The sequence below is a fragment of the Scytonema sp. NUACC21 genome, from assembly GCF_054684315.1.
This window is the reverse complement of sequence record NZ_BAAFZH010000083.1, coordinates 1-57,671: the sequence shown is the minus strand read 5'-3', so window position 1 is coordinate 57,671 and position 57,671 is coordinate 1. Positions and strand designations below refer to the sequence as shown.

Sequence of the window (57,671 nt, the reverse complement as noted above, 5' to 3'; positions counted from 1 at the left end):
CAGCATGAGCCAATAAAATATCTCCCAAGTCTATATATGTGGGTAAAGATTTGAGCCATTCCACATGGTCTTCTGGTATTGTGGCTTCTTTGTAACTGGCTACCGTTGCTTGCCCACCACCGCACAACCATGCTTGTAGTATTGAGGTAGAACTGCCGTTAGTCAGAATATTTAATAGCATTTGCTCGTGATTGCCCAACAGGCACTCGTAGCGATTATCTTTCACGAAATCTACGACTTGTGCGCTTTTTGGACCCCGGTCAATTAAGTCACCAAGAAAGTAAATTTTATCCTCAGATAGGGGGGCGATCGCATCTAACAAAGTCATCAAACCCTCGTAGTGACCATGCACGTCCCCAATAACGATTCGTCGGTAGCTAGTTACGCTCATTAGATCTTTGCTTTAATAACTTTGCCTAATACTTGTGCTACAGTGTAAGTTAAATTGATTTCGTAAACCCAACTAAATAATTGCTCAAATTGTTAAATTTGAGTTAATTATGCCCACACCAGATAAATGCAAATGAATTGCCTCTAGTGCTCCGTCACCTTGGTTTTGATTCGGTTGCAAGCTCCACGACTTTTCAAAGAAGTCGGGGATATGACCAGCCTCACGACTCACAAATAATGACATGAACCACTAGTAGCACTGTATATCAATAAACAATATTTGATAGAATTTTCAAATATATATATTTAAATAATAAATTATGATTTTTGTAAAACTAATTCATCAGTATTGATACGTAAACAAGTAAGCGATCTGCCGCTATGCTGTAGCGAAGCTATCGCAATCGATGATAAATGAAATGTAAAGATTATTTGAAATCAGCCAAGTATTTTCGTCTTTCTAGCTAGCAACTGTTCTAGGGGTTATCCATCTCACTTAAAATAGTTTTAGAAAAGTTAACAAAAACTTGGAGGTTGCCGTGTCTTTCCAGTTTTCCCCAGAAGTGAGTTCGCGCATCTGCAATCACATGAACGAAGATCATGCTAATGCGGTAGCCCTTTATGCCCAAGCTTTTGGGGGTTTAGCCGATGCAACAGCAGCAGAAATGATTTCTATTGACGCCGAAGGAATGGATCTCAAAGCCCAGGTGAATGGGGAAGCCGTACCAGTCCGCATTCGCTTTGACCACGTTTTAGCCGATGCAGAAGATGCTCACCACACTTTGATTGCAATGGTCAAGCAGGCGCGGGCTCAAGCAGGATAGAAATTAGGGATAACTGACAAATAAATTATCAAATATGAGCATGGGGTGGAAAATCTCCATCCTATTAAAAACTTTAAAACCGGAGTTCTACTGTTTGTTGAGGTATAACTTCCGACTTCATTGCGCGAATATGTGTAAACTTCCACGTATCCCGAACGTTGATGACAGTGAATCTCAAACCTTCTAGGTCAATGAGCATCAGATTCTATCTAAAATATAAGCAACTGACTGCTTAACTCTCTTCAACAGTGCAAGCACTTATCTACGAGATTGTACTATAGAAAATGTATTATTGATAACGTAATACGCGAATAGACATTTGAATCAACCTACTTGTCTTCCCCATTTAAAAGTTGTTGGAATTCAGCAAATGTATTGACAGTAGCTGCTTGTTCCAAAAGCTGTTTCAAGAATGATAGCTCTGAGATGTTATTCAAAGCTTCCATCAATTCTGGGGGTACTTCTCCAAATCGCACGCGCAAGACAGTAATTACCGACTCGCGAGCGTTTTCCAAAGCGCCCCGCTTCATTCCTCTCAATTCCATATTGCTAAGTAACGGCATTTTTCTTTCCTCCTCGTAACGATTTAATTTTTCTTCAAACCTTTGCTGCAATTCTTGCGGTAAAGTCATCATTTGGTCAATGACTTGGAAGAGTTTAGTAATATTTTAAAGATACTGTAGGGCAATCGCTTGATTAAGGACGAACAACCGTTCACCCCTACTGGTCTTCGCGCAACAACCAAAACCCGGTGTAAGTCATGCCGGAATCATCAGGTTGCACTAATAAAAAATGCAAACCTTGGCTTTGCTGCTTTCGTTGTTCGTAAATTCTTGCAGAATTTTTGACTTCGTTATCTTCAAATGTGGCAACAACCCACCTATCAACCAAACCAGCTTCTAACACCAATCCATCAGGCGCACCAGCAATATAATTCAGTGCTACGGGATGGGCTTGTTCCAACCACCTTGCTAAGCGCATCGATTGCCGTCCACCATAAATGACGACACCGGGAACGGGTACTGTTGATGCTAAACCTAAATTAATTGGCAAAAGATATTCCGGCATTTCCAGAATTGGCATGGGGCGGTCGCTAAATGCTTCTACCAAATCACCTGCTACGAGTGATGCAAAACGCCACTCTTCGCCCCAAAGGTTTTCGGGTAATGGTAAAGGGGGTGGTTTATCCAAAGCTATGGGATATTGCTTCTGTTGCAACCACTGTTTTAAAGCTGGGGTGTGGCGGGTTGGTTCTACTGTAATTCCCAAACTCTTTCCCGCTTGTTCTATTAAGCTCAAAGACTGAGGACGAAAAACTTGAATCGTGTTTGGCAGTTTTTCACCAGCTGCTTGTTGAAGTTGAGCGGTCACCCAACTGGAGTTGGCTTGCGATTGGGGACAAGCTGCTTCATACTTGAAGTTGCTTGTTGCGTCACAAATCGACAAATCCCATAAGACTTGCCCAGATGCATCTGATTGGGGACGACGATAAAAATCAGCTTGCCAAGTTTTCATATATGACGTTGTCTGACAACACGAACTTTACACCATTTAGGGGATTCATCCAGAACCTTAAATGACGCTTTGGTTCTATTTTCTGAACTCAGCCTACAACAATTCTCTAATAAATCAATGCTTGAAATTCCTGTTTGCTGCGAATTTTGTTAAAATCCGAGTCAGTTTTTGCTAACTTGTCGTACTTACCGGGAAAAAGCTTCATCGCCTTTTGCAGGTTTTCAACAGCTAGTGTAGCATTGCTTTGCAAAGCATAAGCACACGCTTTATTGTAGTAAGCTTGGTGCTTGTTTGGTTGGATAAAAATTGCTTTATCGTAGGATGCTATGGCATCTTTGTAGCGTCCTAGCTTTGTTAGGGCTATACCTCTGTTAATCCATGCTTCATGCTTATCTGATTTAATGGCAATTGCTTTGTCGTAAGCTGTTATGGCATTTTCATAACGTTGTAAAGCAATGAGGACATTACCTTTGTTGAACCATGCTTCGTGTTTGTTGGGTTTGATGGCAAGTGCCTTATTGTAGGATGCTAGGGCATCTTGATATCGTTGTAAAGCGTTTAAGGCGTTGCCTCGGTTAATCCAAACCTCAGGGCTTTTAGGTTTAATCGATATGGCTTTGTCGTATGCTTCTACTGCATCTTGGTAGCGCTGCGAGTTGAAAGAACTATTGCCTTGACTAAAAAAATCTTCTGCCTGTTGAGCGTAGTTTACTTCTGTTAGCAACTGGGAGACATTAGTTTCTTGTATAGCTTGGTTGCTATATCGTCCCGGTGATGTGATTTCATCACCACAACCGAACAAGATTAAAATTGCGAACCAGCCAGTTGCTTGAAACAAGCGCCAAAGAACCATGCTTTGCTATAAAACTCACAACATACGATCCTAAAACAGGATTGTCCTAATAAAAAGTATAATCGCGTACTAATATTCTATACAAAGTGTAGATGAACTTTTCTTAAAAATGTTCTATGGAAAACAAATAGCACAAAAATGAAATGAGGAGGTCTTGTAACATATATGACTCATGGTTTTTATTATCCTCTTCTACCAAAATTGGTAGAAGAAAGTAAAAGTCTTAGCTGAAACAATTAAGGTATGAAAAAAACAGTATTAAATTTAAAACCACGGAGGTTGCTTCTCGTATAATATCGCGGCTACCATGAAACCACCGGTCAACTACCGACACTCCCGCAAGCGGTGAGTGTGGGACTCCTTACGGAATATATTGAACTGAGGCGTGCTGGTGCCAAAATAAAAACATGTCAATTGAATCCAACTCCAAATCATCCCAGTCTCACTTACATGAAGCCGACTCAGAAGACATCTTGCAGCCAGATGACTTTGAAGATGGGAGCTGTCAATCCTTATTACCAGAGGGGTTTGCTACTCAGCAAGCTCTAGCCGCACTTTCATCCCGGCAATCTCCGCAAAAAGTAGCGGCTCTTCAACAAATGCGTTCTTTAGTCAATGGACGCACTACCAGTCCTGTAACAGTTAAGCCTAGAGCGTTGCTGCTTATACTGGTAGCGATCGCAATCACTATCATTGGAGTTGCCATTAATAACTGGATTGTTGGTATGTTGGGAACAGGGGTAGCTTTACTTCTGTCCCTGGCAGTGCTGTTACCAGCAACAGAAGCAGCCATAGAGCAATGGTTTTCAGCCCAAGAGCGAGCCGTGTTTATTGCCTTCTTGGGAATTATTGCTGCTATAATTGGCACAGTTAAATTTAGTGGTTTTGGCTCGCGCCTTCTTAGTTGGGGACGGAAAGTTAACTGGGAGGCGTCTGGGACACTAGCAGAATGGTTTGGTGCTTTAGGGCAAATTCTGATTGCTATTATCGCGGTGTATGTTGCTTGGCGGCAGTATATTATTTCTAAAGACCTGACGATTCAGCAAAACCTGCTCACAATTCAGCAAAATATTATTACCCAACCATTGGTTGACACGCCGGAACTTTGTAAACCATTGGTTGACACGTCGGAACTTTGTAAACCATTGGTTGACACGCCGGAACTTTGTAAACCATTGGTTGACACGTCGGAACTTTGTAAACCATTGGTTGACACGTCGGAACTTTGTAAACCATTGGTTGACATGCCCGAACTTTGTAAACCATTGGTTGACATGCCCGAACTTTGTAAACCATTGGTTGACAAATTATCTAAGACAACCGCCGCAGCAATTTTGTAAGCAGCAGCCATGCGCGTATATCCAAATCTATCCCGGCAGTACTCCTCAAATGTCTTGTGCGTACTCCTGTACAACCGCCTGTCTCGCAACTCCTTCAAAGCCTTGCCCGCTTCATAAAATGCCCTTTCTACTTTACGCTCAAGTGTTTGGCGCAGGCTCACCTCTTCTTCAGTCAGTTCTTCAAGCTCAACAACTTGTACTGACAGGGCTTCATTTAAAGACATCCTGTCATTTTGCTCGAGGCAAAACTTTTCTTCGATATAAGTTTGTGTCATCATGGAAGTACTAAATAACAAATGCTGCCCCAACTCCTAAAAGCAGTTGGGAGCGCACAAACCACTTAACTTTATGGATGAAAGAGGTGCCCGCTCTTTCATCCTTACTAACACAATAGCATCGTACGGTGCTAATCAAGCAAAGAATTAGTAAATCGTAAGGGCACTATATAATTTAGGTGTTGAGTAGAACTCTTTAGATGGCGCGACCAGGCGGTAATCCGGATTTTGGTATCAAGTATCGCTTTGACAACGGCAGAGAAGAGCCGTTATCAGAGCAAGTAAAGGCACAGGTACATCCAGAAGTCAAGCGTCAACTGAAAAATCTGGCAGAACTAAAACAATGCACGGTGCCTGACTTAATTAGAGCAGCGATCGAGCAATACTTAGATAGTGAGCGAACCACCCACGCTAGTTAAAATTAATTCACCAGAATCTAGCATCATCAACGATGCTACGAGTAGTTATGTCCAAAAATCCTTCCTTAGAAAGCTTGTACCAACACCTGTCAACTCTAAGCGATGACCAGTTCAAAAGTGAATATTTGAATTCTCTGCAATGGACAGAACCCATAGTGCAGATGTTATCAGGTCTTGATGAAGAAGCTCAAGCGCTGCGAGTGGTAAGGTTAGCCTTAGAGGTAGATTTGAAGTTAGGCGCTTTGCTTGCAGGAGCAGTTAAACCAGAGTTCCAAAACACGACGGTTAATTGGGTTGCTTCTGTTGCTGGTTCTCAATATTTATTAATTCAACTTTTAGGTATTACTGGTTCAGATCGCGCTATTCCACTTTTGCTTCAAGTTTTCTTAGATAAGGAAAATGAAGAAAATGATTTTGTTCTTGAATCAGCTGCCAAGGCATTAGCTGAGATTGGCACAGAGGGGGCAGTAGCAGCGCTAGAGAAAGTATTGAACACACAACAACAAGAAGATGACGGTGTGTCCGATATGGCTGTCATTGCTACCGAGGCGTTACAAACAATCGATACAGAGGTGGCAAGACAGGTATTGGTGGAGAAAATGTTCCAACTTTTGGGGAAACCGGATAGTATAGAGTATGCAGCTTCAGTATTAGCAAAAATGAACTCTCCTGAGGTTGTGCCCAAGCTGCTCGATATTTTAAAAAATGACATTTGCGATCGCTCTGTTCGTGCAAAGGCTGCCTGGGTGTTGGGTGAAATCGGTTCCTCCGAAGCAGTAGTAGGATTGCTACAGGCTTTACACGACCGAAGCCCTGAGGTTAGTAAAAGTGCAGCTAGAGCGTTGGCTAAAATTGATTCTGAAGCGGCAGTGGTGGGTCTGGGACAAGCTTTAAGTGATGAAAACGAATCAGTTCGTGCCAGCGCTGCTAACGCGTTGGATGAAGTTGGCACGGAAGTAGTGGTGGCTGGGGAGGTTCCAGATATTGTCTCACCACCAGCAATAGCGGCGCTGCAATCAGCTTTGAATGATGAAGATTCTTGGGTACGTCTGAGTGCTGTTACGGCGTTGGGTGAAATTGGCTCTCCTGCAGCAGTAACGGCTTTACAACAAGCTTTGAGCGTGAGTGATGCTGAGGTACGCGTGAATGCTGTTAAGGCACTAGAGAAAATTGGCACGGAAGTGGCAGTACCAGGGCTGATACAAGCTTTGAGCGATAAAAACTCTGCTGTGCGTTGGGCTGCGACTGAGGCATTAGGTCAAATTGGAACTGAAGCCGCAATGCCCGGTTTGAGACAAGCTTTGAGTGATGAAGATTCTTGGGTACGTTTGAGTGCTGCTCGAGTTTTAAGTAAAATCGGCAATGAAGCAGGCGTAGCATATCTGCTACAGTCTTTAAACGATAAAAACCCTCAAATTCGCACGCAAGCAGCATCTGCATTATCTCAAATTGATGCTGAGTCTAGTGTCACAGGGCTAGTCTCAGCCCTCAGAGATGAAGATTCTATGGTTCGTATGAGTGCGATCGCAGCTTTAGGTCAAATCGGTAGCCGTGAAACACTACCTCATCTATCCAAAATGCTCCCACAAATTTCGGATAAGGATGAACTAGAGGCAATATTTCACGCTATTTCTTCAATCCAAAAACGTTGGGGTTATTACGCTTGATTTACCAGAGTTTACTTTGAAGACTTCCTTTTGCTCAAGTCGCCAGACTGCTGTCACCACCTTCGATAATAGTGCCCTCTAAATTGGTATCTTGCAGATTGGCTCCGCTCAGATTAGCTCTTTCCAATGCAGCTTGGCGCAGGTTAGCCTGGTGCAAGTCCGCAATGCCCAAATCTGCCCCGCTTAAATCTGCTGCTTCCAAATTGGCTCTACTCAAATCCGCCTGGATGAGATCTGCCGATCTGAGATCCGCCTGTTCCAGAGCCGCAGCTTTCAAATCCGCCCGATCCAAAACGGCTCCCTCAAGAATCGCACCTGCCAAAATTGCATTGTTAAGAATTGCATCACTCAAATCGGCTCCGCTTAAATCAGCCTGGGTTAAGTCAGCACCATTTAGTGTGGCTTCACTCAAGTCAACTCGACTGAGGTTCGCCCGTTGCAAGTTGGCTTCATCCAACATCGCCCCATGTAGAACAGCACCACTGAGATCGATTTCTTTCAACACCGTATCCCTGAGGTCAACGTTACTAAAGTCTCGCTCTCCTGCGGCATATCGTTGCCTGAGTTCTTCGACATTCATTTTCACAGCACTCCGTTTCCCTTCAGATTGGGGCTTGAGTCAATGGCTCCAATCATGAATTGCTTAACGATACTTCAGCGTAAGTCAACCGAGGCAGTCAAACGCCTCTCTAGAGACACACTCTTTTCTCAGCAACCGGATTTTAGCATACTCTTCAAAGATACAATAGAGAAGTTTGTATCAGCTCATAAGTAAACAAGCATACTTGGAGAATTGAGCCAATGACTAACGGTGCTGAAGTGGCTGCCAAACTTCAACAAGCGGCTAGTGGTTTATTTATGCCAAGCGAATCGGAATTTCCTTTTTCACCAGTTCGCTGGGCGGCTGTGTTCGGGAATATCACACCTCAACATATATTAGAATTTACAGGACATCCCCAAAATGCATCAGTAGAGGTTGTGGAGTTAGATCATCTTTTTAGAAATCTTGCCTTCGAGCAAGAATGGCACGATGACCAACAAAAAGAGAATGTCAAAAAGTACAAAAAACTTTTAGATAGCATTAAAAGCGACCTCAGCGATGTTAAAGTTTATCGCGTTGGTAGAAGAAGTATTGATGTTTATATTGTTGGTAAAACACCATCTGGTGATTTAGCCGGACTAACAACTAAAGTCGTAGAAACCTAGAGCATCGGTACAGAAATCATAAAAAACTTCATTTTTGTAGAGATTAGCCATACTTAGTCTCTACATTCAAGAGATATCAAAGGTTACAGCAGAAAGCAAACTTGTTTTGTGCTCCTCTTTTGAAGACTGTATCGGCTCTCTAGTACACATCGGCAAAAATCAGACTACCATTGCAAATTCTTGCAAAGCCTGCAGTGTAAGCTTCTTACTTTCATCCTTTAGCCTTCATACTTAAGCCTTGTTGTACTAGCCATTCAATCTTAAAAAATGAATGATATCTTGCCCGTTCAATCAATTCTAGACAGGCAATTTGTTTTGAATTGCCCTAGAAATCCCCTACAATTTTGTAAGTAATGTAAATAGGGCATTGACCACCAAAACCCGGATATGGTGGTCAATGCCCTACCAACCTATATTTCAAGAATCAAAGAGGATTCCTATATCAAGTGTTACTGATAATCAACTCTGGCCTCAATTATGTTTTCGGTTGAATCGGAAACATTAGAGAACAAGTTATAACCTGTTCTGGATTCCATTGTATCTACACTGACTCTATACGATCGCCAGTCATTGCTTCTAATTCCTTGATCGTTAGGCATATCGACAGCGATGACTCTTGTACTCGTAGTAACACCACTGACTCCACTTCCGGGTTGATCCAACACTATAATAGCCTTCCAAACTCTGTCTGGTACAGTAACCCTACTGCTAGAAATCGTCGTAGCACCTCCATTCGAGCCAGTACCGCCGGAGCCATAACTACCAGATACGATATATAATTCTTTCCCTTGTCCTACCAGTTGCCTACAATAATCTTCCAAATCAGCCCAAGGTCCTTGATTGTTATCAGGAGCTTGAGGGACGATGTTTGTCATTAAAAATGTTGCAGAATTGTTCGTAATGGTATTTGTTCTATCTGCTGAGGGTGTCATGTGCCCTCTATCAAAGCCACTACCTGTGTAGTCAGAACTAGTGACTTGATAACAGCCTGAAGGTAATGTGGTATCGGCACGGAAATCGTCTTGACGGGGTGCGCTGCCAAGCCAAGACGAATTCAACTGCCAGCTAACCCAGTTCGGGATACCTCTACTACAGTTATATGACAGCGCGTATTGAGGCTTAACTAATAAATAGTTACTCAGGCTGGAAGTACCTGCACTGCTAGGATTGCCCATCGTTAAATGCACGCTAGTACTTTGAGCAGGTCCAGGAGTGGGTAAAGCCGCAAGTAAGATAGCAACCAGACATGCAACTGCAAAAGGGATTAGGAAAGTTAAAAATTTTACTTTCTTCATGAGAAATGAATTGAAGTTGTACTTTCAGATCTCTATCCTACTGAAATATTCATATTTATAACTTAACTTTGAGTTAACTAAATAATAATAAATAGTTAATTTAAATATTATTTGAAAGCTATTTATAGTAAAAAAATATATAAAATTAGAATATTTTTCTTTGGTTAAATATGTTTTTTTAGTAAATTAGTTATATAAGGTATTTGAAATATGGCTTTAATTAAAAGTGTTACAGCTTGCCAAGAGCCTGGTAAACCACGATTATATAGAGAAAAAAATGAAAGAGTTTTATGGAATAGCAAATACGGCTTAACAAAGCTAATGCAGCTCGGGAAGGAAGACGTATTCACTAGCGCTTACTCCCAATCACCAACTTTACACAAACTAATTTTAAAGTGGGGCTCTTTAAACGGCTATTCGAGATTAGTTGGCAAGTTCTACGTTGTTGGTATTGTGAAAGCACTGTAAGTTAAAGCAAACTGGCGCTTTATTTCAAAACCTGGAAGATAACCGCCGTGATAAGGTGTTTCTTCCAAATTGCTGAGTGCCCCTTTAATCTCTGAAATTGGTTTGAGCAGCCCGGAGTTGTTCAAGCTCCAATTAATCAGATGGGCATCCAACATTGCCTGAAACTCAAGCGCATGTACAGTCGCATCATCAGGATGAATGTGGCTATCTACAACGATTAATAAGTTGAGAGTGACCCAGAGAGTCGTTTGAGCTAATGGTGAAACATCGCTTTTATTGACAGAAGTACAAAACTCGTCTACATGAAAACCAAGCTGCGCTTTGAAGCTGGAAAATTCTTCAGTTTGGAGTTGGTGACGCAGATAGGGTATCAACCCTGTCTTATCATCCGATAAAATCTGGCGAATGGTTGGCGTGTGTGTCATGAATTTTTTATGTCCGCTTTAGGGCTTTCAAACTCAATGGCGATCGCGCTGAAAATAGGTAATGTTATATTACTTGAGAATTATTATAAACTTTTGCTTCAACAGAATTTTTAACTGGAATCATGTGATGGCGACCTGTTGCATCAGAGGAGTCAACTTCACCAATTAATGAAGGATAACAGCTCAACAAATAAGTTGAATTGATATAACCTGCTTCCAATTCCATAAGGGGAAGACCATGCTGTTGCAACACCTCTTGAATTCGTAAAAACGCTGCTGGAAGCTGATTGAAGGGAATATCGGGAAAAGCATGATGAACGGCATGATAGTTCAGACCACCCATCAACCATCCGACTGGGAAACTAGTCTTGAGATTGCGACAAGAATAAAGCTGCGTTAGTTGGTGATTTGTAAACCTACCCCAAAGTGCATAATGTTCTAAGTGGTCACGTGTTTGTACTATAATCCCAATGACCCTTTCTAGGATTAACCAAAATAACAAGTAGCGCAATAATTCTCCTTGAGAGATGACTGCAATCAGCAGAACAGCATGGACAACAAGCATACCTGTTAGATCGAGCAGCATCTGTTGCCATATCCCAGACACTAACTTACGAAAGCGCAGAGCCTGGATAAACGTTTTAATAATAAGCCCAATTCCCCCCAGTACAAAAATATCGCTGACCCACTGATAACGCACATACCATTGTAGGAGAGGGTGAACTTGCTGGTACTCTTGCCAAGTCCATTGAACTCGCTCTGGATCTCGAAAGTCAATTCCATTCCAAGCATGGTGCAAACGGTGCATTTCTGCATAGAGACTGTGGGGCCAGAGCATTGGCCAGCTTATCAACCGAGGCATCAAACTATCGAACCACGTCCATCCCGTTAACGTTTTATGAGTCATATCATGGGTGGAGACGAGCCAAAAGGCATAGAAAACTCCCGCTAGTGTTGTTAAACTTACAAACAGAGGAAGCGAAGGTACTGACCAAGCTAATGCCACCAGGCTGAGAAATACGAAACCAAGTATACTGAAACGTAGTAGCCCTGCCCAAGGATTTACGTGGTGTAAGTCAGTGGTAACTTGCTTTAACTGCTGAGATACTATCGTGAAAGTTGTCATAGTGCCATTCCCTCACAACTTAACCTTTCTTAAATTTGTCAACTAATTTGCTATTAGCTGACCTCTTGAAAAAACTATTGCCATATTGTATGTCATTCCTGAAAGCTTTCTCGCGTTTTGTAGCAGAAACTTCGCCAATCTTGTTTGTATTGCAATAATTATTTTAATTTTCAGTGATTCAGTAGTTAGCAAAATAATATCGCTCTCATCACCCTCAGTTAAACGTTTCTGGTTAAAAGCCCAGTAGACGATTTAATTGATGGACAGATCGGAGAGCGATAATACACAACAAGTGCAATTTAACTTGATTGTTAAAAGTTATTAGGGTCTAAATTTGGAGGAAATAAGAGAACTTCCTGACCGGAGAAAAGTGTTTTATAGTAGAGAGCAATTGCTTTTTTTAAGAAACAGTACTTAATTGGTACCCATCTGCCATTATAAAAGTAGACAACGACACGAGTCATTGCGTACTCTTCTAACAGGAGCGGAAGTTGCCAGGGTGAAAACATAGTTTCAACCTTAACGAGGTATTTTGATTACTTTGATATGTAGAAATAAGATTGGCAGCTATCTTCAGTAATATTTTCAGATCTCCTATCGGCAATAGTAATTTACTAGCAAACAAGACAAATAATTAAAACATTATTAAGTTACTATGTACATCACTCTGAAGAAAGAAGTTAAACAGCTCTAATTCGAGTGAAAACATGGAGGTGTAGAGAGTCAAGGAGTAAACATGAACAATTTACACAGTTTACGCATTTTTGCTTACACCTCGAAACCTGTGATGAGTTCCGGCGAAGATGAAACTGACACTAGGCTTAGCACCTTGTTGGATTGGTGCAAAATTGTTCAAACTTGCCTAGAAGCCGGACAGGTTGAAGATGCAAAGTTTTTCTTAAGCCAAGCGATTATTGAGGCTGAAAAGCCAATAAAGGGCTAGAGTCGGTACAGCTTCAGCTCTAACATAACAAGTTGCAGCGATCGTTTAGTAAACTGGTATGGATGAATTGTCCATACAGCATTTTGCAAGTAAATAAAGTACATAGTAGGGGCGTAAGGTCGTCGCGCCCTTACAACTGCAACTACTCCCTTCCCCTTAACCGATGATAGATGACTCCTTGCTGCTTTTAAGCTGGAGAATCCGGCATACTATAGCGGATGCCAAGTAAGAGGCATTTTGGAGAGATGCAAAGGAGATGCTGGGCATAATAACCCCACTGTCATTTGTAGTCCCCTTACTTTTGCTCTGACTTAAAATCATTGCAGCTAGAACAAAAGTTGCACCCATGAGACCGCGAACTCCAAGTTGTTCACCCAGTAGCACAAACGAGACAATCGCCGAGAAAACTGGGTCGAGGGTGTAGAATAGGGCTGCCTCTTGAGCTGAAACCCAGCGTTGACTCATAGTCTCGATCCAGACGGTAGCTGCAGTAGCAATTAAACCAAGGTAAAGAACTGAACCCAAGTTCATTCTAATTGCGTCCATCTGTTCCATCAGTTGTGGGGAAGCCCAAACCATTCCTAGTACTGCTATCACCAAGACCTGGATGGCAGTGAGGGGTTTGGTCGGATGGCGTTGTGTGGCTCCTTCCAGGATGAGAATATAAACCGCATAGATAAAGGCATTGCCGAACAACAAGAACTCGCCAACGCTGAGTTGTCCGCTTTCCCACGACATAATCCCGATACCAGTGATGGCGACGCCCGCTGCAAAGAGAGTCTTAAGTAGCACGCGCCGCCCGAGGAGCAACCCCAGTAATGGTACTATGACAACTGTCAGGCTACTAATGAATGCTGCCCGATTTGCATGTATACTCTCAAGCGCTATTGTTTGGGTGGCAAAGGAAGCGAAAAGCACAAGCCCCAGGAGCGTACCTTCGCGTAGGAGTTGAGGGTTCAGGCGGCGTAAATAAGGGGCTAGAACAATTGCTGCTACTGCAAAACGGCTTGCAAGTAGTGCAGATGGCGAAAGACTACCTATAGTATCTTTAATGAGTGGAAACGTCGTGCCCCAGATTAGGGATGCAGCAATTAGCAGGATGACGCCCAGATTGTGCAGACTTTTTTGTGTGGCTTGATTGGAATCATCTAATGCTTTCATGTTATGGTTTGGAGTTTTGGAGATTTCCTTAAATGGCGTAAAAAACTTTGATTGATATCATTTCTGGTTGTCTGGATATGGTATATCCCACGGTAGCTAGGCACGACGTGACACTCATTGCGCTATTGTCGGCGTCACCTCTTTTGTCGGTAATTCCGTCCGTGAAAGCAGACAAATGGGCAGAACTTTTACATAAAAAATGTATAATCGATTGCTGTTTAATTGCTAATTTTGTATTAACACGCACGTTACTTTATCTACTTAGAAGCAGAAGTTGTAGAGAATATTGATGAGCCTCGTGACAGAGGTTATGCTGCAAACGCGCTCGGCTATGACTAAATTACAGCTTTTTTGCTCAAGATAGTAACATATTATACAATTCTTAGCTCAATGACATTAATAATTATCCTAAAATATCAGATTCAATTGGAACTTCAGGACAACCAACAAAAGAACAGTTTTCCGCAATCAAACAAGCAGGCTATCAAGTTGTTGTGAATTTAGCGCTTCAGAAATCTTCTAATGCTTTACCTGATGAAAAACAAATTGTAGAAGCACAGAATATGCAGTATATTCACATTCCTATTGTTTGGGAAAACCCGATTTTTGAGAATGTCAAAGAATTTTTTAGCGTGATGGAATCAAATGCTGAAAAAAAAGTATTTGTTCACTGTGCTGCTAATAAAAGAGTTTCAGCATTCATATATCTTTACCGACGTCTAAAAGAACGGACAACTGAGGAAAATGCAAAAAAAGATTTAAATAAAATTTGGTTTCCCAATGAAAAATGGCAGAAACTTATACAAAATGTGATAGAGAGTTATGAATGAGCTAAATTCAAATATTGTCTCATCTTAGCAGTTCTATAATTCTCAATATGTTTTCACTTCCTACAATCGAAAGTATATACACAGACGGCGCTTGCACTGGGAATCCCGGTCCTGGAGGTTGGGGTGTGGTCGTCTATTTCAGTGATGGTTCCACTCACGAAATGGGTGATGCATACCCTCAAACTACAAACAACAGGATGGAAATGCAAGCGGCGATCGCCGCCCTCCAATTTCTCAAACAATCGGGACAAAGCAAACCCATCACTCTTTACACTGATAGTGAATATCTTATCAACAGCGTCACCAAATGGGTGAAGGGCTGGAAAAAGAAAGGCTGGAAGAAGTCAGATGGTAAACCCGTTCTCAACCAAGACCTTTTGGAAACCTTGGACGAGCTTAATAGTCCCCAGGTCAAGTGGGAGTATGTCCCAGGCCATGCTGGTAATATTGGTAACGAGCGCTGTGATGCTATCGCTCGTACCTTTGCTACTGGCAAAAGTCCAACATTACAACAACTGACCCTTACTCAGGAGTACGTATCTGTGGAGGAAAAAAGTGAGGTAAATGTATCTAGAGGCGCTGATTTTGAGTCAAATTCTACAATAATTAACACAACGAAACAAGAAATCAGTACTCTTGCAACAAATATAACCAATCCTATGGAACCACATACCTCCCATGCTGTCTCTCAGACTGAGGAACTCCCCAGAGAAATGAGGGTCACGCAACTCCGTAACTTGGTTGAAACCCTCCGTATAGCGGACGAAATCTCAGAAAAAGGCTATTTAATCACGAGTTCCGAACTAGCAGACCTGATGGATGTACATGCAAGTGCCGTTACCAGTCGTGGAGACGAATGGCGCTGGCGAAATTGGATTGTCTCACGGGTAAGACGTGAAGGTAATCAAATACTCTGGGAACTGGAACGGGGCGATAAGGTGGAAAGCGAAAGCGAGGAGTAGGTAATGGGGACAAGGCAAGGGGAAACAGGAAGAATTTGCTTCCTTGTGTACCCCTCTTCTTTGTCCATCTTCTCTACCTTTCCTCTCCCCGCTACACCTCACCGTATTTTCTTCCCCGCCACTCGCGAGGGGTGCGAAGTGCAGATAGGAAAATTCGCAGTACTGCAATTGGATCGGCAAAAGGAGAAAGCCAAAATAACCAACCACCCTTTGCTTGTTTGCGGTCGTAAGAGGGTGCGATCGCAAACAGCATTGCAAAACGAATTACCAGTAGAAATAAATTGAGTCCCAGTAGAAGAAGCAGAGGGCTAAGAGGGGCAAGGGGGAAAAGAAGCAAATAAGTGAGTAAGACTATCAGGGGTAAAGCTTGAACTGAGACGAGTAGCCACAAATCTCCCCAGAGTTGGGCACCAGAGGAAGCATCTTTCAGGTCAAGACTGCGTCCCCATTCCTTCCAAGTTTCCATTGCCCCCTCATACATCCTCACTTTCAAAACCTTTGCCCCATCTAAAAAACCAACCTTGTATCCCGAGGTGGCTATATTCCTTGCCAAGGTGACATCATCACAAAAAGAATGACCCGCACTTGTATAGCCACCGACAGCAGCTAAAACAGATCGACGGCATAAAAAGCATTGCCCATTTGCCATCACTCTTTCTGGTTGTTCTGAATTCACACCAGCTGGATTAAATCGATAAAGCAGAGTCATCAGGAGTGCTGGTTGCAGCCAACACTCTCCTGGATATTTGAGAATGAACTGAGGTGACAGAGAAACCAGGTCATAACCAAGAGATTCCGCTGTCTTTACCAACCCAGCAACCAAACCTGGTGCTGGTTGAGTATCAGCATCCATCCCAAGAAACCACTCACTCGCCTCGGCACTCTGTAAAAAGCCGTTATGCAGCGCCCAAGGACGTCCCACCCAACCTTTAGGTAGGGGGTCATCTGTCATCACGCGAAAACGGGGATCTTTTTGCTGTGCAGCTTTTACCAAGTCGGGAGTGCCATCCCGTGACCTGCTATCAACAACAATAATTTCCCGAACTTCGTAACTCTGGCGACTTAAGCCAGTTAGTAGAGGACTAATACGAAGAGCTTCGTTTAAGGTGGGAATAACGATGCTCACACTTCCCAAAAGCTCTGGTGTGGGATTTTGGGGTGCAATGGGAGATTGACGTCTAGGCCCGGTTAGGAGGCGCGACAGCAAAATGGCTGTCGCTGGCAGTTGGATGAGCAGCAGCAGAAGTGAGATAGCGTTCGCTATCGTCCAAGTGTCTATCACAGTCGGTAAATTCTACTTGACAGCTACTTCAATCTTTGCTACAGAAACTTCAGTGGTTGCCGTAGGTGTGACTGTGAGATTGGTTGGTGCGGTGGCAAACAACCAAAGTGTTAAAGCGGGAACAACTCCAAGTCCTAACCCCAGTGAAACAGGTATAAAAAACCCAGCACCCAAGCTGAGACCAGCAGCAAAGATAAAGTTGCTCAAGTATACAATAATTGGCACGTTGAGTTGCGATCGCTCTAATTTAACAGGTGTGTTTCTCCACAGCAGTGCTGCTACACCCATAAACAACGCACTAGTGCCAAACCAACCAGCGTAGTTTTGATAAGGTGTCCCAAAGAACGCTCCTGGGTGTTCCCAAAACCAAAAGGGAAATTGGGTTTGACTCATCGCTGGTTCCAAGGCAAAGTCCCAACTAGTAAAGAGTAAAGCACCAAGAAGCACAGCAGCTATTTGACGCAGTAAAGTTGGTTTTTCAGCTACCTTCAGACCTGCACGAGCGATGAGATAGGCAGACAAGCCCACATAGAACCAAGACAAAGGAATTGTAAACGGAACTAGCCCTGCAATTTTATATCCCAAACCACTTAGGTAACTATAGTCTCCAAAAGGAAACCCAGTGCTAGTTCCCAATAATTCACTCCCTACCGAAATCAAGACAGATGGCAGCATAAATGACAGCCAAGCCCGCCATCCCAATACTCGGAATGCAAAAATTGAGACAGCGACCGTCCCAAAAATAATATCAACCACACCGCCATCAGCCATACTTAACTGCATAGCTGTTTGTCCAACCCCCCCTCCTAAGTTCAGAATAACTTCGGCATGGGGTATGACCAATAGAATACCCGCCAGACCAAAAGCCTTTGCCAAAATGTGACCGGTAAGGCATATACGCTCGGTGATAACCAGTTGTCTCATGATGATTCCCTAACAAGACGTGACACGCGGCTACTTAGCTGCTAACAGTTTACAAATGAATGGCTGTTATGCTTGGCTAGCATTGGGCTCAAGCTTATTTTTCAATAAAAATAGCACGCTAAGTACGCAAGAACCAGAAAAATTGCCAAAAGATTTACAGCAACGAATAAAAACAAAAGTCTATGAACTGGCTGAAAATCCACGTCCTACTGGAGTTGTTAAGCTAGAGAATAGTGATTTGCACCCAACCCCCAATTTCAAGTGTTTTCTCTATTTATCAACCTTGCAAGATTGAGTTAAACTGCGTTCACTCGATCCATATTACAAGGTCTATAGATGTTATTTTTATTACTTAATATTGATAATCAAATTTACGCTATAGCAAGTCAGCAGGTTGTAGAAGTCCTTCCCCTGGTTATTCTCAAAACCCTACCCCATACACCTAAATACGTTACTGGTGTTTTTAATTACCGAGGGCGTATTGTACCAGTACTTGACCTGTGCCAGTTAATGCGCGATAAACCGTGCTGCGAGCATCTTAGTACTCGCATCGTACTCATAAACTCTTGGGGAAGCGATCGCAACGAAACTTCAAAATCGGCAACGCCTCATCTAGTGGGTTTAATGGCAGAAAAAGTTGTAGAAACGTTGCAAACCTCTGATGCTGACATGGTCGATCCAAACATTGAGGTAGATGCAGCCCCTTATTTGGGCAAGATAATCTTAGACGCCCAAGGCATGATTCAGTGTATCCGCACAGAATACCTGTTCTCACAAGCCAATCTATTATCCCTAACCACCAACCACCAACCACTAACTACTAACCCCTAACCACTAACCCCCACCCAATGCCACAATCTGTCATTGAAAGTTTACTAAAACAAAAAATTGGTTTAGACGCAAACTCAATTGGTTCTAGCACGATCGCTAGAGCCATTCATCACAGAATGGCAGATTGCGGAATGTCCACTATGGCTGGTTACTTGGGGCTTTTGCAGGAATCGCCTCAAGAATGGGAAGCTTTTGTTGAGAGCATTATTATCCCTGAAACTTGGTTTTTTCGAGAAAGAGAATCATTTAATTTTCTCAAGAATTACGTATTGTTTGAATGGTTGACAAATAACCAAAATCGCGTATTGCGAATACTGAGCGTTCCATGTTCGACGGGTGAAGAACCCTATTCGATTGCGATCGCATTACTAGAAGCTGGGTTAACGGCTGCCAACTTTCGTATTGACGCTGTAGACATTAGCAAAAAAAGCTTGCAAGTTGCCCAACAAGCAATTTACAGCCAATATTCATTTCGCGGTACAACCCCTTTTTTCCAAGAGCGGTATTTCCAACTCACTGAAACTGGATACCAACTGTGCCAAGAGGTGAGATGCACGGTCAATTTTATGCAAGGGAACCTAGCAGATTCTCATTTTTTAGCTGCTACACCATCTTACGATATTGTCTTTTGCCGCAATCTCTTAATTTATTTTGACCGAGCCACAAAAGAACAAACCATTGGAGTTCTGGAACGATTGCTAACCCAGAAAGGCTTGCTATTTGTAGGGCATGGCGAAGCTGGATGGTTGCTCAACACAAAATTCATTCCCATTAGCCAGCCAATGGTCTTTGCTTACCGAAAGTCAGGGATTCCTCATAGTTCAATAAAATCCAACCATTGTAAAACCGTTGTCAAAAAGCACCGTCCCACCGACAAAACTTCTCTCAAACCATCCATCCCTAACAATAAACAACTAGTTTCCAATCTAGAAAAAGTAAAACTCTTAAACGAGTCAAACGAAGATTTACTAGAAACAGCAAGAACTTTAGCAGATCGAGGTTGCTTTCCAGAAGCCATTCAACTGTGCAACGACTATCTCAGGCAAAACCCCAGCAGTGCCAAAGCCTACGTTCTACTGGGGCAGATACAGCAAGCAACAGGACAAGAAGAACAAGCTACACAACTTTTTAAAAAAGCCATATACCTGCAACCAGATTGCGAAGAAGCATTAATTCATTTGGCATTGCTGAGGGAACATCAGGGAGATGGAACCAGCGCTCATCTTTTATTGCAACGAATCCAGAGATTGCGGAAGAAGAAAGATAGGGATTGAGGGGGATGAGTTTCCCAGTTCTAGTTCCCAATCCATATAAATTTTAATGTGCAAACTGTTACTCTATTTGACCAACAGGGAATTCTAGCAACTGAGGGTCTTTTTGTACCTTCAAGAATCAAAACTTGTAGTCTATATTACCTGTAACAAACAGGTTGTAAGTAGCTCAAACACATTAAACGTAAAATGTTCTTAGGCTCGTAGTAGCGCAAGAGCGCATACATTGCGGCTGTGAATATTTTACATATGAGTAGCAGGCTATAAGCCCGCACCAGCAATTTTGGGAGACTGTTTTACTTAAAAACCCCTTAAAGCAAGTACTTCTATCGAAATGTTCCCCAAACCATATGCTACAGAGTGCGGTTTTAAACACATCCAAAAGATAAGGACAAGAGAGATGTTTGCCAACTGGAAAATCAAAGACCTAGTTATAGTTGGGTTTTCAATCCCTACAATTTTAATTTTAGGATTTAGCATAATAGCCTACTTCACAGCCAATCAATCAGCAGACACCTTTAAGACGGTTAATAGAGCGCAAACTATCATTGATGAAAAACAAGTGGTAACTCAAGCAATTTTAAATATGGATAGACGAATACGACAGTACTTTATTGAGCCAAAAATCAATCAAGATGCTTTAGAGCTATATATAAGCGATCGAAAAACCTTTCAAGACAATTTTGCTCTTATATCCAATACAGTTCAATCTCCAGAACAACGAGCTAGACTAGATGAGATGTATAGAATTTATCAAGACTACGATAGCTTTGTTCAAAACAATATTAAATTAAATCAGAACAAGACTCAAAAAGAACTTGTTCTATTCTTCAGTGGAGGGAAAGAATATCTTGAAAGATTTCTTAAAATTAGTGATGCTTTTGATAATAGAGAAAAAGAGATTTTAGACAAAAGTATTTTCTTAACAAATCAATCTATAAATATAATGATTTTGTCGGCTATTATAGCTTCTATAGTGTGTTTACTAGTAGCTATTTTAGCAAGTTTGTTCATTACCAAATTTTTAGAAGTAAGAATTGCTAGGGCAGTAAAAGCGGCAGAGCAAATTTCTATTGGAGATTTAACATACTCTGTTGTTGATGCTGAATTAAACAGTAATAACGAGATTGGAAAACTATTAAAATCTTTCCAAATCATGACCCAAAACCTGAATGCCTTAATTCGTCAAGTACAAAACTCCGGTATTGGGGTTACAACTTCAGCCACCCAAATTGCTGCTTCAGGCAAACAGTTAGAAGCTACGATGACCGAACAAGTAGCTTCCACTAACGAAGTCGCAGCCACTGCCAAAGAAATATCTGCCACCTCCAGGGAACTAGTCAAAACTATGGAAGAATTGGCAGTTACGTCACAAGCCACGACAACAGCAACCAGCAGTAGTCAAAAAGATTTACTCCGCATGGAAACAACCATGCGTCAGTTCAGAGAAGCCACCAATACCATCGCTTCGAGGCTGGGCGCAATCAGTGAAAAAGCAAACAACATCAACAATATTGTGGTAACGATTACGAAAGTGGCAGACCAAACCAATTTGCTGTCATTAAATGCAGCGATTGAAGCAGAAAAAGCTGGGGAGTATGGTTTGGGATTTGCGGTAGTTGCCAGAGAAATTCGACGTTTGGCAGACCAAACAGCTGTTGCTACTTTAGAAATTGAAAAAATGGTCAAGCAAATGCAATCTTCTGTATCATCTGGCGTGATGGAGATGGATAAATTTGCTAAAGAAGTGGAACAAAGCGTAGAAGATGTGGCTAGTATCAGCAAACAGATGTCACAAATCATTGAGCAAGTACAAGAATTGACACCAAGATTTGAGGTGGTTAACTCTGGAATGGAAGCACAATCGCAGGGGGCGCAACAAATTAGTGATGCCATGATGCAATTGAGTAATACCTCAACCCAAACAACAGATTCTTTGCGAGAAATTAACAGCGCTATTAATCAACTAAATCAAGTTGCCCAAGGGTTGCGCCATGAAATGTCTCGCTTTAAAGTCACGGCAGAAGATTTTTCATCAACTCGGATTGGCAATTCTACAAAGCTTATAAATAGGTTGGCGTAAGAGGGCAGAAAAATCACTATAGCAAAATTTACAAGCACAATAAAAGTCATTATCAAGGGCTTAAATAACCTTTAGAGATTATTCTTGATTCAAAATTATATGGTTTAAGAATATGCAAACAGGAATAGGAATTAATCAATTTGTATTGGGTAGATTTGGAGTCATCGTTGCCTTAACGAGAATTGCTAGTTTTGTGTCAAAATCAACAGAGTTATACATACTTATGCCATTGAATCACAATTGAGAGAATTGGAAAAAACTTGAGTGGATGCTGAGACATCATAATTTTTTGCGCCGACCGACTTATCCAAAATAATGGAAACTCAAAGAAAACAAACATACTAAATATATGCAACAAGGGATAAAAATTAATCAATTTGTTTTAAGTGGATGCAGCATTATCGTCATATTAACAGGTATTGCTAGCTTGTTTTCTAAAGCAACAAATGATGCTCTCATCAATTCTGCCAACTCATTAATATTAACCCATGACGTAAAAAATCAATTAAAAGAGATTGAGAAAAATTTAGTTGATGCTGAAACCGGACAAAGAGGATTCATTATTACCAAAAATCAAGCATATTTAGAACCATATGAAAAAGCAAAAACTCAAATACGAAAATATTATTTAGAATTAGAACCTAAAATTGCCACTCAACCGATCAAACAAAAAATTTTTGATGAAATTGAAGTTTTATCGGAGCAAAAAATTAATGAATTGGAGGAAACAATCAATTTAAAAAGAAGTGGTAAAGAACAAGAAGTATTAAATCTGATTGTTTCAGATAAAGGTAAAAAAATTATGGATCGAATTCGGCAAAAGCTGGATGAGATGATTCAACTAGAAAATCAAAATATAGAAGAGCAACAAAAACAAGCAAGCCAAGTCCAAGCCTTGGCAAATTTTGTTATTTGGGCAACATTTTTCTGTATTGTAACCACTGTCTTAGTTGTTTCACTTGCTACAATTCTTATTCCCAGCCGTGCCTTAAGTCGCTCCTTACAAAATGCTTTTAACTTAGCAGAACGGGTTTCTAATGGAGATTTGACAACCCAGGTTGAAGCTACTTCCAATGGTGTCATAGGTAAATTAATGGCTGTGCTAAAAAACATGACAGACAACTTAAACTCTTTGGTTCGTCAAGTGCAGCAGTCTGGGATTCAAGTAACGACTTCATCCACCCAAATAGCAGCTTCGGGGAAACAATTAGAAGCTACGATGACCGAACAAGTAGCTTCTACCAATGAAGTTGCAGCTACTGCTAAAGAAATAGCTGTCACCTCCAAAGAACTGGTTAAAACTATGGAAGAAGTGGCACTGATGTCACAAGGGACTACAACGGCAGCAAATAAGAGTCAAAAAGACCTCCTACGCATGGAAACCACCATGCGCCAATTGGGGGAAGCAACCCATATTATTGCTTCTCGTTTGGGAGTGATTAGCGAAAAGGCAAATAATATTAACAATATTGTGGTGACGATTACTAAAGTAGCAGACCAAACCAATTTGCTATCGTTAAATGCAGCGATTGAAGCAGAAAAAGCTGGAGAGTATGGTTTGGGGTTTGCGGTGGTTGCTAGAGAGATTCGACGTTTGGCAGACCAAACAGCTGTCGCCACCTTAGAAATTGAAAAAATGGTCAAGCAAATGCAATCTTCTGTATCAGCTGGTGTGATGGAGATGGATAAATTTGCTAAAGAAGTGGGTCAGGGTGTGGAAGATGTCGCCAATATTAGCGGACAAATGTCTCAAATCATTGAGCAAGTGCAGGAATTGACACCAAGATTTGAAGTGGTTAACTCTGGAATGGAAGCACAATCGCAGGGGGCGCAACAAATCAGCGATGCTATGGTGCAGTTGAGCAACACCTCAATCCAAACAACAGATTCTTTGCGAGAAATTAACAATGCCATTACTCGACTCAATCAAGTTGCCCAAGGATTGCGTCAGGAAATAACTCGCTTTCAAGTCAAGACAGAAAATTCTACTCAAACACTGCCATTTTCTTAAAGGCAAACTCACCAGTGTGAAGCAGGAATTAAGCATCAAAGTTCAACTAGTCCAGTAACGAGAATGACTAGTTTTGAGTAGCTTTGAGTAGGTCTTTTATAACGGAACTATACCCATACAATCAACAATAGCCTCCATGAGTAGTTTTACTGCCCTATCAAACTCAGATACTGATTTTTGCTGGAACGTGACTGGTGTTGCAGGCGATTGTACCTGTTCAAAACTCACTACTTTTAGTCACTGTCGGAATTGTCCTGTTTACTCTGCAACCGGGCGTCAATTATTAGAACGTTCGATTCCTGAAAACTATCGGCGTGAACGGACTCAGTTATTGGCTGAATCTGGCACAGAGACTGAGAACAAACCAGCGATGTTCTCAGCACAAAGCTATCTTCCAACTCATGCTTTATTAGCTACGGAAACTCTCACAGTTGTTATCTTTCGCTTGCAACGTGAATGGTTGGCACTCCCAGCCCGAGTTTTTAAAGAAACGACTCCACCCAGTGTCATTCATACGATACCGTATCGTACTAACCAAATCTTGCGGGGATTGGTGAGTATTCGAGGTGAATTGCAATTGTGTATTTCTTTAACCCATTTGTTGAATCTGGAAATTGCCAGTACTCCACCCCAAGCTTTAAGCCCTGTGGTTTATTCGCGTATGGTTGTGGTGGAAAAAGCAGGTAGTGGTGTTTGGGTATTTACTGTGGATGAACTGTATGGGGTACATAGCTGCCATCAAGATGAATTGCTTGACACTCCCAAAGGTACCCAAGGAAGCCATACCTATACTAAAGGTTTGTTAAAGTGGCGCGATCGCAGTGTCAGCTTTTTGGATGACGAACTGCTATTTCATACTTTAAGCAAAAAGGTGACGTCATGAAAGATGACCCCGATGTTAGTAATCTTTCCTTGGTAGAGTTATTCTGCATGGAAGTCAAGGCTCAAGTTGCTGTCATGATTAATTGCTTATTGGCACTAGAGAGTCAACCAAAGTCCAAAGAAGAACTGACAGCCTTAATGCGGGCAGCTCATTCCATTAAGGGTGCTGCCAGAATTGTTCACATTAATGCAGCCGTAACCCTTGCTCATATTATGGAAGACTGCTTTGCCGCAGCTCAAGCAGAACAAATTACCCTCACAACGGCTGACATAGATATTTTACTGCAAGGAGTAGATATACTCTTGCACATAGCAGATATTTGTATACAAAACCCCAACGAGCAACCACCAGAAGATACCAAAATCAAATCGCTCATCACAGCAATCGCTCACATCCAAACCACTCCCTCCCTCAGACACTCCCTCCCTCAGACACTCCCTCCCTCCCTCCCTCCCTCAAACACTCCCCCTAACACCTCCAAGCAAGTAGTACGAGTGAGTACAGATAATCTCAATCGATTAATGGGGCTAGCAGGAGAATCCCTAGTTGAGGCAAAGTGGTTGGAGCCATTTGCTGATTCTTTCTTACAGCTAAAAGCAAGCTACACAGAGTTATCCGACTCCTTGGAGAAGTTACAAGAATTATTAGCAAACCGTCATTTAGAGCGGCAGATTGACGAGCAGTTGACAGCAGTTCGTCAAAAAGCCAGCGAATATCAACAACTATTGGGCGATCGCTACAGCGAACTAGAGCTATTTTCTCAACGTTCTACCAACCTTGCAGATCGACTCTATCGACAAGTCATTGCCACTCGAATGTGTCCGTTTGCTGAAGGTGGACAAGGCTTTCCCCGAATGATCCGCGACATCGCCAAGCAATTAGGTAAAAAAGTCAAGCTTGAGATAGTGGGTAAATCCACTTTAGTGGATCAAGACATTCTCGAACGCTTGGAAGTATCCCTCACTCATATGCTGAGGAACGCAGTAGATCATGGCATTGAGTCACCCCGAGAGCGTTTAGCAGCTGGTAAACCGGAAGAAGGAAATATTCAAATTGAAGTTGCCCATCGCGCAGGAATGCTCTTTATTTCTGTATCAGATGATGGTCGGGGGATCGATCCAGAGTTTCTGCGATTGGAAATTGTCAGAAAACAACTGACGAATGCAGAAATGGCTGCTCAACTCACTGAAAGCGAGTTAATGGAATTCCTATTTTTACCGGGCTTTTCCACAGCCAATACCGTCACCGAGATTTCAGGTCGGGGAGTCGGGTTAAATGTCGCTGATAACACCATACGTGAGGTGGGAGGAACTGTGCGGGCTGTCTCCCAACCGGGAAAGGGCATGAGTTTTTGTATGCAATTACCGCTGACGTTATCAGTGATTCGAGCCCTACTGGTGGAAATTTCAGGTGAACCATACGCGTTTCCACTGTCACGGATTGAACGGGTGCTCATGCTCTCTAGGTCTGAGATTTTCACATCAGAAAATCGCTCTTTTTTCCTCATGAATAATAAACCAATTGAGTTGGTGTCGGCACGTCAAGTTTTGGAGTTACCTCCGTCTGTTGTCAATTCAGAAATGCTCAGTGCAATTGCCATCGGCGATCGTACAAACCGTTATGGGCTGGTTATAGACCGATACCTGGGAGAGCGCAGTTTAGTTGTCAGACCATTAGACCCCCGTCTTGGGAAAGTACCCAACATCAGTGCTGCTGCTTTGATGGACAATGGTTCCCCCGTATTAATTGTGGATGTCGAGGATTTGGTACGTTCTATTGCTAAAGTTTTTTCAACTGGGCAAGCAAGCCAGGTGAATCAAGCCACCCGCCAAACCACCACCAAAATACACAAGCGTATCTTAGTGGTTGATGATTCCATTACTGTACGCGAAATGGAACGCAAACTTTTAGAAAACAATGGTTACAAAGTCGAAGTGGCAGTTAATGGTATCGATGGTTGGAACGCTCTACATGGAGGTAATTGCGATTTAGTTGTTACAGATATTGATATGCCCCGCATGAATGGTTTTGCACTAACGAGGCAAATTAAAACTCATGCTAAGCTGAAGCACATACCCGTGATTATCGTTTCTTATAAAGATAGAGAGGAAGACCGACTTCAAGGGTTAGAAGCAGGAGCAGATTACTATCTAACCAAGAGTAGTTTTCATGATGACACTTTACTACAAGCTGTAATTGATTTAATTGGAGATGCTTAACCCGTGAGGATTGCTATTGTCAACGATGCGCTGATAGCAGTAGAGGCACTGCGACGGGTAGTGGTTACAAAACCAGAGTATGAGGTGGTATGGGTTGCCTATGATGGTGTTGAAGCTGTAACGAAGTGTGCAGTGGATACTCCTGACTTGATTTTAATGGATGTACTTATGCCCGGTATGGATGGAGTAGAAGCCACAAGGCGCATCATGACCCAATCTCCTTGTGCCATTCTCATGGTAACTGCCAGTGTCAATCGTTATGCAGCCAAGGTTTTTGAAGCAATGGGCTACGGAGCATTGGACGCCATCAACACACCAGCCATGAGTTACAGTCAGCAGACAATTGATGGTAGTGGGCTACTCAATAAAATTGCAACGATCGCCAGATTGCTTGGGAAAAGTTCAAGCCATCATTTACAACTCACTCAGCGAAACAAACCTCTGATTGTTATAGGGGCTTCTACTGGAGGGCCCCAAGCATTGGCTACCATTCTCTCCAAATTTCCCAAAGGTTTTCAAGCTGCCTTTATTGTTGTCCAGCACGTTGATGCCCAATTTGCTCCGGGCTTTGCAGCTTGGTTGGACGACCAAATACCCATGCCCGTGCAGCTTGCCATCTCCGGTTTTTCACCACAGATGGGTATAGTTTTGGTTGCTGGAAAAAATCATCATCTCATCATGCGCCCTGACTTGACCCTTAGTTATGACAAGCAACCGTTGAATTGTTTCTACCACCCATCTATTGATGTCTTCTTTAAGAGTGTTGCCAATTATTGGGCTGGATATGGAGTCGGTGTACTGTTAACAGGCATGGGTCGAGATGGTGCCCAAGGCTTAAAACTCTTGCGTGATGCAGGCTGGTATACCATTGCTCAAGATAAACAAACTTCCGTTGTCTATGGTATGCCCAAAGCAGCCTTGGAACTAGATGCAGCCGCAGAGGTTTTACCAGTTGACGCGATCGCCAATGCTTGCATGAAGGACTTACAGAAACATTTTGGTAATTTGAGCGCCAACCAGAATTAATATCCTTTCGCGACTTCTAAATAAGAATTTACCTATCAATCTTTTGTAAAGACAATTGGGAATTTGTATGTGTTGGGTTTCGTTCCTCAACCCAACCTACGCCATCTCTTGAATCGTATTTTTTATACAATTGTATTTACGTGGTTTTACGATATGCAAAGTATTGCTTGTCAATAATATTTATTCTTGAGAAAAAGAGAATCTGAGTGATTCATCAATAATTGCAAATAATTTAAGCTTTTAAATTGACTGGGATATAATCAGTATACCCAGCAAAGTATCACTTTTTTAAGTAACAAAAGCTACAAAAAATCAGAGGAGCTATATGACCGTGCAAGCAGAAGCAGTCCCTCAACTTTCCACAAAAATATTATCTCTGATGTCCAAGTGGAGAAAGGGACAAACCAAAACAAGCGACGCGTCTGTTCTGCTTTCCAATACACCTACTGTAAAACTTCTGCTGATTGACGATCAGTTGATAGTTGGTGAAGCAGTCCATAGAATTCTTGCAAATGAAGCAGATATTTCCTTTCACTACGTCAACAATCCCGCTCAAGCAATCCAAAAGGCAATGGAAATTTCTCCAACAGTGATTCTTCTGGATTTAGTTATGCCTGAAATAGACGGCTTGATGTTGCTGCGTTGGTTTCGGTCTCATGCAGCCACTTGTGATATACCTATTATTATGCTATCCAGCAAAGAAGAACCGGAACTCAAGGCAGAAGCCTTTGCTCAAGGGGCGAATGATTATCTGATTAAGCTACCCGATAAAGTAGAACTGATTGCCCGCCTCCGCTACCATTCAAAAGCCTACAATAATCTTAGAGCACTCACCACTGCAACCGTCACCGCTCAACTTCAAGCATACGAATTAGAGCATATCTTAAAGGAATTGCAGGCAACTCAAGTTCAACTTATTCAGACTGAGAAAATGTCTGGATTGGGTCGTATGGTTGCAGGAGTGGCACATGAAATTAATAATCCAATTAATTTTATTTATGGCAATTTTGATTATTTGGAAAGCTACGTTCAATCTTTGTTAAATTTGATTCAACTTTATCAGGAAGAATACCCAAAACCATCTTCTAAGATTCAAGATGAAGCTACAGCTATGAATTTTGATTTTATGATAGAAGATTTAACCAAAATCATTTCTTCCATGAAATTTGGAACTGAGCGTATACGTGAGATTGTGCTCTCTTTACGCAATTTTTCTCGTTTGGATCAAGCTGACAAGAAAATAGTGGATGTTCATGAGGGAATTGAAAGTACTTTGTTAATCTTGAATCATAGAGTGAAACAGGGAATTGATATTGTTAAAGAATTTGGAAATATTCCTTTGATTGAGTGTTATCCTGCACAACTTAACCAGGTATTTATGAATATCCTTAGCAATGCAATTGATGCTTTACAAGAGAAAAAAGAAGAATCTCAAAAACAAATTGCGATCGCAACAGAAACTATCAATGATGATTTCATTAGAGTCACAATTCGAGATAATGGACCGGGGATTGATTCTAAAATACAAAATAAAATTTTTGAACCTTTCTTTACAACTAAACCTGTAAATCAGGGAACGGGTCTGGGATTGGCAATCAGCTACCAAATTATTCAAAAGCACCACGGTAACCTTATGGTAATATCTGAGCCTGGAAAGGGTGCGGAATTTGCGATCGAAATACCAGTAGCTCAAAAAAGTTAAGGTATAACAAATAATTGATAATTAAAAAACATTTGAAATTTTATTTTTAGTGTTATTTAGAAAAAGGGAAATTTCTGTAAGGGGTCGCGGTCAATGAGGAAAAGCGACGCTGATAAGAAACTTTACAACCTATAGCCGCATTTTCTCTGCGATTTGTCACGAACTAAAGTTCAATATCCAATAAATAGGTACTGACAGCCGAAACAAAAACTATAAAAAAATACCAAAAGCCCTTTTCTCCCCTACTTTGAGACAGAACAGTTGGGGGTACATTGAGGTAGAAAAAATTGTGATAAACAACACTATTTTGACTAATAAATTATACTTTTTGAAACAATAACGACGTAGAACCTTGTATTGTGTTAAAAAGAGTGATATTCCTGTATTTGATGGGGTGAAAAAATTCTCGCAATAGAGAACCCCCATCATCTCGTTTTCTAGGGGAAATCTACTATGGCACTACTGATCAAACAGGGTAAATCTACCAAAAATTTTCGAGATAACAGACGCACTCAAACTCGCGTTACGGTTAACATTCCCAAAGAGATGCACGAACAGCCCGTTATTTCCAGATTAATTACTCACTCTGGAGTTACGGTAAATATCGCTGCCGCGCAACTCACTGAGGATGTACCGCAACATGGCTGCTTTGATTTGGAGCTACGAGGAACAGTTTTCCAAATTGCCAGCGCCTTGACCTACCTAGATGAACTTAATTTAGAAATCAAGCACCCGGTGGTTACAGGAGAAGATGGTTGGTAACTATATAGATTTTGGATTTTAGATTTTTTTAACTACTGCGTTACCCAGAGAAGTTTAGAGCGGAGGTTAACTCCGCTTGAAACTTTGGAGGGTTCTCCCCGAGTCCCGCAAGTAGCGGGATTTTGGATTCCCAATCTAAAAACCAAAATCGCAATCAGCTTATGCCATTTGGTTTTCTATCGCCCACCGTGCTAGTTCGGTGCGATTGTGGAGATTAGTTTTGCCCAACATATTGGACACGTGACTTTCAACCGTCCGCTGGCTGACATTTAATTCTTCAGCGATTTCGCGGTTAGCTAAGCCTCTAGCCACAAATTGGACAACTTTGAGTTCGGTTGGGGTTAGTTGGACATCAAAGGGAACTTGGATGCGGGAACCGTTTTCCCCTCCCTTTGCTTGGTGTTCTTTCCAGCGAATGGTCTGCTTGAGAGAAGATTCTACCTGTGCTACCAGTTCCTCTGGCTCAAAAGGCTTGACCATATACACATCAGCACCTTTATTCAGACCATTTACTCGGTCTGCGCATCAAACACTGGTAGAGTTCTTTGCTGGGTTTCCAGGTTAGGAATTTGTCCCAAATCGCCGAAATCTCTCAGGGGGCGGGTGATTAATTCAGAAGAACGGTCTATTACCAAATAACAAGTTTTTGGCAAAGCTGCAGCTGACAGAGGTAAGACTCGAACCTGGCTATCACTTGACCTAGATCTTGTGACTAGACGCGGGCGTTCTTCAAAATCTTCATCGTCGTCCTCATCGTCGTCATAATCTTCATCGTCTTCGTCGTCTAAATCATCCAAATCATCGGATTCATCTAGCAAGTCTTCGCCAAACATTTCCGCGATCACATTGGCTTCTGGATGAGTGACTTCTTCCAGTGGGCTGGGAATGTTTGTGATTTCTTGCGGTTTGTGTTCTAGAAGTTCCAATTGCTCAGCTACTGGTTCCTCAACAACTGACAAACGTGGCTGTTGTTGCTCGTCTGATTCAGGAGACGATGAGCGCCGCTTCACCCGTCTAGCCGGAGATAGTGTTGACTCAACAACTTTCACAGGTTTAGATGGTTTCTCCTGTTTTGGTTCCTCTTGTTTTTGAACCTTAATAACAGGAGGTACAATTACAGGAGGCGGAGCTGGTTGTTCCTGTTGTGTTTCTTGTCGTGCTGATGTAAACACGGGTATATTGTCATAGCTGACTTGTGCCCTGCCTTCAGGAGTTCTAGCAGCACGCTTTAAAGAAACAAGGTATTCGTATTCCTCTTCTGGCAAAGTGCTTTTTAGCAAGCGGCTAATCGTGGAATTACTCACGTCGTAGCGCTCTGCCAAAGTCGAGGTCGTTTCAGCAGTTTCACGATATAACTTAAGAATTTCTTGTTTGTCTGACTCTGTTAGTTTTCTCACGGTAGGACACCAACCACTCTTCTATCTAAGTTCTTTTTCTTCCACCTGTACGCCGCGAACGGTTTATTGATGCGTCATGTTCTAGGACAGCGCCCAAGCCAAATAAAACTCCGCTCCACACCCAAAATACCTCTAGTATCTCTCCACTTTGGTAATTGGGAATCCAATTTGTGGCATATTTAAACCACATATCTGCTACGTATAGGGAAAAGGCTGCTGCTGCTATCATCCGCCAAGATAAGGAAACTCTTCCGCCCCAAAAGGCTAGCAGTAGGGTGGTGGCAATCACGAGTAGCAGTACATCGCTTACGATGTAAAACCAGTTTAAAATTGCCGCCATATTTTCTTCCCACGTTGGCACTTGAGCTTTCACAGTTTCGGTTGGGGGCTGACCGGAAATCAACCATGCTACTGCGCTGCCACAAATTGCCAGCGCTAGCACAATCGCCCATTGCCAAGTCTCTAGATTCAGTCGTCTGGAAGCTACAGCCAATACCATGCCCACACCTAGTAACAAATAGGTTGCCACAAAAAACACATCTGCCAGAGAAAGGACAGGTTCTTTTCCCAAGGCTATCTCGGTATAACCAAAAATTATCCCTCCCAGGAAATAAGAAAGCATACCGATGCCGATTGCCAACCACACATTTCGTCCACTCACAATTTGCGGGCTGCGCCAATTTCTTAAGCATAAGACACCAGCGCCCAGGTAAGCTATTGCTTCAAAAATATTTGTACCCAGTAGGTACCAATCAGCACGTTTTTCTATGCCATCTGCATCTGGAATTCTGGCACTAAATAACATAAAGTATAACAGTGCCAGTACACCCCAGCCCACGCTTGTTAAAACGATGTTCTGGGTTGATAACATGGATTTACTTCGGTGTGTCTTGTTGTAAGCGCTACTCATAGAACTTTACTGTATAAATGCACTCTAGCAGTTTTTTTGGCTCATTGACCGTTTAAAAAAAGCAATTTTCCAGAGCAACTCGTCAATTTAACATACATGAAAATTGCTGTAAGTTAATGCCACAGTTTACTCAAGGTCGATTGTTTTAACCAATTGATAAAGAGCGTTCGCTCGCCTTCTGGCAAATCTTGTAACCTTTCGCCCACCTGATGGGCAAAGTTGGTATTCCCAAAATAAGCCTTTGCTAGCCGATGCAGTTCCTGCAAGAACGTAATGACATGATGTTCTTGCCAACTTGGCATTTGGGCTAGCTGTTTGAGATCCATAGTTAGCACGTTTTTGATTGCCTCTGGTGAGGATACCTGAGGAAATTGCCCTTGCTGCATAACTTCTGCAACACCTTTTTGAAATAGTGTTGCTTGTCTGGAACCTAAAAAATCTTCTATATCAACGTAAACGGATTGCAGCAGCACAAAACAGGCTTGTGTAAAAATTGCCATTTTGCTACTGCCACCCGTGTCACTACCTATCTGCTCTAAACGAACTTTACCCCAAACGCTGTAGCGATCGGGTTCCTCTAGTAGAACACAGGCTTTGCCACGGTTATCGGTTAAATCTCTCCACAAAGCTTTGGCATCTTCTTCTTGACTGGCTTTGAAGACGTTAATTAACCGAAAAGTTTGCCCTTGATAATAGAGGATGGGCACCTGCTGCTCTCGCGTTGGGTGCTGAATGGTGGATATTTCTACATCCTGCCGTTTCAATATAAACATGACACTGGCAAATCACCTCACCGGGGCGGTCTATACATGGGAAAAATCATCGCATACTGGCTGCACAGCAACTGATACAGCCCGGTATGAAGTTAAGCGTGTTTGCCGAAGCAAACCCATCGACCAATCAATATAACTAACAAATACCTCATAGACGGGATTTTGATTGTACATATCATATCTAGCGCCTTGGATCTTAGCCTTGACTGTGTGAAATCTGCAATAATTTTAATTTGCCTTTTGGCAGGTAGTACAGCTATAATATGAAAACTGACTATTTAAACAGCCAGCAATTTTATTTGGGCGCGTAGCTCAGTGGATAGAGCCACGGATTTCTAATCCGTTGGTCGCAGGTTCGAGTCCTGCCGCGCTCGTTTAAGTAAAATGTTAATCTTTTATGGTTATCAAGGTGCTACGCTAAATTCACCTAATAGAGGGTTAATATTGTTACATCATACAAAAAATAAAGCGGATATTGCGGCTGCCAAAGCAATAGCAGACTTAACAGTCAAGGGCTACTCTGTTTTTACACCTGTTGTCTGCGAACATTTGGCCTTTGATTTAATTGCCTACAAACACGGGAATTGTTACAGAATACAAGCTAAGTTCACTGCTGATAACACAGTAAAAAACAAAACGAGTTGGGTAGATAAAAACGGCTGTCATGAGAAAAAGTACCAAGCAGATGACTTTGACTTCTATGCTATTTATTTACCCGATATAGATAAAGTTATTTATCCGGCCATTAAATTTGGCGGTTGTTGTATCAGAACAATACTACCAAAATCTCCCAAGCCTTTCTATTGGTGGGAAGATTTTACAGAGTTCACCGAAGAAGCACCCAAGCGAACCTACAAGGAGTTTGGAGTTGATTTAACCACGAGGAAGGTCAATACTGACGCAAGAATTCATTCTCGAAAAGTACCAAGACCTACCAAAGAAGAACTCCAGAAGCTCGTTTGGGAAAAGCCAACAATCCAGATAGCTAAAGATTTTGGCTTATCTGACAAAGCTATAGAAAAATGGTGCAAGGCTTATGGCATCGAAAAACCACCAAGAGGGTACTGGGTTAAAAAACATATGTCAACCAATCAGGTTTTGTAAGTTGGTACAAATTAAAAGTTAACAGGTGTTGGTCGTCCCTTGTTCTTGGACATTCCTCATTTGCCTTCAGCAAAGGACAAAGGACAATTGACAATTGACAATTGACAATTGTCTTTACTTTTATCCTTCATCCTTCACACTTTATACTTAATTCACGCTTTGGGTCCTGCGGTAACAATCACCAGTTTATCTGGATGAATTAACTCCTGAATTGCTTGTTGGATTTGAGCCATAGTAATCGCTTCTATACGCTTGGGAAACTCCCGGATTTCTGCGGGTGAAAGCCCGTAAACAGCATTTCCTAAAATCATGTTTGCTACGTCAGCAGGATTAGCTAATTCCACGGGATAGCTGTTTGTAATAGAACGTTTTGCAGCGTTCAACTCAGCTTCAGTAATGCCCTGTTCCCGCAACTGCTTGAGCAAAGCGACAGTGCTGTTAATAGCTTTCTGAGCATCATTGGGGTCGGTTTGCATTTGAATTAAAAATGGACCGGGATTGATACCTGCAGCAAAAGCACTGTAAATACCGTAGGTGAGACCTTGACGATCGCGCACTTCGGTACCCAATCGGCTAGATAAAGTATCACCGCCTAAAATTTCATTAACTATCAAAGCAGGATAGAAACGGGGGTCTTTCCGCGAGATAGCATTGTAACCGATGTAGGTGACAGACTCTGCCTTGCCTGGAATAACTGGGGTGAGTTGGGTGATCTTTTGCGGTAAAGACACTGAAGCCGGGTTGAATTTTGGTGGATTTCCCTCAGCTTTCCATTCGCCAAAAGCTTGATTGAGCAAAGTTTTGACTTGAGTTGGATTAAAGTCACCTACCAGAGCGATGGTAGTTGTATCTGGTCGGTAGTGTTCCTGATAGAAGCGCAACACATCAGCGCGAGTAATACTTTTTAAGCTTTGTTCAGTAGGAAAACTATGGAACGGATGATTTTCAGGATAAATGGCTTGTTGGAATACCCGTCTTCCCAATCCGCGAGGGTCATCTAACTGTAATTTTAGACTCGTGAGCGATCGCTGACGGCTGAGTTCGAGTTGGTTGTTTGGGAAAATCGCATTTTGCAGGACATCCGCTAGAGTCCGAATTAATAATGGTAAATTTTCCGACAACCCATTGCCAGTAATACTGATACCTTCCCGAGCCGCGTTAAATCCCAAACTAACTCCTCGGTCTTCCAAAGTCCGTGCTAGAGACAAAGCATCTTGAGTTCGCGTCCCATTCATCAAGTTAGTAGCAACAAGACTTGCCAAGCCCGCGTTTTGATTTGTGTCAAATACACTACCTGCTTCAATCTGACCGCTCAAGTTAACAGTGGGGACACTGCGATCCGCAAGTAAAAGAACTTGCAAACCATTCTTAAAGATAAATTGCTCTGGAAGCGGCTGTTTTGTCGAAGCAGTGGTTGCTTTAGCAGCCGGGAGATACTTAGCGAGTTCAGCCGGATCTACAGGCTTACCGGGGCTGAAGTTTTCCACAGTGCGACCGGAACCAACACCAGAAGCTCCTGGTTTACCATCTGCAAGAGTGGGTTCAAAAAAGCCAATTGTTTGTTGAGCGGGATTGAGGTAACTTTTTGCGACTCGCTGGACATCTGCTGGCGAGACTTTGCCTATTGCCTCAAGATAGCGCTCAATATAACGATAATCTCCGGCAATAGTTTGGCTGTAACCTAATTGGCTTGCCTGACTGGTAATATCTTGGTTATTCAAGACAAAAGAAGCTTGAAGTTGTGTTTTTGCCCGGTTCAATTCTTCTCTAGTAACCGGCTTTTGTTGCAATTGAGCTAAGGACTGTTGCAGGACTTGGGCAATTTTAGAGAGTTGTTGACCAGGAGCTGCTGTCACATTAATTTCGTACCAACCAGGTTCAATGAGTTCTACAGGACTAGCACTGACCGAGCTAGCCAAACCAGATTCCACTAGAATTTGGTATAAACGAGAACTGCGCCCACCCGTGAGGATAGCATCCATCACATCAATTGCAGGCACATCTGGATGATTGACATTAGGTAAAGGATAGACAGCTTGTAACAACGCTGCACTTCCTGGCTCTTTTAGGACAATGGGTGGTTTGGTACCGGACGAAGGAAGAAGCGAAGGCGAGAGAGGGGGAGGAGGGGAAATCGTTTCCTTGTTCCCTTGTGTAGGTTTTGGTAGTTTTCCAAAGGTTGTATTAACAGCATTTAGGACTGCTTGAGTATCAAAATCTCCCGTAACGATGAGTGTTGCATTGTTAGGGCTGTAGTATCTTTGGTAATAATTGCGTACCTGCTCTAGTGAAAATTGTGCCACATCGGCTTTGGTACCTCCCACAGGTAGACCATAAGCTCGTTGGGGAAATGCAGATCGCATTACAGCACGATTGAGGCGGTATCCAGGAGAATTTTCATACCCCTGCAGTTCTGAAATAACAACGCGTTTCTCACTCGTCAGTTGGTCAGATTGAATCAAAGCACTTTCCATGCGGTCTGCTTCTAAGGTTAGCAGTGCATCAAGTTTATCCCGCTGCACTGTACCAAAATAAGCAGTTTCGTCATAACTGGTAAAGGCATTGAACTGGCTGCCTAAAGCACTAAACAACCGACCAAATTGCACTGGGCGCGAGGTGGTACCTTTAAACATCAAATGCTCTAGCTGGTGGGAAATGCCGCTTTCCCCAGCTTTCTCGTTACGAGAACCTACTCGGTACCAGACTTGTACGCTCACCACTGGTACAGTGTGAACTTCCTTCGTCAGTACCGTTAAACCATTACTTAAGACAGTTTTCTTGACTCCCTGGGTTAGGGCAACACCAGATACAGGTGCAACTGCTGTTTGTGTAGCAGTATTGGTGAAATTACCTACCCACAGACCTGCACTTATAAAGAGGCTGAGGAAAAATCCTATAAGAATAGACGAACGTAGTTTGGATAGAAATGACATGGCAGTCTGCACAAGCTATAAACAGTACATATAGCTTTATGCTACCAAGGAGCTACCTTGACAAACCCAGAGTATTTCATCAAAAGTCAGGTGGCACCTGAGTCTACTTTGCCAAACTCTTCATAAACGTATATAACGGGCATAGTACCGTCAAATTAATAACGTTATTCTGATGTCAATTAGTACCCAAACTATTGAAACAATCCTTAGTAAGCTAAAATATACTTACCCAAACGCTAAATATGAATTAGATTGGGAAACCCCGCTTCAGCTTCTCGTGGCAACAATTCTTGCCGCACAATGTACGGACGAGCGTGTAAATAAAGTTACTAAAACTCTGTTTCCTAAGTATCCTACTGCCCAGGCTTATGCTGATGCCGATATTCTAGAACTAGAGGAAGAACTTAAGCCCACTGGTTTTTATCGCAATAAAGCCAAAACAATCAAAAGTATGTGCCGGGACTTGGTTGAGAGATATGGGGGAGAGGTGCCCAAAACTATAGAAGAATTGGTAACCCTACCCGGAGTCGCACGCAAAACAGCTAACGTTGTCCTCAATACTGCGTTCAATACTCCTTCTGGCATTATTGTTGATACCCATGTGGCTCGTGTTAGCCAGCGGATGGGGTTAACAAAACGTAAAACTCCAGAGACAATAGAGCAGGAATTGATGCAGCTGGTATCACAGGAAGAATGGACATTTTGGGGACCAGCCTTTGTTCTTCACGGGCGTTATACCTGCACGGCGAAAAAACCAAAATGTGGGGAATGCGTTCTGCAAAACGTATGCGAAAAAATTGGTGTTGATGAATAAGTAGGTGGGTGAGAATAAACAGAACTATCTGTTAGGGCTTTTAGTGGTTAGTAGTTACACCGACTTTAAGGCTCTTAACAGCAGTCCACATAGTTATGTTTTATTGTGCCGACTTACTGAGTTATCAAAATAATTTGTAGTTCATAATTTTTATTAAAAATTAGAACTACGAATTAGTCATGATTTAGTTGACAAATGAGCGATCTGCCCAGAGGGCAGGAGCGAAGCTATCGCAATTAGTAGAGGAAAACATTTTGACATATTCCCAGTTACCCGCCTCATGGCAGGCTGTACTTGCTGAAGAATTTGACAAACCTTATTTTCAAAAACTTCAAAATTTTCTTAAGGAAGAAAGACAATCTCACACAATCTACCCTCCTGAAGAAAATGTCTTTTCAGCTTTTGAACTGACACCATACGAACAGGTAAATGTCCTATTGCTCGGACAAGATCCTTATCATGACGATAACCAGGCACACGGATTGTGCTTCTCAGTGAAACCTGGTATTAAACCTCCGCCATCTCTGGTTAATATCTATAAAGAACTTAAAGATGATGTGGGTTTTCCTATTCCCAATAATGGCTACCTTGTCACATGGGCAAAACAAGGTATTTTGATGTTAAATGCAGTATTAACTGTACGCGCACACACGCCAAATTCTCATAAGAATAAAGGCTGGGAAACTTTTACAGATGAGGTTATTAGTAAGGTTAATCAGAAGACAGACCCTGTTGTTTTCGTTCTCTGGGGTGGTTATGCACAAAAGAAGTTAAAGTTAATAGATACACAACGACATACCGTTATTCAATCCGCGCATCCCTCGCCACTATCGGCACGGAACGGATTTTTTGGTAGCAAACCTTTCTCCGCTATCAATTCAGCATTGCGCTCTTTTGATAAGCCAGAGATTGATTGGCAAATTCCAGATAGCTAAATGACCAAACCTTGGACGCCTCTCCATGCACAAATACACCGCACCATCCGCGCACGCCGTCTATTCCATCGCAACCAACGGCTGTTAGTTGCAGTGTCTGGCGGGCAAGATTCCCTGTGTTCGATCAAACTACTTTTAGATTTACAACCAAAATGGGGATGGCATTTGGGTATTGCCCATTGCGACCATCGTTGGCGTACTGACTCCCAAGCGAATGCCAGTCATGTGGAAAACCTGGCTAAAGCTTGGGATGTTCCGTTTTATTTGCAAACTGCTGGGGAACCGCCAAGTAGTGAAGCGGCTGCAAGAGATTGGCGGTATAGCGTTTTAAGTACAATTGCTCTTGAAAATGAGTTTGATAGCATCGTCACCGGTCACACCGCTAGCGATCGCGCTGAAACTTTACTTTATAACTTAATTCGTGGCACAGGTGCAGATGGGTTACAAGCATTAACCTGGCAGCGTTTGCTAGTTGGGAATATTTTGCTTGTACGTCCCCTATTAGAAATAACTCGCGTGCAAACAGGGCGATTCTGCCAAGATTTTCAGCTTCCAATTTGGGAAGATTCGACTAATCTTGAATTGAAATATGCCCGAAACCGTATTAGGAAACACATTATACCATATTTGCAAGAAAACTTCAATAGCCAAGTTGAATCAGCCTTAGCCCAAACGGCTGAAATCTTGCAAGCAGAAGTGGAATATTTAGAAAAAGCTGCCCATCAATTGCGGGAAGAAGCTATGTTAGCAACGGATAATTTAGCGGATAAGAGATCTCCAAGCCCCACAGATAAACCATCCATTGCCCTAAATCGTCGTATATTGCAACAAGCACCACTAGCATTACAGCGTCGTGTTATGCGTCAAGTCTTGTTGCAAATACTTTCTGTAGCCCCCAGTTTCGAGCACATTGAAAAACTAACCGCTTTGATTGCAGCACCAAACCGTTCGCAAACCGATCCATTTCCTGGAGGTGCTTTCGCCCAAGTACAGGGCGACTTAATTTACATAATAGTTTCAAGTGTTTGACGCATCTGGGTAATAGCTTGGAGTTGATAATCATTTGTTTCCTGCACCTTAGCCACAGATTCAGCAATTGCTTCGAGCTTGTGGCGCAACCCGTCTGTAAAATCCTGAATAGGTTGTAAATCTTCATAGAAATTCAACCGAGTTTGGGTTTTGGCCGTTGCAACTTGCAGGGACAGCAAGTTTTGCTCCATAGTTTGGAGTTCCTGACGCTTTGTCAGCTGCTGTTGAGTAAGTTGCTCGATGGCGCTTTGTGCTTGCTCAAGACTAGCCTGCATTTGCTCAATCTCAGTTTCCAAGTTTTGCAGTTCTTGTGAGTTTTGCTGTCGTTGCTTTTCGATAAGTGAAAGAATTTGTTTGAAATTGGTGCTTTGCTCTTCTAGTTCGGGACCGGGGGTTTTTCCTTGTCTTTGCAGCAGTACAATTTGGTGTTGCTTGCAAATCTCCATCCGTTCGTGCAGACTGCGACGTTGTCCCACCAAAGTTTGGTTTAACATTTGATAGAGGTCATATTCGTCTGCTAATTCAGCCTCTAGTTGAGAACGAGTTCCTCCTGTGGCTTGGGTTATCTTATTTTGCAGTTCTTCAATAGTTTTTTGTTTTTCTTTGAGTTCTTGTTCTTGCTCGTTAACAAAGTTAGAGTCTATATTCAACTTTTGCTGTAAGTCTCGCACCGTGTCTTGCAGTTGTTCTATGGATATCTTCTCTAAAGAGGCTACATCAACTTTAGGAGTAGGCACTACATCATTAGATATGGCAGCAAGGAAACCAATTTGCCCGTGTAACTCTTCCTGATATCGCCACTGCTCTTTCAGGGAACGAGCATACTGCTGTTTGGTTGCAACGGCGATCGTATTCACTTTTATCTCAGCTATTTGCTGTTCCAAAGACTGCTGGGCTTGCTCCCATTGATTTTTTTGTTCTGAGAGTATTTGGGACAACCGGTTAACTTCTTCTTGCTGTCGATCCACAGTAGTTTTTTCCTGTTCCTGTTGTTGCCACTGTGGGTTGAGAGCAGCTTGCTGTCTGTTTAATACTTCTAAAGCAAGATTCAGATTTTCCCGCACTATTTCTGTGGGCGCAACAGTTGTTGATAGCCGATGGAGTAAATCCTTAAGAACTTTGCTCTGTTCTTCATCCAACACAGCCCCTTGCTGGCATTCCGCTTTAAACTCTTCTAAGCGACGCTGTTCACCCCGCAAATGCTCCCATGCGCCCTCTAATTCTTGCCGATTGCGCTCAATTTCTGACCGCAGTCGTTCCATTTCCTCCCGCGCTGTTTCTACTTCTTGGCGTTGCGCTTCAAAGCGTTGAAACTCCTCCTCCATGTTTTGCAGTTGTTCCAAACGCGTTTCGAGATCGAGTTCGCGGCGATTGAGTTCTTGCGCTTGAAAGGTGAGTGACTGCTTCCACTGATCGATTTCTTCTTCCTTGACCTTGAATTTTTCCAGCTGGCGGGAAAAGTTCTGCAAGATATTAATTAATGGGCGTCCTGCCTCCTGAACCCGCTGCACTTGGCGATTGGGAGTGAGTTCAACGAGTATGAGCACTCCATCATTTAATTTGCTAGCTTCTTCGCCTGCAATCACTTCTTCTGAGACTGTACTCCAACTCTGGTCGTTGCGCTGACAAGCCAACAATTTCAGCTCTGTTTTGCCACCACCACTGAGTAAGCCGCCTTTTTGTTTTTGTACTTCTGCTAAATAGAGCACACTATTATTCCTCTTGTGTACTTGAGCTCGCGTTTTAAGTTATACCTTACATAATTGTTTTTGCCTGCCCTATTTATCCTATGTCTGGGAAAATACGACAGACTATAACTTCTGACTTGGGATTTACGTCTTGTTGATAATCTTGATAGTCTTAATACTTATAAAGCCTATTTACCGATTGATTTTATTTTGTACTGTCAGTAGTAATAATGACTACCGTGATTTTACTAGCATTGTCAAAGTATATTAAAAGAATTTAAGATAGGCTAGGTCGAGGTATCTCTATGGGTATCAGTTGTTCTGAGTCCTTGGTTTTACTTTAAACCAATAACAAAGGACAAGCAATAAATCCCAAAGCCTTTTAGAGCGCTGTAACCTATCTACCTTTCCTCTATTAAAGTTATATATTATCTCAACAAGAAGCGCCATAACAAATGGATGTAATCAACAGGAATATAAGGAGTTTCTATAAGCTAAATGCAGGGAAATTTAGATGAAATTGATATTCGCAGTATCCTGCAATTGATAGAGTTGGGACAACGAACAGGGTTATTGTTTGTTGAAACTAACAACTCTGACAATAGCAAAAACATTGGTGTACGCGATGCCCCCAATTATGATTCTGCTGCTAACCCCAAAGGGCAGTTTTGGTTGCTCTTTTTTCTCAACGGTCAAATAATTTATGCCACGAATAGCGATAGCCATTGGTCAAGGTTGGGTGATTACTTGCGTCATTACCGAATCAATGTCCGTCTGGAAGAAATACAAGTTCCTGCTGTGGAATTGTTGAATGTCCCAGAGTATGGATACATATGGGTGCTTTTAGAACAAAATATTATCAAACCTTTACAAGCTAGCATTATCATCCAAAACTTAATCTCCGAAGCGCTTTTCGATTTACTAAGTTTGCACAAAGGTCGTTTTATCTTTGAGGTATGTCCGGCGCTCAACCCTTTGTTAACTGCTTGGGAAATTTCGCCTTTAGTCACTAAAATTACCATGCAATTACAAGAGTGGAAGCAGTTATACCCGTTTATCCAGTCACCAGATCAATTTCCTTATCTAGCTGACATGAGTCAGTTGGAGTCCTCACTGCCTAAAACAACATTGAATAAGCTCAAACTTTGGGCAGATGGCAAAACGTCTTTACGTCAGTTGGCTCGCTATCTTAACCGAGATATTTTAACTGTTGCTAAGGTCATGTATCCCTACGTAGAACAAGGGTGGATAAAATTTGTATATTCAGTTACTAATAATTATAGTAGAAAGACGGAAAACCACTGGCAAGAATTGGAGGCAAGCTGTAGAAGGCGGATAGTATGTATTGACGAAGAGACTGCAATTGGTGAAACTGTAGAATCCACTTTAAGACAGCAAGGTTATGAAGCGATCGCGTTAACCGACCCAATAGCAGCCCTGAGTCGTGTTTTTCAATTGAAACCCAACTTAATTCTATGTAGCGCGACCATGTTGGCATTGGATGGGTATGAAATTTGTAAGATGCTGCGAAATTCTACAGCATTTCGATTATTACCGATTGTCATGCTTGTAGATGGAGAAGGCTATGGCTCCCGTTATAAAGCCAAAATCCTGGGGGCGACAGATTGTTTAACAAAGCCATTTGGGAATACTGAGTTATTAAAGCTTGTTGAAAGATATGTGAACTACAGTATTGTTGAGGACAGCGATCGCGATACAACTCTTGTTGATCCGATTCAAGATGGAGTAAAAAATAATATCACAGAATCAGCAAGCCTTAATAAAACCTCATTATCTAACTATTTAGTGAAGGAATAGAATTATTTTATACAGTAAACGAGATGGGCGAAATCAGGGTATGTTCCAGATAGGAACGTCTAACTCAGGAGGTACACAGGCGTTTTATGAGTACAGTTCTAATTGTGGAAGACAGTGTCGCACAAAGGGAGATGATTACAGACCTCCTGAAAGCACGTGGCTTAAAGGTCACCCATGCTAGTGATGGAGTAGAAGCTTTAGAAGCAATTCAAAGCGCTTGTCCCGATTTGGTGGTACTGGATATCGTTATGCCTCGGATGAATGGCTACGAAGTTTGCCGTCGCCTGAAGTCCGATCCAAAAACCCAAAATGTCCCGGTAGTCATGTGTTCTTCTAAAGGGGAAGAATTTGACCGTTACTGGGGAATGAAGCAAGACCGGAACCTACTCCTTCTCCTGTCTTTACTGAAAATCCAGAACCAGAACCCACACCCACGATAGATCCTTTTGAAAACCAACAATCGGAACCCACTCCTTCTCCTATCGTTACTGAAAGTCCAGAAAATCAAGATAATAGCGATCGCTTTACAAATCCACAAGGTAACATCCCAGATTCCACCAATACTGATTCTTCAACGCAAGACAGCGAAACTCATAATTTACCCGAGATCCCTAAACCAGAGGGTGAGATTGCTGTGGGGAAAGGAACACCTTTAGAAGATTTAACTCAACCAGTCAAACCAGAAATATCTCCACCTGTTAACGAACGACAGGGGGGAGGAATCGGAATCGCCAGCTGGGAAATAGAAACTGATGCCGTACAAAAAGACATTCCAGAAAATTTGGCTAAACCCATAGGCAACAACGTTGCTAAAGAATTAAACTTTCCACCCGATGAAAAGCTTACCTCTGAGCCCATAAACTTCCAAGCCTCCCTCCTGATAGACAACAATGGCAATTTACAGGAAGTCTACTTACCTCCATCAATCCCAACAACTCAAAGAAATCGCTACCGGGATTACGTCCTAGAGCTTTTTAAAGACCAAAAATTTATCCCAGCTAGCATCGGTGGTAAAAAACCTCCATTAAGTAATCTTGTAGTGCGTATTACAATAAAGCCAAAATCCCCTTAATTGGTAGCAGTTATCACTTTAACAGCACCTTTTCAACACTTAGCAGTCAAAAATTCATATAAAGTACTTGGCATCTAACTAACACTGTGTTATATTAAGATAGTTACAAAACGTGCGGGCATAGTTTAGTGGTAAAACCATAGCCTTCCAAGCTATTGATGCGAGTTCGATTCTCGCTGCCCGCTTGATAAAGAAGGGATAGATAAACTGATTAACAATTTTAGAGCTTGCCAAAGCGTGAATTGTGAATGTGTAGGGACGCGTCATGGCGCGTCTCTACATGGCAGCGGAAAAAATAAATTCAGGGTAAGCAATGCTCACCCAAAAAGATTGATAAGTATTTTCTGCATCATTGTAAATTTAATTCAGCAGAGACATTTTGCAATCATCTTTAACCAAACTTACCACTAACGTATTCTTTTGTAGCTTGCTGTTTGGGGTCTTGGAAAATTGCTTCCGTGCGGTCAAATTCGACAAGATAACCGGTACGACCTCCTTTTTCAGAGGTTTGAACGTTGAAAAAGGCAGTTAAGTCAGAAACCCGTGAAGCTTGTTGCATATTGTGAGTCACAATAATGATTGTGTACTGCTGCTTGAGTTCGTGGATCAAATCCTCAACCCGTAAAGTAGAAATGGGGTCAAGGGCAGAACAAGGTTCATCCATCAAAATGACTTCAGGCTGAACTGCGATCGCCCGAGCAATACACAAACGCTGTTGTTGTCCACCGGATAGAGATAACCCGCTTTGCCGTAGCTTGTCTTTGACTTCATCCCACAAAGCAGCTTGTCGGAGGGATCTTTCCACCAGTTCATCCATATCGCCTTTAAATCCGTTTAACCGGGGTCCAAAAGCGATGTTGTCATAAATAGATTTTGGAAATGGGTTTGGTTTTTGAAACACCATTCCAATTCTGCGACGCACAACAACAGGGTCAATATGAGGTGCATACAAATCTTCACCTTGATAATACACCTTTCCTTCTGCGCGAAAAGTGTCAATTAAATCATTGAGGCGGTTGTAACAACGTAGCAGAGTACTTTTACCGCATCCAGAAGGTCCGATAAAAGCAACTACTTTATTTCTGGGAACATCCAGCCAAATATCGCGTACTGCTAAGAAGTTCCCGTAATATACGTTAAGACCCTCTGTACGGAAAACAGTTTCCGTTTGATTTCCACTTTTAATGTTAGTTGCCATAATATTCTTACAGACTTGAATCCAAAGGGTATGAAATTTCTTCTCTTGCTTTGATTTAACGTTCGCGAGTTGCCCACCGAGCAATGATACTTGTAAGCAGAACCAACAATACTAAGATAAGTGACGCCGCCCAAGCCAGCGCCTGCCAGTTTTTAAACGGAGAAATTGCGAAGTTGAAAACCAAAACCGCAAGGGAAGCGGTGGGCTGAAATAAAGTACTCGGCCAAAACTGGGAGAATAGAGCAGTAAACAGCAAAGGTGCCGTTTCTCCAGCAGCACGAGCGATCGACAAAGTTGCGCCGGTGACAATTGCTGGTACAGCTGCAGGAAGTACTACCCAAGCAACTGTTTGAAAATTGGTTGCTCCCAGCCCAACAGCTGCTTGTCGCAAATCACTGGACACTAGCTGCAAAGCTTCGTCAGTTGTTCGCACAATAATTGGCAACATGAGAATTGACAAAGCGAAGCCCCCAGCAACAGCTGAAAAACCACCTGTTGTAGCGACAACAATACCGTAGGCAAAAACTCCAGCAATGATAGAGGGGACGCCGCTGAGAACGTTAGTAGCAAAGCGAATCCAGCGTGATAATTTACCAGAACTAAATTCCGTCAAATAAATTGCTGCCAACACTCCAAAAGGAACGCTAATTAAAGCACCAATCCCTACCATAATTAGCGTTCCTACAACAGCATTACCAAAGCCACCACCCTTAGTTAAGGGAGGTGGTGGCAATTTAGTAAACAGGTCAAGACTGAGACTGCTAAACCCTTGAATAAGTACGTAACTCAGGACTGCTAGCAAAGGCAAAAGAGCCAACATTCCACATAGAAAAGCTACTCCAGTCATCACCGTACTAAATAGCGTTCGGGGAGACATGGGAGAGCGAGCTAGGTTACCACTCAAGCCGCCAGGTTCGTTTGGAACAGTTGAAGCCATAGTTCAAATACACCCAATTGCTACAGTCGCTTCACTCTCAAAACAATAAGTTCTGCCAAAATGTTAACTATGAGAGTCAACACAAACAGAACTAGCGCTGCATACATTAGAGCGCTAACTTGCAGACCGCTAGCTTCTGCAAACTGATTCGCCAGTAGCGAAGAAATTGTATTCGATGGTGCAAACAACGAAGGACTGATCGTGTTAGCGTTACCAATAATCATGGTCACAGCCATTGTTTCTCCCATTGCCCGACCAAGAGCCAGCATGACCGCACTCACAATACCGGAAAAAGCAGCAGGGATAAGAACTTTAAAAATTGTTTCCCATCGTGTTGCTCCCAAACCCACAGCAGCTTGGCGCAAACTTGGGGGTACAGAAATGAGTGCATCGCGAGATATAGCTGTAATGATTGGTAGGGTCATGACTGCCAAAATAACTCCGGCAGGTAATAACCCAGGACCCGTAGGAGGAGTGCTAAAAAGTGGAATCCACCCAAAGTTAGCGTTCAGCCATCTGCCAATACCCGTCAATATGGGAATGAGCACAAAGATAGCCCAGACTCCATAAACAACACTGGGAATAGCGGCTAGCAGTTCTACTAAGAAAACAAGTACTGTCCTTACAGACGATGGTAGCAAATTTTCGCTTAACAAAACAGCAGTACCAACACCAATGGGTACTGCTATCAGTAGCCCGATAAAAGCGCTCATCAGTGTTCCGTAGATTTGCGGCAACACTCCATAGTCATTCGTGACTGGATTCCAACTACTTTTTGCCAAAAAGCCAAGACCAAACTCTTGGATAGCAGGGACTGCTTCACGACCAACCTGAAACGCTATCCACAATAGAATTGCAGCAACTGCCAGTGCGAAAATTCGAGTTAACCAGATAAAGCCATTATCCAGTACTTTGTCAACTTGAGAGCGAGGTTTAATCGTGGGTTGACGACTCTCAGTTTGAGTATTCATGCAATGATTTCACCCATCAACGGAAGAAAATAAAAGCGAACCGCGTAAAAAAAATTCAAAATTCAGGTATCGAGTGAGTAAGGTTAAAACTATCCCAGCGGTTCCACTAAGTGTAGGAAATGCGTGACGGCTTAATTATTTTAAATTATTCAGTCAATAGTCACCTTTTTTGGCTTGACTATTTGCTAGCACTAGCACCAGCGGTACCACTAGCACCACCTGTAGCAATTTTGTAATCAGGGCTAATTGCATCAGCTGCCGCAGCAACTTTTTGCACTACAGTTTGGGGAAGAGGAACATATCCCAACTCCGGAGCTAGCTTTTGACCCTCAGTTAAAGCATACTCAACCATAGCTTCCACCGCTTTGGCTTTTGCCGCTTCAGGATATTTTTGATAAGCCAAAATCCAAGTGTATGTAACGATAGGATAAGACTCGTTGCCATCAGGATCTGCAATGAAAGCACGAAGATTGTCTGGCAAAGCAACAGCCTCTAAAGTCTTGGATGCTGATTCTTCAGTAGGTGCAACAAACTGACCTGCCTTATTCTGCAATGCAGCATACTTCAGCCCGTTCTGTTTTGCATAGCCGTACTCAACGTAACCAATAGCACCTTGAGTTTGTTGTATTTGGGCTGTTACACCTTCATTGCCCTTAGCACCCACACCTACAGGCCAGCTGACAGTTTTGCCTTCACCAACTTTAGACTTCCAATCTGGGCTAACGGCACTGAGGTGTTTGGTAAATACGCCTGTGGTTCCGCTACCGTCGGAACGATAAACGACAGTGATTAGTGTGTTGGGAAGGTTGATACCGGGGTTAGCAGCGGTTATCTTCGGGTCATTCCAAGTTTTGATATTACCTTGAAGGATACCGATATACACGTCTCGGGGTAACTTGAGCTGCTGATCCACACCGGGCACGTTGTAAGCCAATACAATGCTACCAGCAGTCACAGGTAGTAAAAGGACTCCTCTGTCTACCTTTTTAATTTCTTCATCCTTCATAGCAACATCGCTAGCACCAAAATCTACAGTGCCTTTGATAAATTGCTCTACACCAGCACCACTACCAGTTGACTGATAGTTAATTTGCAGGTTGGGATACTTTTGATTCAGCGCTTGAAACCAAGCAGTGTACAAAGGTGCGGGGAAAGACGCACCAGCACCGGTTAAAGATACATTACCGCCCAAATCTAATTTCGCTGGACTGGTAGCAGTTGTATTTGTAGCAGTACCAGTACTTGCGGTTTCGCCAGAGTTTGTACCTGTTTGCGCCTGCTGGTCTCCACCGCCACCACAAGCAGCCAAGCTAATAGAGAGGGCTAGTACGGAAACTGTTCTCGTAAGACGAGAAGGATTGATACCACGGGAACGGACAATCATGGAGGTGTAATTTTAGTAATTTTTGAGCTAAGCGATTATACTATACATCTGTAGAGTAAAGAGAAGGTTAACATACTAAGGATACTGCTTTTATTTTATGGAATACATTGAAAAACTTAACATAGCTTCCCTCGATAAAACTTAGTCAGTTAACCAGTTAATTGACAGTTAATTATCTTTTAGCACTTTTGTACTGTATATTGTAATGATGTTGTTGCCATGACTCTTCAAATTGTTGCCACCTAATTGTAACAATTGTCATATACCAAGTTTTGGACAATAGTTCTGATTGAGGAACAAAAGTTCTCTCTGAGCTAATGGCATATAGCTTAAGCCTTGCTTTAACACAAATTTGAGCTAGTTTAAAGTATCGAGAAAAAACCGGGCAAAAGACATAATTGCTTGCTAAGTAGAGTTTGTGGAAGAGTTTATGGACAATAACAACAGGGCTAAATATAAGTTAATGATGAAGTCAATGGGTTAAAGATATATTTTTCCTTTAAAAATTAAGGAATAAAATAATATTTTATTGTTTTACGTCCCCATGAGTGCCTTGTAAATGCTAGCTGCATCCAACCAATTATTCTGGTCTATGATTGGCTTACTGCTGACAATGGGTGGTACTTTCTTGGAAGCCCATGTCACGACTTTACCTTGGAGTTGGAGCCATAACGGAATTCATACCTCTTCTCTAGGTGTCACCTATCAAATTGGTGGGGTGTTGCTAGTTGGTTGTTTGGGAGGCAAAAATGCTGGTGCGCTTTCACAAATTGCCTATCTAGTTATGGGGTTAACCTTACTACCCGTATTTGCTGATGGTGGTGGTATTGGCTATGTCAAATTATCCCACTTTGGCTATTTACTTGGTTTTATCCCTGGTGCTTGGATTTGCGGGTATTTTGCCTTCAAAGCTAAACCCCGTTTGGAAACTCTTGCTTTTAGTTGCTTTTGTGGCTTGTTAACTGTTCACATCTGCGGTATTAGTTATTTGATTGTCAGCTACATTTTGCATTGGCAAGGTACAGAAACTTTGTCTCTCATGCAAGCAATGCTTAAATATTCCTGGTTTGCATTACCAGGACAACTTGCTGTAGTCTGCGCTGTAGTTGTCATCGCATATGTGCTACGCCACCTAATGTTCTACTAATCATTTAGTTATGAGTCCTTTGTCCTTTGTCCTAACCAAATGACTTTTGACTTTTGACTTTTGACTTTTGACAAATGATAAATCTGCCATGCGTATAAAAAATATACTCTTCTGGATTGCTGCTTTGGTGACTTTTTTCTTAGACCAACTGACAAAATACTGGGTAGTACAAACTTTTAACTTGGGACAAACGCAAGCACTTTTACCAGGGATCTTTCACTTTACCTATGTCACTAATACTGGAGCAGCGTTTAGTTTGCTGTCTGGAAAAGTAGAATGGTTACGCTGGTTATCTTTGGGGGTCAGCCTTGCTTTAATTGCAATGGCTTGGTTTGGTTCTGTCTTGAATTTTTGGGATCAGCTGGGCTATGGCTTCATTTTAGGTGGAGCACTTGGTAATGGAATCGACAGATTTATTCTCGGCTATGTTGTTGATTTTCTTGATTTTCGGCTGATTAACTTCCCCGTATTCAATTTGGCAGATGTCTTTATTAATGTCGGTATTGTCTGTTTGCTCATTTCCACGTTTCAAAAGACACCTACTTCAAATCGCAGATCCCGATAATAACGCAAGGTAGAGGGTAAGACAAAAAGATTGACTCACCCTCTACCTTTAATCTTTTAGCATCTCATCTAAAGCAGGTTAGTAGCGAATTTAACCTTAATGAGAATAGGACTATCTAGTTCCACTGCCCGGTTGTGTACTGGAACCAGCTCCTGGTTCTTGAGAAGGAGAAGTTGTGCCGCCAGGACCTGTCGTACCGGGGGTGCCATTATCGCCAGGGGTAGAAGTTCCCTCAGGGGTAGTGCTGTTGGGGGCACCTGGTTCAGATGTACTAGAATCAGGAGTGCTGGAACCAGGGGTAATTTCTGGAGTGCTAGAACCAGGGGTAATTTCTGGAGTGCTAGAACCAGGGGTAATTCTTTGAGTGTCGCTACCTGGGGTACCTGTTGTACCAGAAGGAGTATCTGAACCAGGAGTGACTGTACCGCCAGGACCTGTTACACCAGGGGTACCATTATCGCCAGGGGTAGAAGTTCCTTCAGGAGTAGTGCTGTTGGGCGCACCTGTTCCGGGTTGGGTGGTATTTTGAGTGTCCGAGCTACCACCGGAGGAGCTTGGTGTTGCTCCCGTGCTACCACCAGAGGAGCTTGGTGTTGCTCCTGCGCTACCGCCCTGACAACGAGAGTTTAATGGGAAGTTCTGACATAAAATTTTCTTCCCTTCTGGTGAAAGCTTAATTTCCCCGGATGAGTTAGAGGATTGACCGCTCTGGGCAATCAGCAACTCGGTAGATTTGGCAACGGCAACGTTGCTTGTCAAAGCCAAAGCAATGGCTGTACCGATGAAGGCTAGATATTTTCCGTTCATTTTCTTAACCTCAACACCTCAACGGAGTACTCCGCTTATTAAATCAAACAGTAGCACATAGAAAATCATCCTAAATGAAGAAAAATATTTTTGCTTTAAAATATGCTCCTGTGTTAAAACAGTAGGATTTATCGTATATGGGACAGTTGAAATTGATTAAAGATACCAAGTTGTTATTACGGATTCACGTTTGGGAAGCGGAAAAGGGAGATAGGTTCAGCATCAAAGCATGAAAAGAATTATGAAGAATCTTTTAGTGTGTGACAAACTTAACTGTGTAAACACAATAGATGTGTACATTCTCTCAAGTGTTAAATATAATCGGGAACAATTCAATGCAGCCAGCGTCTTCATAGCCTTATGAGTACAATGGTGGAATATTATTAGCATTAAGATTACAGTTCGCCAATTCCTCACTCATACAAAGTAGTGTGAATAGCAGATGAGTTCCCCCCAACCGCCTCAAAAGCCACAAACTTTGCTTGGTCAGATAACTCAAGCAGTACAGACAATTCAAGCTAGAGTAGACTTCTCTAAACTGGCACTAAAGCCTAATGCCAAAGTACCGGAACTCTGGGTGCAGGATGCGGGGGCAGATAAGGCAGAAGTATATCCCCTATTGGGCGATCGCTACATACTGGGACGCAGTTCCAAATCTTGCGACATAGTGGTTCGCAATCCCGTTGTCAGTCAAATTCACCTGTCACTGTCACGGGACTCAACTCAAAGAACTCCCGTTTTTACAATTAAAGATGAGAACTCCACAAATGGCATTTATCGAGGAAAACGTCGCATCAGTTCCTTAGAGTTACGTCATGGAGATGTTCTCTCTCTAGGTCCACCAGAACTTGCCGCTTCAGTTAGGCTGCAATACGTCGATCCACCTGCATGGTATGTCAGAGCAGCAAACTGGGCTGCTTTAGGTGCAACAGGAGCAGTTTCCCTTGCGGCACTGGTTATCGGTGTGGAATGGCTGAAATTTGATGTGAGCCCTTTACCGGGAACCACAAGGGCACCAGTCGTCATTTACGCCCGTGATGGGGAAACTCGATTGCGGGAACCACGGACAACGGCTCACATTGATATGAAGCGGTTGCAGGATTTTGGTCCTTACTTAGCATCAGCAGTCATTGCTTCGGAAGATAGCCGATATTACTGGCATTTTGGGGTAGACCCACTGGGAATCTTGCGTGCTATATTAATTAATACGCGTAGCGGGGATGTCCAACAAGGCGCTAGTACTGTTACCCAACAAGTCGCCCGTAGCTTATTCCCAAATTATGTGGGCAGACAGGATTCCTTTGGCAGAAAATTCCGAGAAGCAGCTGTCGCTTTAAAATTAGAGACGTTTTACAGTAAAGATGAAGTTCTGCTGACCTACTTAAACCGGGTTTTTTTAGGAGCAGATACATCAGGTTTTGAAGACGCTTCTCGGTATTACTTTGACAAAGCAGCAAAAGAATTAACTCTTGCCGAAGCCGCAACATTAGTGGGAATTCTACCTGCCCCCAATGCTTTCGATTTTTGTGGAGATAGTCGAAATAAACTCAGAACAATTGAATATCGCAATCGCGTGCTGAAGCGAATGCTGGAAATGGGCAAAGTTAAGCAGGATGAGTACAACCGAGCAAGGCGATCGCCCGTGGAAGTGAGTGCTAAAGTTTGCGAACAGCAAGCAAAAACCATTGCTCCCTATTTTTACAGTTATGTTTTCCAAGAGTTAGAAACTATTTTGGGAAAAGAACTAGCAACTGAGGGAAACTTTATCATTGAAACTCAGCTTGACCCCCAAATTCAGTCACAAGCAGAAACAGCGTTACGCAATCAAATCCGCAATGCTGGGAAAACTTTTAATTTTTCCCAAGGAGCAATGGTAACTCTGGATACCAGTACGGGAGCCATCTTGTCTATGGTAGGTGGTACGGATTACCGAACCAGCCAGTTCAATCGTGCCGTTCAAGCAAAAAGACAGCCCGGTTCTACCTTTAAAATTTTTGCTTACACAGCGGCTATTCAACAAGGAATTTCATCGGGCAGGTCTTATTCCTGTGCGCCTTTGCGCTGGCAAGGCTTTACCTACAAACCCTGCCGTAGTGGCGCGGGGAGTTTGGATGTAGCCACCGGTCTTGCCCTATCTGAAAACCCCATTGCTTTAAGAATTGCCCAAGATGTAGGGCTGGATAAAGTGGTGTCAATGGCGCGACGTCTGGGAGTTAAATCAGATTTAGAAGCAGTTCCCGGTTTAATCCTGGGTCAGAGTGTCGTTAATGTTTTAGAGATGACAGGGGCATTTAGTGCAATTGGCAACAGTGGTGTGTGGAACCGCCCCCATGCAATTAGCAGGATTCTAGATAGCAGCGATTGTCGCGATCGCAACGACCCAAAAACTTGCCGCGTCATCTATTCCTTCGATCAAGATCCGGAAGCCAACAAGCGAGTTTTGACACCTGAAATCTCAGACACAATGGTTCGTATGATGCGCGAAGTCGTGACAAGGGGTACGGGGCGCACTGCTGCTATTGGGTTGGGGGAAGCAGGTAAAACTGGGACAACAGATAAAAATGTTGACTTATGGTTCATTGGCTTTATTCCCCAACGACGACTTGCAACAGGAATTTGGTTGGGGAATGATAACAATGCCCCGACATCAGGCAGCAGCGCCCAAGCCGCTCAACTTTGGGGAAATTACATGAGGAAAATCACGAAGTAAATTTGGATGAGTAGTTTGAGGGGATAGTGGATAGTGGTTGGTGGTTAGTGGTTAGTTGATTCTACTAACTACCAACTACTAACAACTAACTCCCAACTCCTTTATTGACCGTATCCCTGCCAGGGAGTGACCTCAAGATTGCCGTTAGGCTGGAAGACGACTTGGAAGTGAGCTAAAGGCTCTTTGTTGTTGGAAGCAGCTACACTTGAGCCATAGATTGTTTGGAACATCTTGGGAAGAGGCGTTTGCCGGAAGTAATCAAAAGCAACTTGATTGAGTGGTTCATAGTCAGCAATCACCCCATCTTTGTTTACCGCCACCCGATACTTCAAATCACGAGGAAAAGAAGAAGTGTTGTTCCAACCCTGGCGGATAGTCTCAGAAAGTTTTTTATTCAAAACACTGACTGTATTGGGGTCAGTAATTTTGGTACCTATAACCTCTGGAGTCTTACTATATCCCCGCCAAGGACTAACTTGCAAAATGCCTTGAGTGGTAAAAACGACTTTGTATTGGGCAATTGGTTCATTAGTAATAGGTCCGCGTGAGTCAGCAGGATTGTAAAGAAGCTTGGGCAGAGGAGTTTTCGCCACAGAATCATTTGAGCCCTTATTTACTGACTTGTAGCCAACAATGGAACCATCTCCAGCAACACCAACTCGGAAGACGGCATCCTCTGACAATCCTGTACGACTGACCCATGCCGGGTTAATTTGGCTGTAAACTTGGCGTTGCAATGCACGCAGCACGGATGGGTCTGTAATTTCGGGAACTGTGTTCAAAAGTGCTTCTAAATCTTGAACGGTCGGTGAACCAGTGACTGTGGTACCGGGACTTGGTGTCGGAGTTAATGTAGTATTCACTGCTGCATTCGGTATCGAAGGTGTCGGAGATGCAGCAGTCGTTGGAGAAGTTGGCGTGGGCGTAAAACTGGGACTAGCAGCAATCGGTTCATTGGCACTGGGGGTAGGAGTTGCAGCACCAGAAGTAAGATTATTAACATTTGATGTGGTGCTACCGCTTTGCTGTGGGTTTGGTTGAGGCGGACGTACTTCCGGCGCGGGAATAATGCTAAAAGCAACTGCAGCTGCTGCCAAACCGGTCACTCCTACACCAACTGGCACGGCTTGCTTCATCAAAGTTTGACTTAAGTTGCCATAAGGTCTGGCAACTGGTTGTAACTTTAATGTTAACTCTGGTAGAGTTTGGCTATCGGCGAAAAACTGGTCTATGGCTTCTACTAAATCGAATAACTGTACGGTGTTCAAATCGATTTCAGTGGTCTGCTTCGTATTGAGATTTGACCCCGAACCCTGCGATCCAGCATCGGTATGTACAATCAATCGATGCTTGTCTTGACCAAGTTTCTGCAATTGCACCAACTCTGCCTCAGTATCATGGGCTTGAGGGTGGGGTACGCTACTTAAAACCTCTTGGGCATAGGCATTTACTGCCCTGATCAAGCTCTCGAAAAACTCCCTTCCTCCAGATAGAGGTTTTTTATAACCAGATATATAACATTCTGCATTTACCAATATGGATAATTCCGGGCGCAGTTCTTGAAGGTGTGCCGCCCTTGTAGCATCACTTAGACCCTCCAAAAGGAGCGTACAATTAGGTAAACTATACTTACGTTGAATATTCATTCCACTTCACCGTCGAACAAACTGATCCAAAACCTCTGCATTCCTGCTGTACCAGTACAAAATAAAAGTTGTCCTAACAAACTTATAGCCAGTTCATCTAATTTTTCATCAGAGTTTAATGTTAGTACCCCGGAACGTCGGGGATTCATCCGACTCTTAAAATGCGCTCTAAATCGCTCTAGGTAATTTGAGAGGCGCAAATTTTGTTCCAGTGGAATCTGTTTTTCAACCATTTGTTGATATACCATCAGCAACTGACGAATGACAACTGTTAACCGTCGTGCTATGTAGCAAGCGATGACCACTAGGGCTTTCGCTTCTGTAATAGTCAACGTGCGACGAGTATTCGCTCTTCGTAGAGGATTTGTACTACGCATTCGCCACAAATTCACCCTGTCTTTAACAATACCTTTGAGTTCCAACTCTTCGGCAAATGCCAATATAGCTTCTGAGCCACCAAGCTCTAAAGCTTCGATTGCAAGTAAAATTAAATCAATTTGCAATCGGGTTCTACGGGGACATCCCTGTCCCTCAATTGCCGGATCGGGTAATGTGTCCAGAATCATTGGCAAAGACTTAGGGGTTGGACTGTTATAAGAGGTTACACTAGCAGAGACATTCATTATAAATACCTTGTATGACTGCAACAAAGTAGGTAAAACTAATTTAAGATAAGCAACCAATCAAAAAAAATTGACTTGTGTTAGGGGTGGCAAGGTGCCCGATCTATACATTACTTACTCTTTTTACACAGATATTTCCGTATATTAAAATCTAAAGTTTTTAAACCATATCTTCACCTACCTTAGTTTGTAGTACCATTACAACCCTAGCTTCTTGTAGATTCAAGTAATCGTCAATGGATTTATGACTTAACAGCCAATACCAAGCGTATGACATTATAGTGTACGATTTGTGCGGTATGTGGTAGTGGAGGGACTGGGGGCTGGGGATTTGGGACAAGGATGACAAACGGGACAAGGGCAAGTAACTCATGCCCTAACCCCTAACCCCTAACTCCTAACTCTTAACCCCTATCCCCTATCCCCTATCCCATGACCTCCAATCCCTAATCCTCGATCGCTAACTCTTATTCTATGGATTTGAAGTCTCTGATTCGTGACATTCCAGATTTTCCTA

Annotated in this window: 52 protein-coding genes, 2 tRNA genes and 2 pseudogenes (1 of these 56 running past the window's edge); 30 read left to right on the top strand and 26 right to left on the bottom strand. The window is 42.6% G+C overall.

Features of this window, described 5'->3' with window-relative positions:
* Together ACYRY3_RS19595 and ACYRY3_RS19590 are read right to left on the bottom strand one after the other, a co-directional pair.
* Nucleotides 1-391 carry the 5' portion of a metallophosphoesterase family protein gene (locus ACYRY3_RS19595; protein ID WP_460203281.1) on the bottom strand. Its footprint begins 368 nt before the window's first position, so 391 of the gene's 759 nt are visible here — the first part of the coding sequence; it begins with the start codon at nt 389-391; the stop codon falls past the left edge of the window.
* Between the two features lie 84 nt (nt 392-475).
* A complete protein-coding gene (locus ACYRY3_RS19590; RefSeq protein WP_460203280.1) occupies nt 476-634 on the bottom strand; it encodes a hypothetical protein in 159 nt (52 codons plus the stop codon).
* A 295-nt stretch (nt 635-929) separates the two neighbouring features.
* On the opposite strand from ACYRY3_RS19590, the gene ACYRY3_RS19585 reads away from it, so the two are divergent.
* Nucleotides 930-1,214: a DUF2470 domain-containing protein gene (locus tag ACYRY3_RS19585; RefSeq protein ID WP_460203279.1), complete on the top strand. Its 285-nt coding sequence runs from the start codon at nt 930-932 to the stop codon at nt 1,212-1,214.
* A gap of 329 nt (nt 1,215-1,543) precedes the next feature.
* Here ACYRY3_RS19585 and ACYRY3_RS19580 read toward each other — a convergent pair whose 3' ends face one another.
* The 3 genes from ACYRY3_RS19580 to ACYRY3_RS19570 form a co-directional block, all read right to left on the bottom strand.
* Nucleotides 1,544-1,849, bottom strand: a complete 306-nt coding sequence (locus ACYRY3_RS19580; protein WP_460203278.1) for a hypothetical protein — start codon at nt 1,847-1,849, stop codon at nt 1,544-1,546.
* An 85-nt stretch (nt 1,850-1,934) separates the two neighbouring features.
* On the bottom strand, nt 1,935-2,729 hold the full coding sequence (locus tag ACYRY3_RS19575) for a Tab2 family RNA-binding protein (RefSeq protein ID WP_460203277.1): 795 nt from the start codon (nt 2,727-2,729) through the stop codon (nt 1,935-1,937).
* 106 nt (nt 2,730-2,835) lie between these two features.
* Nucleotides 2,836-3,582, bottom strand: coding sequence for a tetratricopeptide repeat protein (locus tag ACYRY3_RS19570; protein ID WP_460203276.1), 747 nt, complete (start codon nt 3,580-3,582; stop codon nt 2,836-2,838).
* Between the two features lie 407 nt (nt 3,583-3,989).
* On the opposite strand from ACYRY3_RS19570, the pseudogene ACYRY3_RS19565 reads away from it, so the two are divergent.
* The 3 genes and pseudogenes from ACYRY3_RS19565 to ACYRY3_RS19555 form a co-directional block, all read left to right on the top strand.
* Nucleotides 3,990-4,664, top strand: a pseudogene (locus ACYRY3_RS19565) (pentapeptide repeat-containing protein); the annotation flags it as partial.
* 733 nt (nt 4,665-5,397) lie between these two features.
* Nucleotides 5,398-5,616 carry a CopG family transcriptional regulator gene (locus ACYRY3_RS19560; protein WP_460203275.1) on the top strand — a complete coding sequence of 73 codons (219 nt, stop codon included), beginning with the start codon at nt 5,398-5,400 and terminating at the stop codon, nt 5,614-5,616.
* A 47-nt stretch (nt 5,617-5,663) separates the two neighbouring features.
* Nucleotides 5,664-7,283, top strand: a complete 1,620-nt coding sequence (locus ACYRY3_RS19555) for a HEAT repeat domain-containing protein (RefSeq protein WP_460203274.1) — start codon at nt 5,664-5,666, stop codon at nt 7,281-7,283.
* Between the two features lie 34 nt (nt 7,284-7,317).
* On the opposite strand, the gene ACYRY3_RS19550 is transcribed toward ACYRY3_RS19555, so the two are convergent.
* Nucleotides 7,318-7,863: a pentapeptide repeat-containing protein gene (locus ACYRY3_RS19550; RefSeq protein ID WP_460203273.1), complete on the bottom strand. Its 546-nt coding sequence runs from the start codon at nt 7,861-7,863 to the stop codon at nt 7,318-7,320.
* A gap of 221 nt (nt 7,864-8,084) precedes the next feature.
* Between ACYRY3_RS19550 and ACYRY3_RS19545 the strand changes: the two genes are divergently transcribed.
* Entirely contained in the window at nt 8,085-8,489 is a 405-nt protein-coding gene (locus ACYRY3_RS19545) for a nuclease A inhibitor family protein (protein ID WP_460203272.1), read from the top strand.
* Between the two features lie 449 nt (nt 8,490-8,938).
* Here the strand turns inward: ACYRY3_RS19545 and ACYRY3_RS19540 are convergent, their stop codons facing one another.
* The 4 genes from ACYRY3_RS19540 to ACYRY3_RS19525 form a co-directional block, all read right to left on the bottom strand.
* Nucleotides 8,939-9,784: a DNA/RNA non-specific endonuclease gene (locus tag ACYRY3_RS19540; RefSeq protein WP_460203271.1), complete on the bottom strand. Its 846-nt coding sequence runs from the start codon at nt 9,782-9,784 to the stop codon at nt 8,939-8,941.
* Between the two features lie 437 nt (nt 9,785-10,221).
* Entirely contained in the window at nt 10,222-10,677 is a 456-nt protein-coding gene (locus tag ACYRY3_RS19535) for a hypothetical protein (RefSeq protein ID WP_460203270.1), read from the bottom strand.
* 64 nt (nt 10,678-10,741) lie between these two features.
* Nucleotides 10,742-11,803, bottom strand: a complete 1,062-nt coding sequence (locus ACYRY3_RS19530; RefSeq protein WP_460203269.1) for a fatty acid desaturase family protein — start codon at nt 11,801-11,803, stop codon at nt 10,742-10,744.
* Between the two features lie 311 nt (nt 11,804-12,114).
* Nucleotides 12,115-12,312 (bottom strand): hypothetical protein, encoded by a 198-nt coding sequence (locus ACYRY3_RS19525; RefSeq protein WP_460203268.1) that lies wholly within the window; start codon nt 12,310-12,312, stop codon nt 12,115-12,117.
* 227 nt (nt 12,313-12,539) lie between these two features.
* Between ACYRY3_RS19525 and ACYRY3_RS19520 the strand changes: the two genes are divergently transcribed.
* The gene (locus tag ACYRY3_RS19520) at nt 12,540-12,746 is read left to right on the top strand and encodes a hypothetical protein (protein ID WP_460203267.1); all 207 of its coding nucleotides are present in this window, start codon (nt 12,540-12,542) and stop codon (nt 12,744-12,746) included.
* Nucleotides 12,747-12,902: 156 nt separating this feature from the next.
* On the opposite strand, the gene ACYRY3_RS19515 is transcribed toward ACYRY3_RS19520, so the two are convergent.
* Complete coding sequence (locus ACYRY3_RS19515; RefSeq protein ID WP_460203266.1) at nt 12,903-13,907, bottom strand: DMT family transporter; 1,005 nt, start codon at nt 13,905-13,907, stop codon at nt 12,903-12,905.
* Nucleotides 13,908-14,302: 395 nt separating this feature from the next.
* Between ACYRY3_RS19515 and ACYRY3_RS19510 the strand changes: the two genes are divergently transcribed.
* Both ACYRY3_RS19510 and rnhA read left to right on the top strand, forming a co-directional pair.
* Nucleotides 14,303-14,737: a protein tyrosine phosphatase family protein gene (locus tag ACYRY3_RS19510; protein ID WP_460203353.1), complete on the top strand. Its 435-nt coding sequence runs from the start codon at nt 14,303-14,305 to the stop codon at nt 14,735-14,737.
* Nucleotides 14,738-14,784: 47 nt separating this feature from the next.
* Nucleotides 14,785-15,699 (top strand): ribonuclease HI, encoded by a 915-nt coding sequence (rnhA, locus tag ACYRY3_RS19505; protein WP_460203265.1) that lies wholly within the window; start codon nt 14,785-14,787, stop codon nt 15,697-15,699.
* 91 nt (nt 15,700-15,790) lie between these two features.
* Here the strand turns inward: rnhA and cruG are convergent, their stop codons facing one another.
* Together cruG and cruF are read right to left on the bottom strand one after the other, a co-directional pair.
* Complete coding sequence (gene cruG / locus ACYRY3_RS19500; RefSeq protein WP_460203264.1) at nt 15,791-16,981, bottom strand: 2'-O-glycosyltransferase CruG; 1,191 nt, start codon at nt 16,979-16,981, stop codon at nt 15,791-15,793.
* Nucleotides 16,982-16,993: 12 nt separating this feature from the next.
* Nucleotides 16,994-17,905 (bottom strand): gamma-carotene 1'-hydroxylase CruF, encoded by a 912-nt coding sequence (gene cruF, locus ACYRY3_RS19495; protein ID WP_460203263.1) that lies wholly within the window; start codon nt 17,903-17,905, stop codon nt 16,994-16,996.
* A 19-nt stretch (nt 17,906-17,924) separates the two neighbouring features.
* Between cruF and ACYRY3_RS19490 the strand changes: the two genes are divergently transcribed.
* From ACYRY3_RS19490 to ACYRY3_RS19445, 10 genes are all read left to right on the top strand, one after another.
* Nucleotides 17,925-18,200, top strand: a complete 276-nt coding sequence (locus ACYRY3_RS19490; protein ID WP_460203262.1) for a type II toxin-antitoxin system RelE family toxin — start codon at nt 17,925-17,927, stop codon at nt 18,198-18,200.
* A gap of 41 nt (nt 18,201-18,241) precedes the next feature.
* Entirely contained in the window at nt 18,242-18,736 is a 495-nt protein-coding gene (locus ACYRY3_RS19485; RefSeq protein ID WP_460203261.1) for a chemotaxis protein CheW, read from the top strand.
* A 17-nt stretch (nt 18,737-18,753) separates the two neighbouring features.
* Nucleotides 18,754-20,010 carry a CheR family methyltransferase gene (locus ACYRY3_RS19480; protein WP_460203260.1) on the top strand — a complete coding sequence of 419 codons (1,257 nt, stop codon included), beginning with the start codon at nt 18,754-18,756 and terminating at the stop codon, nt 20,008-20,010.
* Between the two features lie 397 nt (nt 20,011-20,407).
* Nucleotides 20,408-22,090 (top strand): methyl-accepting chemotaxis protein, encoded by a 1,683-nt coding sequence (locus tag ACYRY3_RS19475; protein ID WP_460203259.1) that lies wholly within the window; start codon nt 20,408-20,410, stop codon nt 22,088-22,090.
* 349 nt (nt 22,091-22,439) lie between these two features.
* Nucleotides 22,440-24,101 (top strand): methyl-accepting chemotaxis protein, encoded by a 1,662-nt coding sequence (locus tag ACYRY3_RS19470; protein WP_460203258.1) that lies wholly within the window; start codon nt 22,440-22,442, stop codon nt 24,099-24,101.
* Nucleotides 24,102-24,237: 136 nt separating this feature from the next.
* The gene (locus tag ACYRY3_RS19465; protein ID WP_460203257.1) at nt 24,238-24,984 is read left to right on the top strand and encodes a chemotaxis protein CheW; all 747 of its coding nucleotides are present in this window, start codon (nt 24,238-24,240) and stop codon (nt 24,982-24,984) included.
* On the top strand, nt 24,981-27,203 hold the full coding sequence (locus ACYRY3_RS19460) for a response regulator (RefSeq protein WP_460203256.1): 2,223 nt from the start codon (nt 24,981-24,983) through the stop codon (nt 27,201-27,203). The genes ACYRY3_RS19465 and ACYRY3_RS19460 overlap by 4 nt, the downstream gene beginning before the upstream one ends.
* 3 nt (nt 27,204-27,206) lie before the next feature.
* Nucleotides 27,207-28,229, top strand: a complete 1,023-nt coding sequence (gene cheB / locus ACYRY3_RS19455) for a chemotaxis-specific protein-glutamate methyltransferase CheB (RefSeq protein WP_460203255.1) — start codon at nt 27,207-27,209, stop codon at nt 28,227-28,229.
* Between the two features lie 325 nt (nt 28,230-28,554).
* Nucleotides 28,555-29,931 (top strand): ATP-binding protein, encoded by a 1,377-nt coding sequence (locus tag ACYRY3_RS19450; protein ID WP_460203254.1) that lies wholly within the window; start codon nt 28,555-28,557, stop codon nt 29,929-29,931.
* Nucleotides 29,932-30,384: 453 nt separating this feature from the next.
* A complete protein-coding gene (locus tag ACYRY3_RS19445) occupies nt 30,385-30,693 on the top strand; it encodes an NIL domain-containing protein (protein WP_460203253.1) in 309 nt (102 codons plus the stop codon).
* 159 nt (nt 30,694-30,852) lie between these two features.
* Here the strand turns inward: ACYRY3_RS19445 and ACYRY3_RS19440 are convergent.
* The 4 genes and pseudogenes from ACYRY3_RS19440 to ACYRY3_RS19425 form a co-directional block, all read right to left on the bottom strand.
* Nucleotides 30,853-31,215: pseudogene (locus ACYRY3_RS19440) on the bottom strand (response regulator transcription factor); the annotation flags it as partial.
* The gene (locus tag ACYRY3_RS19435; protein WP_460203252.1) at nt 31,203-32,090 is read right to left on the bottom strand and encodes a transposase; all 888 of its coding nucleotides are present in this window, start codon (nt 32,088-32,090) and stop codon (nt 31,203-31,205) included. The gene ACYRY3_RS19435 and the pseudogene ACYRY3_RS19440, both read right to left, overlap by 13 nt.
* A gap of 25 nt (nt 32,091-32,115) precedes the next feature.
* The gene (locus ACYRY3_RS19430; protein WP_460203251.1) at nt 32,116-33,000 is read right to left on the bottom strand and encodes a hypothetical protein; all 885 of its coding nucleotides are present in this window, start codon (nt 32,998-33,000) and stop codon (nt 32,116-32,118) included.
* A 113-nt stretch (nt 33,001-33,113) separates the two neighbouring features.
* On the bottom strand, nt 33,114-33,773 hold the full coding sequence (locus tag ACYRY3_RS19425; RefSeq protein ID WP_460203250.1) for an Npun_F0813 family protein: 660 nt from the start codon (nt 33,771-33,773) through the stop codon (nt 33,114-33,116).
* Between the two features lie 301 nt (nt 33,774-34,074).
* On the opposite strand from ACYRY3_RS19425, the gene ACYRY3_RS19420 reads away from it, so the two are divergent.
* Together ACYRY3_RS19420 and ACYRY3_RS19415 are read left to right on the top strand one after the other, a co-directional pair.
* A tRNA-Arg gene (locus ACYRY3_RS19420) sits at nt 34,075-34,147 on the top strand.
* Between the two features lie 70 nt (nt 34,148-34,217).
* Nucleotides 34,218-34,877 (top strand): group I intron-associated PD-(D/E)XK endonuclease, encoded by a 660-nt coding sequence (locus ACYRY3_RS19415; RefSeq protein ID WP_460203249.1) that lies wholly within the window; start codon nt 34,218-34,220, stop codon nt 34,875-34,877.
* 152 nt (nt 34,878-35,029) lie between these two features.
* On the opposite strand, the gene ACYRY3_RS19410 is transcribed toward ACYRY3_RS19415, so the two are convergent.
* Entirely contained in the window at nt 35,030-37,810 is a 2,781-nt protein-coding gene (locus tag ACYRY3_RS19410) for a M16 family metallopeptidase (protein ID WP_460203248.1), read from the bottom strand.
* Nucleotides 37,811-37,982: 172 nt separating this feature from the next.
* Here ACYRY3_RS19410 and nth point away from each other — a divergent pair, with 172 nt between their 5' ends.
* The 3 genes from nth (at nt 37,983) to tilS (ending at nt 40,588) form a co-directional block, all read left to right on the top strand.
* A complete protein-coding gene (gene nth / locus ACYRY3_RS19405) occupies nt 37,983-38,624 on the top strand; it encodes an endonuclease III (protein ID WP_460203247.1) in 642 nt (213 codons plus the stop codon).
* Nucleotides 38,625-38,878: 254 nt separating this feature from the next.
* Nucleotides 38,879-39,559: a uracil-DNA glycosylase gene (gene ung, locus ACYRY3_RS19400; protein ID WP_460203245.1), complete on the top strand. Its 681-nt coding sequence runs from the start codon at nt 38,879-38,881 to the stop codon at nt 39,557-39,559.
* A complete protein-coding gene (tilS, locus tag ACYRY3_RS19395; protein ID WP_460203244.1) occupies nt 39,560-40,588 on the top strand; it encodes a tRNA lysidine(34) synthetase TilS in 1,029 nt (342 codons plus the stop codon).
* On the opposite strand, the gene hmpF is transcribed toward tilS, so the two are convergent.
* Nucleotides 40,564-42,297, bottom strand: a complete 1,734-nt coding sequence (gene hmpF, locus ACYRY3_RS19390) for a pilus motility taxis protein HmpF (RefSeq protein WP_460203243.1) — start codon at nt 42,295-42,297, stop codon at nt 40,564-40,566. The two genes, tilS and hmpF, sit on opposite strands and share 25 nt — an antisense overlap.
* A gap of 477 nt (nt 42,298-42,774) precedes the next feature.
* On the opposite strand from hmpF, the gene ACYRY3_RS19385 reads away from it, so the two are divergent.
* The 4 genes from ACYRY3_RS19385 to ACYRY3_RS19370 all read left to right on the top strand — a co-directional run bounded on the left by ACYRY3_RS19385 (nt 42,775) and on the right by ACYRY3_RS19370 (nt 45,351).
* Complete coding sequence (locus ACYRY3_RS19385; RefSeq protein WP_460203242.1) at nt 42,775-44,094, top strand: response regulator; 1,320 nt, start codon at nt 42,775-42,777, stop codon at nt 44,092-44,094.
* A gap of 86 nt (nt 44,095-44,180) precedes the next feature.
* Complete coding sequence (locus ACYRY3_RS19380) at nt 44,181-44,534, top strand: response regulator (protein ID WP_460203241.1); 354 nt, start codon at nt 44,181-44,183, stop codon at nt 44,532-44,534.
* A 194-nt stretch (nt 44,535-44,728) separates the two neighbouring features.
* On the top strand, nt 44,729-45,166 hold the full coding sequence (locus ACYRY3_RS19375; RefSeq protein ID WP_460203240.1) for a hypothetical protein: 438 nt from the start codon (nt 44,729-44,731) through the stop codon (nt 45,164-45,166).
* A 114-nt stretch (nt 45,167-45,280) separates the two neighbouring features.
* Nucleotides 45,281-45,351 (top strand) — tRNA-Gly (locus ACYRY3_RS19370).
* Nucleotides 45,352-45,557: 206 nt separating this feature from the next.
* On the opposite strand, the gene pstB is transcribed toward ACYRY3_RS19370, so the two are convergent.
* The 4 genes from pstB to pstS all read right to left on the bottom strand — a co-directional run bounded on the left by pstB (nt 45,558) and on the right by pstS (nt 49,656).
* Entirely contained in the window at nt 45,558-46,364 is an 807-nt protein-coding gene (pstB, locus tag ACYRY3_RS19365) for a phosphate ABC transporter ATP-binding protein PstB (protein WP_460203239.1), read from the bottom strand.
* 55 nt (nt 46,365-46,419) lie between these two features.
* A complete protein-coding gene (pstA, locus tag ACYRY3_RS19360) occupies nt 46,420-47,301 on the bottom strand; it encodes a phosphate ABC transporter permease PstA (protein WP_460203238.1) in 882 nt (293 codons plus the stop codon).
* A gap of 20 nt (nt 47,302-47,321) precedes the next feature.
* Nucleotides 47,322-48,272, bottom strand: coding sequence for a phosphate ABC transporter permease subunit PstC (gene pstC / locus ACYRY3_RS19355; protein ID WP_460203237.1), 951 nt, complete (start codon nt 48,270-48,272; stop codon nt 47,322-47,324).
* Nucleotides 48,273-48,450: 178 nt separating this feature from the next.
* A complete protein-coding gene (pstS, locus tag ACYRY3_RS19350) occupies nt 48,451-49,656 on the bottom strand; it encodes a phosphate ABC transporter substrate-binding protein PstS (RefSeq protein WP_460203236.1) in 1,206 nt (401 codons plus the stop codon).
* Nucleotides 49,657-50,215: 559 nt separating this feature from the next.
* On the opposite strand from pstS, the gene ACYRY3_RS19345 reads away from it, so the two are divergent.
* Together ACYRY3_RS19345 and lspA are read left to right on the top strand one after the other, a co-directional pair.
* Nucleotides 50,216-50,803, top strand: coding sequence for a biotin transporter BioY (locus tag ACYRY3_RS19345; RefSeq protein ID WP_460203235.1), 588 nt, complete (start codon nt 50,216-50,218; stop codon nt 50,801-50,803).
* 88 nt (nt 50,804-50,891) lie between these two features.
* Complete coding sequence (gene lspA, locus ACYRY3_RS19340; RefSeq protein ID WP_460203234.1) at nt 50,892-51,368, top strand: signal peptidase II; 477 nt, start codon at nt 50,892-50,894, stop codon at nt 51,366-51,368.
* Between the two features lie 111 nt (nt 51,369-51,479).
* Here lspA and ACYRY3_RS19335 read toward each other — a convergent pair whose 3' ends face one another.
* A complete protein-coding gene (locus ACYRY3_RS19335) occupies nt 51,480-52,175 on the bottom strand; it encodes a hypothetical protein (protein ID WP_460203233.1) in 696 nt (231 codons plus the stop codon).
* A gap of 442 nt (nt 52,176-52,617) precedes the next feature.
* Here ACYRY3_RS19335 and ACYRY3_RS19330 point away from each other — a divergent pair, with 442 nt between their 5' ends.
* A complete protein-coding gene (locus tag ACYRY3_RS19330) occupies nt 52,618-54,885 on the top strand; it encodes a transglycosylase domain-containing protein (RefSeq protein ID WP_460203232.1) in 2,268 nt (755 codons plus the stop codon).
* A gap of 101 nt (nt 54,886-54,986) precedes the next feature.
* Here ACYRY3_RS19330 and ACYRY3_RS19325 read toward each other — a convergent pair whose 3' ends face one another.
* Together ACYRY3_RS19325 and ACYRY3_RS19320 are read right to left on the bottom strand one after the other, a co-directional pair.
* The gene (locus ACYRY3_RS19325) at nt 54,987-56,531 is read right to left on the bottom strand and encodes a DUF4335 domain-containing protein (RefSeq protein WP_460203231.1); all 1,545 of its coding nucleotides are present in this window, start codon (nt 56,529-56,531) and stop codon (nt 54,987-54,989) included.
* On the bottom strand, nt 56,528-57,154 hold the full coding sequence (locus ACYRY3_RS19320; RefSeq protein WP_460203230.1) for a DUF3038 domain-containing protein: 627 nt from the start codon (nt 57,152-57,154) through the stop codon (nt 56,528-56,530). Before ACYRY3_RS19320 ends, ACYRY3_RS19325 begins: the two co-directional genes overlap by 4 nt.
* Between the last annotated feature and the right edge of the window lie 517 nt (nt 57,155-57,671).

Coding starts and splice junctions, on each gene's coding strand:
- ACYRY3_RS19335 (WP_460203233.1), bottom strand. CDS start 52,175: ATGAACGGAAAATATCTAGCCTTCATCGGTACAGCCATTGCTTTGGCT.
- ACYRY3_RS19575 (WP_460203277.1), bottom strand. CDS start 2,729: ATGAAAACTTGGCAAGCTGATTTTTATCGTCGTCCCCAATCAGATGCA.
- ACYRY3_RS19580 (WP_460203278.1), bottom strand. CDS start 1,849: ATGATGACTTTACCGCAAGAATTGCAGCAAAGGTTTGAAGAAAAATTA.
- ACYRY3_RS19515 (WP_460203266.1), bottom strand. CDS start 13,907: ATGAAAGCATTAGATGATTCCAATCAAGCCACACAAAAAAGTCTGCAC.
- ACYRY3_RS19520 (WP_460203267.1), top strand. CDS start 12,540: ATGAACAATTTACACAGTTTACGCATTTTTGCTTACACCTCGAAACCT.
- ACYRY3_RS19460 (WP_460203256.1), top strand. CDS start 24,981: ATGAAAGATGACCCCGATGTTAGTAATCTTTCCTTGGTAGAGTTATTC.
- ACYRY3_RS19475 (WP_460203259.1), top strand. CDS start 20,408: ATGTTTGCCAACTGGAAAATCAAAGACCTAGTTATAGTTGGGTTTTCA.
- rnhA (WP_460203265.1), top strand. CDS start 14,785: ATGTTTTCACTTCCTACAATCGAAAGTATATACACAGACGGCGCTTGC.
- nth (WP_460203247.1), top strand. CDS start 37,983: ATGTCAATTAGTACCCAAACTATTGAAACAATCCTTAGTAAGCTAAAA.
- ACYRY3_RS19570 (WP_460203276.1), bottom strand. CDS start 3,582: ATGGTTCTTTGGCGCTTGTTTCAAGCAACTGGCTGGTTCGCAATTTTA.
- ACYRY3_RS19445 (WP_460203253.1), top strand. CDS start 30,385: ATGGCACTACTGATCAAACAGGGTAAATCTACCAAAAATTTTCGAGAT.
- ACYRY3_RS19330 (WP_460203232.1), top strand. CDS start 52,618: ATGAGTTCCCCCCAACCGCCTCAAAAGCCACAAACTTTGCTTGGTCAG.
- ACYRY3_RS19425 (WP_460203250.1), bottom strand. CDS start 33,773: ATGTTTATATTGAAACGGCAGGATGTAGAAATATCCACCATTCAGCAC.
- ACYRY3_RS19465 (WP_460203257.1), top strand. CDS start 24,238: ATGAGTAGTTTTACTGCCCTATCAAACTCAGATACTGATTTTTGCTGG.
- ACYRY3_RS19590 (WP_460203280.1), bottom strand. CDS start 634: ATGTCATTATTTGTGAGTCGTGAGGCTGGTCATATCCCCGACTTCTTT.
- ACYRY3_RS19380 (WP_460203241.1), top strand. CDS start 44,181: ATGAGTACAGTTCTAATTGTGGAAGACAGTGTCGCACAAAGGGAGATG.
- ACYRY3_RS19485 (WP_460203261.1), top strand. CDS start 18,242: ATGTTATTTTTATTACTTAATATTGATAATCAAATTTACGCTATAGCA.
- ACYRY3_RS19410 (WP_460203248.1), bottom strand. CDS start 37,810: ATGTCATTTCTATCCAAACTACGTTCGTCTATTCTTATAGGATTTTTC.
- ACYRY3_RS19470 (WP_460203258.1), top strand. CDS start 22,440: ATGCAACAAGGGATAAAAATTAATCAATTTGTTTTAAGTGGATGCAGC.
- tilS (WP_460203244.1), top strand. CDS start 39,560: ATGACCAAACCTTGGACGCCTCTCCATGCACAAATACACCGCACCATC.
- pstB (WP_460203239.1), bottom strand. CDS start 46,364: ATGGCAACTAACATTAAAAGTGGAAATCAAACGGAAACTGTTTTCCGT.
- pstA (WP_460203238.1), bottom strand. CDS start 47,301: ATGGCTTCAACTGTTCCAAACGAACCTGGCGGCTTGAGTGGTAACCTA.
- ACYRY3_RS19345 (WP_460203235.1), top strand. CDS start 50,216: ATGCTAGCTGCATCCAACCAATTATTCTGGTCTATGATTGGCTTACTG.
- ACYRY3_RS19450 (WP_460203254.1), top strand. CDS start 28,555: ATGACCGTGCAAGCAGAAGCAGTCCCTCAACTTTCCACAAAAATATTA.
- ACYRY3_RS19545 (WP_460203272.1), top strand. CDS start 8,085: ATGACTAACGGTGCTGAAGTGGCTGCCAAACTTCAACAAGCGGCTAGT.
- lspA (WP_460203234.1), top strand. CDS start 50,892: ATGCGTATAAAAAATATACTCTTCTGGATTGCTGCTTTGGTGACTTTT.
- ACYRY3_RS19430 (WP_460203251.1), bottom strand. CDS start 33,000: ATGAGTAGCGCTTACAACAAGACACACCGAAGTAAATCCATGTTATCA.
- ACYRY3_RS19555 (WP_460203274.1), top strand. CDS start 5,664: ATGTCCAAAAATCCTTCCTTAGAAAGCTTGTACCAACACCTGTCAACT.
- pstS (WP_460203236.1), bottom strand. CDS start 49,656: ATGATTGTCCGTTCCCGTGGTATCAATCCTTCTCGTCTTACGAGAACA.
- ACYRY3_RS19385 (WP_460203242.1), top strand. CDS start 42,775: ATGCAGGGAAATTTAGATGAAATTGATATTCGCAGTATCCTGCAATTG.
- ACYRY3_RS19560 (WP_460203275.1), top strand. CDS start 5,398: ATGGCGCGACCAGGCGGTAATCCGGATTTTGGTATCAAGTATCGCTTT.
- ACYRY3_RS19535 (WP_460203270.1), bottom strand. CDS start 10,677: ATGACACACACGCCAACCATTCGCCAGATTTTATCGGATGATAAGACA.
- ACYRY3_RS19480 (WP_460203260.1), top strand. CDS start 18,754: ATGCCACAATCTGTCATTGAAAGTTTACTAAAACAAAAAATTGGTTTA.
- ACYRY3_RS19550 (WP_460203273.1), bottom strand. CDS start 7,863: ATGAATGTCGAAGAACTCAGGCAACGATATGCCGCAGGAGAGCGAGAC.
- cruF (WP_460203263.1), bottom strand. CDS start 17,905: ATGAGACAACTGGTTATCACCGAGCGTATATGCCTTACCGGTCACATT.
- ACYRY3_RS19525 (WP_460203268.1), bottom strand. CDS start 12,312: ATGTTTTCACCCTGGCAACTTCCGCTCCTGTTAGAAGAGTACGCAATG.
- ACYRY3_RS19530 (WP_460203269.1), bottom strand. CDS start 11,803: ATGACAACTTTCACGATAGTATCTCAGCAGTTAAAGCAAGTTACCACT.
- ACYRY3_RS19325 (WP_460203231.1), bottom strand. CDS start 56,531: ATGAATATTCAACGTAAGTATAGTTTACCTAATTGTACGCTCCTTTTG.
- ACYRY3_RS19320 (WP_460203230.1), bottom strand. CDS start 57,154: ATGAATGTCTCTGCTAGTGTAACCTCTTATAACAGTCCAACCCCTAAG.
- pstC (WP_460203237.1), bottom strand. CDS start 48,272: ATGAATACTCAAACTGAGAGTCGTCAACCCACGATTAAACCTCGCTCT.
- ACYRY3_RS19540 (WP_460203271.1), bottom strand. CDS start 9,784: ATGAAGAAAGTAAAATTTTTAACTTTCCTAATCCCTTTTGCAGTTGCA.